This window comes from Pseudomonas sp. TE36184, from assembly GCF_054060055.1.
In genome coordinates this window covers 684,075-741,745 of record NZ_JBSSCU010000001.1, presented here as the reverse complement: position 1 = coordinate 741,745, position 57,671 = coordinate 684,075, and the positions used below count along the sequence as shown (strand labels likewise).

The window sequence follows — 57,671 nt, the reverse complement described above, 5'->3', positions numbered from 1 at the left end:
CCAGATGAACCCGCCAGAAGGATTGCCCATGTCCCGCACCGATCAGCCGGCCACGCCCGAGACCGCTTCCCAAGACACTCTCGCCAGCCCTGCGATCAATGCCGAACGCCTGTTGCAGCTGATCACCGACGAATACGAAAGCCTGCCACGCCAGCTCAAGCGCATCGCCAGCTACATGAGCCAGCAGAGCGACCGGATCATGGTCGACCGCATCAGCGACATCGCCCGCGAATGCGAAGTGCATCCGTCGGCCATCGTGCGGTTCTCCCAGCGTTTCGGCTTCAGCGGGTTCAGTGAGATGCAGGCGCTGTTTCGCGAGGCGTACACCCACAAGACCACGCCGGTGCAGAACTATCAGCAGCGCATCCGCAGCATGATCGCCAACAAGTCGCAGAAGGCCAGCGGCGGCGACCTGGCGCGCGAGTGTGTCAATGCCACGCTTTCGGGCATCGAGCGCCTGGGCCTGGAACTGGATGACGCGGCGTTCGAAAAAGCCGTCGACCTGGTGGTCAACGCCGACAACATCTACGTGGTTGGCGTGCGCCGTTCGTTTGCGGTGGCCGATTACCTGGTCTACAACCTGCAACACACCAACAAGCGCATCCACCTGATCTCAGGCCTGGGCGGCAGCTACCGCGAGCAGATGCGCAGCGTGCGCGCCAATGACCTGGTGATCGCCATCAGCTTCACGCCCTACGGCAAAGAAACCCAGCACTGCCTGCGTATCGCCCAGCACCACCAGGCCAAGACCCTGATCATTACTGACAGCAACCTGTCGCCCCTGGCCAAGCGCGCGAACGCAGTGCTGTTGGTCAATGAAGGCTCGTCGTTTGCCTTCCGTTCCTTGAGCGCCACGTTGTGCCTGTGCCAGGCGTTGTTCATTGCGGTGGCGTATCGCCTGGAGTTGAAGGTGGATGAGATTCATGAGCAGGTGGGCTTCGACGACTGACGGAGGATCCGTCACCGGAGCCGCCGATTGACACGCCTTCATCGCAGGCAAGCCCGCACATCGGAGTAGGCGGGGTTTATGAAAACTGTGTCAGTTTTGCCAACATGAAGTTTTATTTAGGAAGCGTTCAGCCATTTCTTGGCAAAATGCCCACACTTCTAGTGTGAATCGCTCACCAGGTAATCCTATGACCCGCATTTTGACCATTGAGGATGACGCCGTAACGGCCCGCGAGATCGTCGCCGAGCTGAGTAGCCATGGACTGGATGTTGATTGGGTGGACAACGGCCGCGAAGGCCTGGTCCGCGCCGTGAGTGGTGATTACGATCTGATCACCCTCGACCGTATGTTGCCGGAACTCGATGGCCTGGCCATCGTCACCACCCTGCGCACCATCGGCGTGTCGACGCCAATCCTGATGATCAGCGCGCTCTCCGATGTCGACGAGCGGGTGCGCGGCCTGCGCGCCGGTGGGGATGACTACCTGACCAAGCCGTTCGCCTCCGATGAAATGGCCGCCCGCGTTGAAGTGCTGCTGCGGCGCAAAAGCACGGTCAAGGAATTCGAAACCGCCCTGCGCGTGGCCGACCTTGAGCTGAACCTGATCAGCCGTGAAGCCAGCCGCGCCGAGCAGCCGCTGAGCCTGCTGCCCACCGAATACAAACTGCTGGAATTCCTGATGCGCAACACCGGGCAGATCCTGTCGCGGATGATGATCTTCGAGGAAGTCTGGGGTTATCACTTCGACCCCGGGACCAACCTGATCGATGTCCACATCGGTCGCCTGCGCAAGAAGATCGATCCACCGGGCCTCACGCCGCTGATCCGCACGGTACGAGGTTCCGGGTATGTCATTGCTGAACCCCTCTAAGGGCTGGCGTTCCTCCAGCAGCCGCTTGCTGGCGCTGTACAGTTCGCTGTTCGTGGCTTGGAGCTGCATCCTCATGGGGGTGCTGTATTACGAGGTGTCCGGTTACCTCAGCGACCTCTCGCGCCATTCGCTGATGCAGCGCCAGCACCTGTTCCAGCGGTTCGACGGCGAAGAACTGTTGGAAGCCCTGACCACCAGCATGACCTTCGACATGAAGGGCGTGGACGCCTATGGCCTGTTCGATGAGCAATTTCGCCCATTGAACGGACCGATCCAGGCGATACCGCCCGACTTGCCCCTGGACGGCAAGATCCACGCCCTGGCCAATTGCGTCGACTCCGACGACCCGAAACTGCCCAAAGACAGCTGCGACGCCGTGGTCACCCACACCGCCGATGGCCGCTGGCTGGTGCTGGTGCGCGCCAACGGTTCGCTGTTCGGCGTAACCCGGATCATCTGGCACGCGCTGCTGTGGGCGGTGTCGCTGACCATCATCCCCGGCGCCGCCGGCTGGCATTTGCTGCGCCGCCGCCCATTGCGACGGATTCGCGGGATCCAGGCCAGCGCCGAGGCCATCGTCGCCGGCGACCTCACCCATCGCCTGCCGCTGTCGAACCGGCGTGACGAACTGGACATGCTCGCCGCCATCGTCAACGCCATGCTCGACCGCATCGAGAAGCTGATGAACGAGGTCAAAGGCGTGTGCGACAACATCGCCCACGACCTGCGCACCCCGCTCACCCGCTTGCGCGCGCAGCTCTATCGCATCAAGCAACAAGCCGAACACGACTCGGCCCACGCGGTGCAACTGGACGACGCCATCGCGGAAACCGACACGCTGATGGCGCGCTTTCGCGGGTTGTTGCGGATCTCGGAGCTGGAAGACCACCAACGCCGCTCGGGCTTCCTGGTGATGGACCCACTGCCGCTGCTGCGCGAACTGCACGACTTCTACCTGCCCCTGGCCGAGGAAGGCGAACTGCAACTGGTGCTCGACACCCCGCCATCCCTGCCCTGGATCACCGGCGACCGGGCCTTGCTGTTCGAGGCCCTGGCCAACCTGCTGAGCAACTCGATCAAGTTCACCCCCGCGGGCGGCGAAGTGATTTTGCGCGCGGTCAACGATGCGGGCAGCACGCGTATCGAAGTCCACGACTCCGGCCCCGGCATCCCAATAGCGGAACGCAAGGCAGTGTTCCAGCGGTTCTATCGCGTGGATGAAAGCGACCAGCAAGGTGGGTTTGGGCTGGGCTTGTCGATTGTCGCGGCGATCATCAACCTGCACGGTTTCAAGCTGGACGTCGGCACCAGCCAACGCGGCGGTGCGCGGTTGGTGCTGGAGTGTCGCCAGCAACTGATGCCCAAATAAACCAGACACGACACCGATCGAAACGGTGGGAGGGGGCTTGCTCCCTCCCACATTGGGTGTCGCTTGCCCGATCGATCAGGTCAAGCCGGGAAGTTGGCGCGCAGCGCCTCAAGCCCGCCGCGGTACACGCCGGCAAACAAAGCCTCCACCGCCTCGTCGGTGATGCCCGGCACCGGGGTGAACACGCCCGACCACGTCACCTTCGCCGACGATTCCGTCAGGGCTTCGACCCGCAACGTCGCCAGGTAGGCACTCACCGGAAACGGCGACTCCTCGATGCTGTAGCTGTAAGTGCGGGCCACGTTATCAAAGGTCTGCAAGCGCTCCACCACCACGCCGCCATCGGCGGTCTTCAGGTGACGCAGGCGCCCGCCGTCGCCCGGCTTGCTCTCGACGATCAATGGCAGCCAGTCCGGCAGCGCGTCAAAACCGCCGACCAATTGCCACACCTGATCGGCCGAAACCGGAACTTCAATGACAGAAGAAGCTGTAGGCACAATCAATACTCCAGACAATAAACAATTCAGATCGCCAGATCTGTCGCACCGACAGTCGCTGGCGATCGGGGTTAAACACTGTACGCCAGCCGATTCGTCACTTCACCCAGATTCGTGGTGCGACGGAGGCTCGATAAGCCCCTGCGCTCCTGACCATTCGTCGCCTTGTTTTCAGGCCCGGCGCAGACACTCTGCGTAGCCTCGTTCTGAAACCCGCACGCCAGAGCCGCCAAACAGCCCAAACAGCTGCCCATGCGCGGTGCAGCAACTCGTTCTGTACCTGTTAAAAATGACAGTTGTAGGCCTGCTGACGGCGGCCTTCACTGTTACGCAAGGCCTGCGGGGCGTCCTTGTCCCCCGCAGATGGTTTCACCCACCAGGGAAGGACAGCCCATGCAGCGCACATTCAAGAAGCTAATGGTTCCAGTGCTGTTAAGTGTTGGCGTATCGTTTTGCGGACATAGCGCAAGCGCCAACGCAGCCACATTCGTCAGTTCAGGTCACGCGGCCGGACCGCAATGCGCGACCTCCGGGATCAACGACAATGGTCAGGCGGTCGGTAACTGCAACTCGGCGACGCCGAGTACCAACCCCAACCAGTGGTTCTCATCGACACTGGCAGGTCCCCAACAAGTGCTGTTGCCATTGGTCACGGGACAACCGTGCAGCGTCAGCGCAATTGCCAACAATGGCTGGATGGTGGGGCTGTGCGCCAATGTCGGCAATGTCGCTTTGGGCGTGTATTGGAACGCGGCGACGCCCGGCAACCCGCCGACCGCCATGGCTCCGCTGCCTTTTTCATTGCTGTTGCCGCCGCTACGCCCCGCCGACAAGCAGACAGTCCCTACTGCGCAAAATCAGAACGGTATGGTGCTCGCACAGAGCCTGAGTGCAAACGAACAGGCAACGGTGGTGGTCTATGCTGCGGGTAGCGCGACGCCACAGCGTGTATCGGGCTGGGGTAACAACTGCTCCGGTGTCGACCTGACTGAAACCTTGACGAATGGCTGGCCACGCATCCTCATGAATTGCCCAGGAGCGAACGGTACGCCTGAGATCACCTCGGCCAGTTGGAGCGGGAGTGGATTTTCCCTCGTGACGCCGCCGCTTCCGGCAGGCGCCAGCTACTGTGAGGCCGTGGACATGAACGATGCGGGTCAGTTCGTCGGCACCTGCACGTTCCCCGGTTCGTCCCCCGATACGCTCCAGACCGCCTATTGGGCCTCTGCAACTAGCACACCGTTGCTGCTGACAATGCCGTTGAATGCACAGAACGTGGCAATGGCAATCAATGCCCGTGGGCATGTGGTGGCCTATGGCAGGAACCCATTGGGCCTCCTGACACTTCTCTTCTGGCCAGACCCCACCAACTCTTTCACCGTAGCGCCCATCCAGCCATTGCCGGGCAGTAATCAGACCAACTTTGCAGGTTTTGGGGATAACGACAGCGTCGCCATGACTTGCCTGAACAGTAACCAATACCCCACTGCCTGCAGTTGGACGCCCTCGGGAGGCACCGTATCCGTGGTGGGTCTTGGCGGAACGTCCAGCGAGTCGAGCGGCATTTCGCCTAGCGGCGTATTTATTTTTGGTACGGCGACGGATACCTCCAACGATTTCAATGCGGTGGGAGCTACGTTGCCCTGAACAAGGAGCCCGTTTTGCGGCGTGGCCTGGCACAGACTGTTAAGTTGGAGGTGCGTGATGTCTCACAGACTACCGGCAAAATTCCCGGTCGCAATGTTATTTGCAATAGCTAGCACGTTGGCTGCGGATGCGATGGCCATTCCGTTAGCCGATGGAAAAAAACAGGCGTACCTGAGCTGCATAGCGAAACACGCCGCCCCGGACCTATTGCGGAAAGGGGCTAGCCTCAAGCAGTACGAAAAGGAGCAATTGCGCTCTTCCGTTTTGCCCTGCCTGTCAACGATTCGATAAAAGCTGGCAAGGCCCTTTCACAACGCGCCCCCAGCTACCAGGCAAGTTGCTCGCGCAACTTGAACCACAGCATCCCCAACGCCAACAACGGCGAGCGCAACAGTTTGCCGCCCGGAAAGGTCATGTGCGGGACCTGGCTGAACACCTCCAAGCCCTGACTGTGCCCGGCATGAATGGCTTCAGCCAGCAGCCGCGCGCACCAATGGGTCACATTCAGCCCATGCCCGGAATAACCCTGGGCGTAGAACACATTCGGGTACTGCTTCAACCGCCCGACCTGGGGGAAGCGATTGGCGGTGATGCCGATCTTGCCGCCCCACTGGAACTCGATCGCGGTATTGGCCAGTTGCGGGAATACCTGGAGCATCTTCGGTCGCATATACGCGGCGATGTCCTGCGGATCACGCCCCGAATAATGGCAGGCGCCGCCGAACAACAGGCGTCGGTCGGCGGTCAGTCGGTAGTAGTCCAAGCCGACTTTCTGGTCGCACAGCGCCAGGTTCTGCGGGATCAATTGCTCGGCCAGCCCTTCCGTTAACGGTTCGGTGGCGATGATGTAGCTGCCGGCAGGCAGTACCTTGCCGCTCAAGCGCGGCTCCAACGCCTCCAAGTGTGCATTGCAGGCCAGCACCAGGTTGCTGGCACGCACCGTGCCGCCGGCGCAGCGTACCTGCACGGTGTCGCCGTGGAGCAGTTCCAACGCTGGGGTGTGCTCGAAAATCCGCACCCCCAGGGACTCGGCGACCCGCGCCTCGCCCAACACCAGATTCAATGGGTGCAGGTGCCCGGACCCCATGTCCACCAGGCCGCCGGCATAGACCTGCGAGCCGACGACCTGGTGCATATCCTGCGGACCTACCACACGGACCTCATGGTTATAGCCCTGCGCCAACAGGCGCTCCTGCTCGCCCTTGAACGCGGCGAACTGCGCCGCGGTATTGGCCAGTTCGCAAAAGCCCCAGCGCAGGTCGCAGTCGATACCCTGCGTGCGAACGCGTTCACCCACCAACGTGACCGAATCAATCCCGGCCCGCTCCAGATAACGCACGCCCTCCTCGCCCACATACTTGGCAAAGCCCGACACGTCGTGGCCGATGCCGCGAATCAATTGCCCGCCGTTGCGCCCGCTGGCGCCCCAACCGATGCGCCGCGCCTCCAGCAGGATCACCGACAGCCCGCGCTGGGCCAGTTCGATGGCGGTATTGACCCCGGTGAACCCACCGCCGATCACACACACATCCGCGCTCAAGTCAGCGGCCAAGGCCGGACGCTCAGGCATGGCATTGGCCGAGGCCCGGTAATAGGACCGGGCGTGGTCGTTCGATTGGATCATTTGTCGGTCTTCACTTTGCTCCAGGCGCGGGTCATCAGGCGCATGGTCGCCGGGGTCGGCGTGGTGGAAATATAGAGTTTGTCGAGCACGGCCTGGGACGGGTACACCTCAGGGTTGTTCACCAGTTCCGGATCCATGAAGGCCTTGGCTGCCGGGTTGGCGTTGGCATAGCCGACCGAGGCGCTGACTTTGGCGATGACTTCAGGGTCGAGCAGGTAGTTGATAAACGCGTGGGCTGCTTTCGGGTTGCTCGCATCGGCGGGGATCGCCAGCAGGTCAAACCACAGGTTGGAGCCTTCCTTGGGAATCGAATAGGCAATGTTCACCCCGTTCTTGGCTTCCTTGGCGCGGTTGGCGGCCTGGAACACGTCGCCGGAATAACCGAACGCCACGCAGATATCGCCGTTGGCCAAATCCGAGATGTACTTGGAGGAATGGAAGTAGGTGATGTAAGGCCGCAGCGTCAACAGCTTGGCTTGCGCCTGTTTGTAGTCTTCAGGGTTCTCGCTGCGCGGGTCCTTGCCCATGTAGTTGAGGATCGCCGGGAACAACTCATCCGCCGAGTCGAGGAAGGCCACGCCGCACTGGTTGAGCTTCTTGAGGTTCTCCGGCTCGAACAGCACCGCCCATGAATCGATATGGTCGATGCCGAGCACCTGCTTGACCTTGTCGACGTTGTAGCCGATGCCGTTGGTGCCCCACAGGTACGGCACCGAGTGCGCGTTGCCCGGGTCGTTTTTCTCCAGCAGCTTGAGCAGCTTGGGGTCGAGGTTCTTGAAATTGGGCAACTGCGCGCGGTCGAGCTTGAGGAACGCGCCGGCCTTGACCTGGCGCGCCAGGAAGTGGTTGGACGGCACCACCACGTCATACCCGGTGCGCCCCGCCAGCAGCTTGCCCTCCAGGGTTTCGTTGGAGTCGAACACGTCGTAGATCACCTTGATCCCCGTCTTGGCCTGGAAGTCGGCCAAGGTGGTTTCGCCGATGTAGTCGGTCCAGTTGTAGACACTGACCGTCGGCTCCGCCTGCGCGGCGCTGCTGAATGCCGCCACCAGGGCCAGCGGGAGAAGTTTTTTCATCAGACGCATATCGACACCCCTTTATGATTGTTTAGACGCTCAACAGCAGGAACTCACGCTCCCAGGAACTGATCACCCGCTTGAAATTCTCATGCTCGGCGCGTTTGACCGCGACGTAGCCGCGCACGAATTTGTCGCCCAGGTATTGCTTGACCGTCGCGCACTCCTCCATACGCACCAGCGCATCCTCGAGCGTGATCGGCAGGCGCAGGTTGCGCCGCTCATAGGCGCGGCCTTCCACCGGCGCGCTCGGCTCAATCTTTTCGATCATGCCCAGGTAGCCACACAACAGGCTGCCGGCGATCGCCAGGTACGGGTTGGCATCCGCGCCGGGCAGGCGGTTTTCCACGCGCATGGCGTCGGGGTTCGATGTTGGCACGCGCAGGCCGACAGTGCGGTTTTCTTCGCCCCATTCCACGTTGACCGGCGCCGAGGTGTCCGGCAGGAAGCGGCGGAACGAATTCACGTTGGGCGCAAACATCGGCAGCAGCTTGGGGATGTACTTCTGCAGGCCGCCGATGTGGTGCAGGAACAGCGTGCTCATCTGGCCGTCGGCGTCGACGAACACCGGCTTGCCCGTGGCGATGTCGACCACGCTCTGGTGCAGGTGCATGGCGCTGCCCGGCTCGTCGGCCACTGGCTTGGCCATGAAGGTCGCGGCCACATTGTGCTTGAGCGCGGCTTCGCGCAGGGTGCGTTTGAACACGGTGATCTGGTCGGCAAGATCCAGGGCGTCACCGTGGCGGAAGTTGATTTCCATCTGCGCCGGGCCGTCTTCGTGGATCAGTGTGTCGAGGTCCAGGCCCTGGGCTTCGCACCAGTCGTAGACGTCTTCGAACAGCGGGTCGAACTCGTTGGCGGCGTCGATGGAGAACGACTGGCGACCGGTTTCGGCCCGCCCGGAGCGGCCGACCGGGGTTTTCAGCGGCAGGTCCGGGTCATCGCAGCGCTGGGTCAGGTAGAACTCCATTTCCGGCGCGACAATCGGCTGCCAGCCCTGCTCGGCGTAGAGCTGCAACACCTTTTTCAGCACGTTGCGCGGCGACAGTTCGATGGGGTTACCCTGCTTGTCGAAGGTGTCGTGGATCACGATGGCGGTCGGTTCAATCGCCCATGGCACCACGTAGGTGGCGTGGGCCACCGGGCGGCAGACCATGTCGATGTCGGCCGGGTCGAGCAGGTCGTAGTAGACATCGTCGTCGACAAAGTCCCCGGTTACCGTTTGCAGCAACACACTTTCCGGCAGGCGCATGCCTCGCTCATGCAGGAACTTGTTGGTGGGCGCAATCTTGCCGCGTGCGATGCCAGTCAAATCACTGATCACGCATTCGACCTCGGTAATCTTGTGTTCTTTCAGCCAGGCGGACAGCTGATCGAAGGGGGCGTTCATAAGGACCTCGTCATGGGTGGGAGACTGCACCGGCTTGTACTCCCGGCGCATTGAGGTCTATCTTGGGCTCGCCGCGCCACGGCATCTATCCACTTTGCTCCGAACACAACGCACCAATAGAGTGCGAGCAGGTTCCCCCCATGACACAGGCAACCGCTTTGCGCGTACAGGCCTTCACCACCGGTGATGTGGCCGCTCAATGCCGTGCGACACCCGGCTGGGTGCAGCACTACCAGCAGATGTCCCCCGGGCATTTTGCCGGGCAGATCCGCTACCTCGACCTGCACGGCGTGGAGGTCTACGAAGAGAGCATGAACACCCGGGTGGAGCAGCATTTCAACGCGCCGCCGGGGGCCCTGGCGTTCTGTTTCGACGGCAGCGACAACGCGCTGTACCTGCTCAATGGCGAGAGCCGCAACACCTGGATCACCCCGGAGAACTACCGTGAAGTGGCGGTGGTATTCGGGCCGCAGTTTGTGCAGCGCCATCGCTTGGATGTGGCGAAACTCGAAGGGTTGTTCATGGCTCCGCTGACCTGCCAGCAGAATGCGTTATTCAGCCGCTGGCTCAGTGGCACGCTCACACGGTTGTCCGGCACCACCGACCCGATCAGCCGCGATGCCCTCACCCAGCAGTTGCTCGACGATTGCCTGTTCATTCTCGACAACGCCTGCGTATGCCTGGACCGCCAGTCATTGCAGCGCCGCAGCGAAGAGCGCCGGCTGATGACGCGCATCGGCGAATGGGCGGTCGATGCACCGGATGACACCGTCAACCTGCTGGAACTGGCGCAGATCGCCGGCGTGCCGTTGCGCCAGTTGCAACAAGGCTTCAAGACCTACACCGGAATGAGCCCGGCGCAGTGGTTGCGTTTGCGCCGCTTGAACGGGGCGCGGCGGGAGTTGTTGAGTTCAGCCACGGCCACAGTGGCGCAAGTGGCGATGAACTGGTCGTTCTGGCATTTGGGGCGGTTTTCCAATAGCTACCGGGCGTTGTTCAAGGAGCTGCCGAGCGAAACCCTCAAGCGCGCCGTTTGAAACGCACTCTAAATGGTGGGAGGGGGCTTGCCCCCGATGGCAATGGGTCAGTCACCAGGAATATTGACTGAGACACCGCTATCGGGGGCAAGTCGAATCGTCGCACCGCCCCTCCCACATTGGACTGCATCAAGGCTGGGAGTTGAGGAAGGTTGCCATCAACTGGTTGACCCGCTCCGCCGCCTCCAACTGCACCATATGCCCCTGCCCCGGCAGGATTTCCACCTGGGCCTCGAGCCCCTCGGCATGTCTGGCCGGGATGATTGCGTCGTCGCTGCCCCAGATCACCAGGCTTGGCTGCTGCCCGACAATATTGCGCAAATCCAGGCGCTGCCGCCCGCCCTCGAACAGCTGGGCATTGAGCTGGCGCAACGCTTGATCCACGCCTTCGAGGCGCTTGAACTTGAGCATGTCCTCCAGCATCTGCCGCGTGACCAGCGCCGGGTCGCTGAACAGTTGAATCAAGTGCGGCTTGAGCGCGTTGCGGTTAGTCGCGTCGGTGAAGCCGTGCAAGTAGTCCGCGTTGATCTCTTCGCCGAGCCCGGCGCTGGCGATCAGGGTCAGCGAGGCGACCCGCGCGGGGGCCTGGCGCGCCACGGTCAGGCTGACCAGGCCACCCATTGAGTGGCCGGCCAGGTGGACGCGGTCGAGCGCGAGATGATCGAGCAACGCCAGCAGCGCCTGGCTCAACTCGTCGGCATCGCCGCTGCGCAGCTGCTTGCCCGACTCGCCATGCCCCGGCAGGTCCAGGGCGATCACCCGGCGCTGCGCCGCCAACCCCGGGTGGTTGAACAGCCAGTTGTTCAAGTCGCCGCCAAACCCGTGGACCAACACCAACGGCGTGCCGCCCTCACCGAGATCGAGATAACGCAACAGCCGCCCGCCCACCTCGACTTTCTGCGCGCTGGGCCCGGATGCTTGCGCCTCGGCCGCACTCGACACGAAGCTGGCCTGGAAACCTTCGATTACCGCATCAATCTCGGCTTCCGTGGCCTCGCCCTCCACCACGATCCCGAGCAGCCCGCCCACCGGCAAGGTCTCGTCGCTCAGCGCCAGCACGCGGCGCAGCACGCCACTGAACGGCGCCTCGACGCTGCTGGAGATCTTGTCGGTCTCCACGTCGAGCACTTCCTCGCCCTTCTCCACCCGGTCGCCCGGCTGTTTGAGCCAGACATCCACGCGGCCTTCAGTCATCGACAAGCCCCACTTGGGCATGGTCAAGATATGGATCATGCGGCAGTCCTCTTATCGGCGATCTTCAACACCGCGGCTTCGATCTTCGCTGCGTTGGGGATGTACAGATCCTCCAGCGCATCGGAGAACGGCACCGGCGTGTGCGGCGCGGTGACCATTTCGATCGGTGCGCGCAAGAACGAAAACCCGCGCTGCGCGACCAGCGCGCTGATATCGGTGGCGATCGAGCAGCGCGGGTTGGACTCGTCGATCACCACCAGGCGGCCGGTCTTCTCCACGCTTTCCAGGATGCTGTCTTCGTCCAGCGGGCTGGTGGTGCGCAGGTCGAGTACTTCGCAGTCGATGCCTTGGCGCGCCAGGTTGGCAGCGGCTTCCAGGGCGATATGCACCATGCGCCCGTAGGTGACCAGGGTCACGTCATTGCCTTCGCGCACGTAATTGGCTTCGCCGAAAGGCACGGTGTACAGCTCTTCCGGCACTTCGCCCTGCAGGCTGTAGAGCATCTTGTGTTCGAGGAAGATCACCGGGTCGTTGTCGCGGATCGCCTGGATCAGCATGCCCTTGGCGTCATAGGGCGTGGCCGGGCACACCACTTTGAGGCCGGGGATGTGCGTCCACATCGAGGTGAGCATCTGCGAATGCTGCGCGGCGGCGCGCAGGCCGGCGCCGTACATGGCGCGCACCACCAGCGGCGTGGTGGTCTTGCCGCCGAACATGTAGCGGAACTTGGCGGCCTGGTTGAGCAACTGGTCGAGGCAGCAGCCGAGAAAGTCGACGAACATCAACTCGCACACCGGGCGCATGCCACGGGTGGCCGCGCCGACTGCCATGCCGACGTAACCGATTTCGGACAACGGCGCATCCAAGACGCGGTCGGGAAACTCCGGGTACAGGCCCTTGGTCACGCCGAGCACACCGCCCCAGGCATCCTGCTCGCCGGGGGAGCCGGTGCCGCCGGACACGTCCTGGCCGATGATGAACACACTCTGGTCGCGACGCATTTCCTGGGCCAGGGCTTCGTTGATTGCCTGCTGATAACTGATTTTGCGAGCCATGATCAATTCTCCACGGATTATTTTTGTAGTGGGTGGCGATTAGCGGTAAGCGACGTAGACATCACTGAGCAGGTCTGCGGCCTGGGGCTTGGGATCCGACTTGGCCAGGCGCACGGCGTCTTCGATCAGTTGCGCGACCTCCGCGTCGATGCGCTCGAACTGCGCCGCATCGAGCCAGCCTTCGGCGCTGCAGCGTTGGCGAAACAGCACCAGGCAATCGTGGGATTCGCGCAGGTTCTTCACTTCGTCGGGGCCGCGATAAGTTTGCGCGTCGCCTTCGAAGTGGCCGTAGAAACGGCTCAACTTGACCTCCACCAGCGTCGGCCCCTGGCCGCTGCGCGCACGTTCCACGGCTACCCCCAGAGCCGCGTGGACGGCGAAGAAATCATTGCCGTCGACGATCACCCCCGGCATGCCGAAGCCCACGGCGCGCTCGGCGATGTCTTTGCACGCTACCGACCAGCCCGAGCCGGTGGCTTCGGCGTAGCCGTTGTTTTCAGCCACGAACAGACACGGCAGTTTCATGATTGCGGCCAGGTTCATGGCCTCGAACACCGCACCCTCGTTGGAGCCGCCGTCGCCGAAAAACGCCACGGCCACGCCCTGGCTGCCCTTGAGCTTGGACGCCAGCGCCGCCCCGGCCGCCAAGGGCGCGCCGGCACCGACGATGCCGTTGGCGCCGAGCATGCCTTTCTCTTGGTCGGCAATGTGCATGGAACCGCCCTTGCCGCCGCACACCCCGGTTTTCTTGCCGTAGATCTCGGCCATCATGCCGAACACGTCCACGCCCTTGGCGATGCAGTGGCCGTGGCCACGGTGGTTGGAGGCGATGCAATCTTCATCGTTGAGGTGGGCCATGACCCCGGCGGCGCTGGCTTCCTGGCCGGCATACAGGTGGACGAAACCAGGGATCTCGCCAGTGGCGAATTCCACGTGCAGGCGTTCCTCGAAATCGCGGATGGTACGCATCACGGTGTAGGCATGGAGCAGTTGATCAGTGGACAGGTGAGTGGACATCTTGTTGTTCTCCAGGTTGTCTCGACACACAAAAGGCTGGCTGCAGCCAGTTGCAAGACCTTCAGCACAGCCTGTGCCAACGTCTCGAAAAACCTCGCACAGGCTTGATCCAGAGCAGTACCACGCAGTTGTGCGGCGGCGACCGCCAACCACAGAATGAGACGCGCCATTGCAACCTGCCCGTGGCGTGCGCGGCCGGATGAGACGCTGCGTCTCACACCGGGCAGTTGGTCAGGCCGCCCTTGTCCCCCTGCGCGCATGCGCGCTTAATGGCGGGCATAACAACAAAAGATCGAGAACCGGAGGCCTTATGCTCGCCGCGAACTCCAAAGACCATGTCGACTGCGTCAGTCGCGTGGTCCGCAATGCCGATCGCCTGCCCCAGGCTCCGGTGCCGTCGCTGATTTTCGATTCATGGCGTCGTTCCATGGAGCAACACCACCTCGACCCTGGCTCGCTGCAAGGGCCACGCATTCTCAGTGAACCGCTGCTCAAGGAATGCCGTGAGCGCGCCGAACTGTTCATGCACATTGCCAGCGAAGAAGTCGGCCAACTCCACCACCGCGTGCGCCATGCCGACTACTGCGTGATGCTCACCGACGCCCAGGGCCAGACCATCGACCACCGCGTGGACACGGCGATTCGCACCGATTGCCGCAAGGCCGGCCTGTACCTGGGCACCTGCTGGTCGGAAGCCGAAGAAGGCACCTGCGGCGTGGCCACGGTGCTGACCAGCAAGGCTGCCGTGACGGTGCATAAGCGCGATCACTTTCGCGCGGCATTTATCGGGCTGACCTGCTCCGCCGCGCCGATCTTCGACCCCCAGGGCAACCTGCTGGGGGTGATGGACGCCTCGGCGCTCAAATCCCCGGATGACCGGCGCAGCCAGCATCTGGTGCGGCAGATGGTGGCGCAGAGCGCACAAGCCATCGAAAATGCCTTCTTCATGCACAGCGCCCGTCAGCACTGGGTGCTCCAGGCCCACAGCACGCCAGGCTATGTCGACAGCCAGCCCGACCTGCTGCTGGCCTGGGACCAGGATGGGCGCCTGCATGCGTTGAACAGCAAGGCGCGCCAGGCCCTGCGTCGGCGCTTTGGCCAGGTGCCGGCGCATATCGGCGAGGTCTTCGACCTGGATGCGTTGCGCGCGGTCACCGATCAATCGGCGCAACAGCTGCACTGGCTGGGCGAGCCCGGCGCATTGCATGTGCGGGTCAGCGCGCCGCGGCGTAAGCCGGCGCGTCCAGCGAAGGCCGTAAACAATCAGGTCGACCCCCGGGTGGAAGAACACCTGCGCCTGGCCTTGCGGGTCAAGGACCGCAACCTGCCGGTGCTGGTGCAGGGTGAAACCGGCGCCGGCAAGGAAGTCTTCGCGCGCCAACTGCATGAGCGCAGCGTTCGTCGAAACGGGCCCTTCGTGGCAGTGAACTGCGCGGCGATCCCGGAAAACCTCATCGAAAGCGAGCTGTTCGGCTATGTCGCCGGGGCCTTTACCGGCGCGTCGAACAAGGGCATGCCCGGGCTGTTGTTGCAGGCCGATGGCGGCACGCTGTTCCTCGATGAAATCGGCGATATGCCGCTGGCCCTGCAGACGCGCTTGCTGCGGGTATTGGCCGAAGGTGAAGTGGCGCCGCTGGGTGCGGCAAAAACCCGTGCGGTGGATATCCAGGTGATCTGCGCCAGCCACCGCGACCTGGCGGTGCTGGTCAGCGAGGGGCGCTTTCGCGAAGACCTGTACTTTCGCCTGGGCTGCGCACGGTTCTGCCTGCCGCCCTTGCGCGAGCGCAGCGACAAACTGGCCTTGATCAATCGGCTGCTGGAACAGGAGGCGCACAGCGGCGCAATCTCCGTGGGCATCGGCCCCGCCGCGCTGGAGGTACTGCTCGGCTATGCCTGGCCGGGCAATGTGCGGCAACTGCGCCATGTGCTGGCGTACGCCTGTGCGGTGTGCGACGGCGGCACCATCCAGTTGGCTGACCTGCCCGTGGAGGTGCGCGGCGAGCAGATCGAGGCCGACGTGGAAGAACGTGTCAGCCCGGAACGCCAGGTGGTGCTGGATGCACTGATCCGGCATCGCTGGAAGCCGTCGCCGACGGCCCAGGCGCTGGGGATTTCGCGGGCGACCCTGTATCGCCGGGTCAACCAACTGGGCATCGACATGCCGGGCAAACATATCTGACCCAGCACCGTCAAACATGTGGGAGCGGGCTTGCCCGCGATGGCGGTGCATCAGCCACCGATGCCGTGACTGAACCGCCGCCTTCGCGGGCAAGCCCACTCCCACCTTTGAACCGCGTTATCGGTACACAATCCCACCATCGATCAACGGCGACTGGCCGGTCATGTAGTCCGCATCCGGCCCCGCCAGGTAAGACACCAGCCCGGCCACATCCTCAGGCGTTTCCGCACGGCCCAGGGCAATCCCGTCCACATACTTCTTATAGGTCGCACCGACTTCGGCGCCGGTAATCTCGGCCATGCGCTTGTCGATCTCGACCCACATATCGGTGCCGACCACGCCCGGGCAATAAGCATTGACCGTAATCCCGGCGCTGGCCAGTTCCTTGGCCGCCGCCTGGGTCAGGGCGCGCACGGCGAACTTGGTCGCCGAGTACACGCCCAGCAGCGCAAAACCTTCATGCCCGGCGATCGAGCAGGCGTTGATGATCTTGCCCTTCTGCTTGAGCGCCTTGAACTTCTTGCCGGCGGCCTGGATGCCCCACAACACGCCCTGCACATTGATGCCCAGGGTGCGCTCGACCTGCTCGGGGCTGACGTCCAGCAGTGAGTCGATCTGCGCCACCCCGGCGTTGTTGACGATGATGTCGAAACCACCGAGGGTCTGGTATGCGTGTTCGACGGCGGCCACCACCTGTTCGCGCTTGGACACGTCGGCGATGAACACCGAGGCCTTGCGCCCTGCCGCGACGATTTCAGCAGCCACGGCTTCGAGCTTGGCGCCATTGATGTCCACCAGCGCGATATCGGCACCGTCCCGTGCCAGGCGCAGGGCGATGGCGCGGCCGATGCCCTGCCCGGCGCCAGTCACCAGCGCAACTTTTCCAGCGATGAGGTTTCCAGCGGTACTCATGACGACCTCCTGCAACGATGAGAGAAGCCTCGTCTATCGCAGATGCACGCCAGGGCTGTCGAGGCGCACATGAATCGGCGTGCGCGCTGAGACCGGATGTCTCAATGCGCGAATCCTTGTAAATGCGCGCACTTATGCCTAGCTTATGCGCCCCCCGTCCTGCGCTTTAAGGCCTTGCCCCATGGTTCTGCGTTTTCGCCCCGTCGTCACGTCACGTTTCGCCCTCGGCCTGCTGCTCAGCGGTGGCATCGGCAGCAGCCTGGCTGCGGAAATTGAACTGCCGGCGGTACAGGTCCAGGGCCAGGATGAGTCCGGTTATCGCAGTGAAACCGCCTCGGTCGGCGGTTTCAATGAAGCGCCGCTGCTGGACACTCCCGCCTCGATCAGCGTGATCAACGCCGCCCTGATCAAGGACCAGCAAGCCCGCCTGCTCAGCGAAGTGCTGCGCAACGACGCCTCGGTGGGCGACAGCTACGCGCCGATCGGCTACTACGAAAACTTCGTGGTGCGCGGCTTCTCGCTGAACGCGGCGAGCAGCTACAAGATCAACGGGCGCACCATCACCGGCGAGCAGAACGTCGCCCTGGAAAACAAACAGCAGGTGGAAGTACTCAAGGGCCTGGCCGGCCTGCAAAGCGGGATCTCCGAGCCCAGCGGCGTGATCAACTACGTGACCAAGCGCCCGCAAGACGTGCGTTCGGTGACGGTGTCCACCGACGACCGCGGCAGCGGTTATATCGCCACCGACGTCGGCGGCTGGTTCGGCAGCGAGCGGCAGTTCGGCCTGCGCGCCAACATGGCCCATGAAGACCTCAATTCCTACGTGGAACACGCCAACGGCCAGCGCGACTTCCTGTCCCTGGCGTTCGACTGGAACATCAGCCCCGACGCGGTGCTGCAACTGGATGCCGAATACCAGAACAAACAACAGCGCTCGGTGCCGGGCTACCAACTGCTGGGCGGCAGTGAAGTGCCCCACGATGCATCGCCGAAACAGCTGCTGGGCCATCAAAGCGGTTCCAAGCAGGTCGGTATTGATTCGCTGAACCTCAACGGCAAGTTCGAATACCGCTTCAGCGACCAGTGGAAAGGCAGTGTCAGCGCGGCGCGCAGCAAGGTGGTGATCGATGACTACAGTTCGTTCGCCTGGGGCTGTTTCTACGTGAACACGTGCAACGCCAACACGTTCAGCCCCGAGGGTGACTACGACATCTACGACTACCGCAGCCCCGACGACACCCGCCGCGACGATGAAGTGCAGGCGGCCATGACCGGGCTGTTCGACACCGCCGGCCTGGGCCATGAATTGACCTTCGGCACCAGCGCGTTTCGCCGGGTGATCGACAAGCGCAAGGCGGTCAACGAGTACATCGGCAGCGGCAATATCAATCAGGACGCACCGACGTTTGCGCCGACCAACGTACCGCTGAACGACAGCCATCGCACCCTCGACAGCCGCCAGTACGGCGTATTCATCACTGACCGCATCCGCTTGAACGAGCAGTGGCAAACCCTCCTCGGCGGTCGCGAAGTGCGCCTTGATGAACAAGCCTTTGACAGCAATGGTGACCAGGCGCGCCACACTCAGCAATACGTGTTCCTGCCCCAGGCCTCGCTGATCTATAAACCGATTGAAAACATCTCGCTGTACACCAGTTACAGCAAGGGGCTGTCCCTGGGCGGCACGGCGCCGTGGTTCGCGAACAACGCGGACGAGACCCTGGCCCCGACCGTGTCGCGACAAATCGAAGCCGGCGTGAAATACGACTGGCGCCGCATCAGCTTCGCCGCGGCCGTGTTCCAGACGCGCCAGGCCTACCAGTACGCCAAGCCGGATGGCGCCGGGAGTTTCACCTACGTGCAACAAGGCGAGCAGAAGAACACTGGGCTGGAACTGTCGGCGAATGGTTGGGCCACCGACCGCCTGCAGATCGCCACCAGCGTCGCGGCGATTCGGGCGCGGGTCAGCGGCAGCGGCACGCCGGACTACGAAGGCCACCAGGCGATCAACGTGCCCAAGCTGCGCGCCAGTGTCTACGCCGACTATGCGCTGCCGTGGGTCAACGGCCTGGCGGTCCTGGGCGGCGTGCAATACAGCGCCAAGAAGTACGCCAACCGCAGCGGCAACGTCGAGGTCGGGGACTATGCGGTGGTCAACGTCGGCAGCCGTTACACCACCAAAGTCGATGGCTATGAAACGGTGTTTCGCCTGAGCGTAGACAACCTGTTCGACAAACGCTATTGGCGCGACGCGGGCGAGTACATGGGCGATGACTACCTGTTCCAGGGCGCGCCGCTGACCGCGCGCCTGAGTGCCTCAGTCAACTTCTGACCGCGCACGGCTCCGGGCTTACTTGGGCATCTTGCGAAAGCCCACCGCCAGGCGGTTCCAGCTGTTGATGGTGGCGATGGCTACGCTCAGATCGACCTGTTCCTGGGGGCTGAACTCGGCGGCGAGTGCGTTGTAGTCTTCGTCTGCGGCGCGGGTCTGGCTGACCAGGGTCAGGCTTTCGGCCCAGGCCAGGGCGGCGCGTTCACGCGGGGTGAAGAACGGCGTTTCGCGCCAGGCCGACAATGTGTACAGGCGGCGTTCGGTCTCACCGCCCTTGCGCGCATCGGCGGTGTGCATATCGAGGCAGAAGGCGCAGCCATTGATCTGCGACACGCGCAGGCGCACCAGTTCCAGCAGGGGCAGTTCGATGGACAGTTTGCCCACTGCGGTTTCCAGGGCGAGCATGGCTTTCATGGCGTCTGGGGAAGCGGTGTAAAAATCGGTACGGGGTTGCATGGTAGAGCTCCTGAACACTGGAAATTGGTGGCCAGATTAGTCAGCGCAGCACTCAGGAGAAATAGCCAATTCCGGCAAAGATCAGGTAGCCAATGTGCCCACGGGCTCAGCCCCTCAGCGCGGCAGCGGAATCACGCGCAAAGGCCGCACCGATTTGTAGGAAAAGCTCGAGTAGATCTCTTTGACGCACGGCAATGTCTGCAACACCTCCCGCGCGAATTCGCCAAACGACTCCAGGTCCTTGGCCACCACTTCTAGCAGGAAGTCATAGCGCCCCGAGACGTTATGGCAGGCGACGATTTCCGGAATGTCGAGCAAGCGCTGCTCGAACGCCCGCGCAATTTCCTGGGTATGGCTCTCCATCATGATGCTGACAAACGCCGTCACCCCATAGCCCAACGCCTTGGGCGACAGGATCGCCTGGTAACCGCTGATCACCCCACTCTCTTCCAGGTTCCTGACCCGCCGCCAACACGGGGAGGTAGTCAGGGACACGCGCTCGGCGAGCTCGGCCACGGTCAAGCGGGCGTTGCCTTGCAGTGCGTTTAAAAGCGCCTTGTCAGTGCGATCCAGACTGAGGGGCATAACGTGCCTCTAATCATTATTTTTAGGAAGGTTTCATCCCATTGCGCGGGATTTGTCAGCAAATATTGCAAAGTTCAGCTGTGGTTATGAGCATAGCATTGTAGGAAATAAGGAGTGTCCGACATGAACAATAAACACAATGCATTCGGCTTTTCCACCCGTGCCATCCACCACGGTTACGACCCCAAGGACCACCACGGCGCCCTCGTACCGCCGATCTATCTCAGCGCCACGTTCGCCTTCCCCACCGCCGAATACGGCGCCGCGTGTTTTGCCGGTGAAGAAAGCGGGCACTTCTACACGCGCATTTCCAACCCGACCCTGGCCCTGCTGGAAGCGCGCATGGCGACCCTGGAAAACGGCGAGGCCGCCGTTGCCTTCAGCTCCGGCATGGGCGCGATTGCCGCCACCTTCTGGACCCTGCTGCGCCCCGGCGACGAGGTAATCGTCAGCCAGACACTCTACGGCTGCACTTTCGCCCTGCTGCACCATGGCATCGCGGAGTTCGGCATCAAGGTGCGCCATGTCGACCTCACCGACCTGGATGCACTGCACGCTGCGCTGTCCCCGGCCACGCGCATGATCTACTGCGAAACCCCGGCCAACCCCAACCTGCAACTGGTCGATATTGCCGCCGTCGCTACGCTGGCGCACCAGCAGCCCAACGTCATCGTGGTGGTCGATAACACTTACTGCACGCCGTACCTGCAACGGCCCCTGGAGTTGGGCGCCGATGTGGTCGTGCATTCGGCCACCAAGTACCTCAGCGGGCATGGCGACATCACCGCCGGCATTGCGGTGAGCAACCACGCACTGGCGCAGCGCATTCGTCTGCAAGGGCTCAAAGACCTGACCGGTGCGGTCATGTCCCCGCAGGACGCATCGCTGCTGATGCGCGGCCTCAAGACCCTGGCCCTGCGCATGGACCGCCATTGCAGCAACGCCCAGGCAGTGGCCGAAGCCTTGCAGGCCCACCCCGCCGTCGAGCGCGTGACGTACCCGGGGTTGCGCTCATTTCCCCAGTACGAACTGGCGGCGCGGCAGATGCGGATGTCCGGCGGGATGATTGCCTTCGAGCTCAAAGGCGGGATCGCGACCGGCCGGCGCTTCATGAACGCACTCAAGCTGTTCAGCCGCGCGGTCAGCCTGGGCGATGCCGAGTCTCTGGCCCAACACCCGGCGAGCATGACCCACTCCACCTACACCCCAGAGGAGCGGGCAGCCCACGGGATCAGCGAGGGGTTGGTGCGTCTGTCGGTCGGGCTGGAGGACATCGCCGACCTGCTGGCGGATGTGCAGCAGGCTTTGACCAAGTGTCTGCGGGCTGCGCCGCGTGCGACACAGGTGGTCGAGCATGCGATGAAATAGCGCTCAGTCCACGGCCACCGTGGCCTCGCCGCAGGCCCCTGTCTGCGGCACCAGGTGAATATCCACGCGACGGTTCGCGGCGCGCCCGACGTCGGTTTCATTGCTGGCAATCGGCTGACTGGCCGCGAAGCCCTGGACGGCAAAGCAACTGTCGGCGATGTCGCCCATGCGCTGCATCCAGTCGCGCACGGCAGAGGCGCGGGCATGGGACAGCGCCAGGTTCTGTTCGACGGAACCGGTCGCGTCCGTATGCCCGGCGACCACGATCAGCCAGCCGGGTTGGGCTTTGATGTCGACCAGGGCATTGATCAGCACCTTGGCCGAGCCTGGCTTGAGCGTGGCACTGCCGGCATCGAACAGCGACAGGCTGTCCAGTCGAACGGGGTCGGGCATAAGGGGTTCAGTGCCTGGACCGGCCAACCACATGCGCCAACCGAACCCTGCGAGCAAGGCAACGATCAGCGCCCCGACCAGCCCCCACAGCGCGATGCGTGGCCGGCGTGCCACCACTGCGGGTGGCGGCAGGATCACCACGGGGCTCACCAGCGCCGGCGCCGGCAACCTGAGCGGCGCGAGCATCGTGCCGTCCGGCGCGGGGCTTTGCTCCAGGCGCTGGATCAAGCCGCCGACCTGATAGCGCAGGGCGTGCAGCGGTTGTAGAGGGTGGTCTAGATGAGCCCGCAAACGCACCTGCAAACGGGCCAACTCAAGGTCCAATTGAACCAGCGCGGGCACGCCGTGGGCGGTCATCGCCCGGCTGCGCAGCACCAGTTGCAGTTGCTCGAACAACCATCCCAGCAAGTCCACGCGCGCCGACGCCATCGGCGGCCACAGGCGCACCCACTCACCGCCCAGCGCCTCGATCAACGCCACACCTTGGGTGATGCCCTCGACCCCATGACGCTGGCCGCGAGCCAAGGTGTAAAAGCACGCGCTGTGCAACTCTGCGCCGTTTTGCTGGAACAGCGCAAGGCAGCCTTGCTCGACCTTGGCCCAGTCCACATCCGGGCAGGCGGGATGGCTGAGCTTGGCCAATTCCTCGCGCAAAACGATGAACTCACTGAAGCCGCGCGGATCACCGCCGACTTGAATACGCATCCCAAACAACGCCGTCATCGGGTTTCCCTTGCGTTATCGGTTCAAGGCTTCGACAGGTAATGCTGTCGCTTCAAGTGACGCACCAGCACCCGGCCTTCGGGGGTCAGGCGGGTGCCGAAGGTCACGTGCTGCCCATCCTTCAATTGCATGTCCAGGGCATACTCCAGATGCCCCGGCAGCACCTGGGGCAGCAGCTCGATGGTGATCGCCGCCAGACGTGGCTCGTACTTGAGCAACGTGTCGGTCATGACGCCGATCAGGCCTTGGGCCGTGGCGGGCAACCCTTGCAGGATCAGGCCCATGTCCGGCAGCCCGTAATCCGGCAGATGGCTGAGCGCGCCCGCTCGGCTGTTGAGGATGCGCTGCAGGTTGTCCAGCACCGAGAGGGTGTGCTGGTCCGCCTCGCAGACCCGCTGCAGGTCCAGTTCACCGGCGAAATTCTGCAACAGGCGTTCGTAGAGCGAAGGGGTGTACTCGGTCATGGCTCAATCCTTCGTCAATGGGCGCAGGATCAAGCGGTTATCGCCCAGTTCGATCACCCGTGCGCGATCCGGGTCGAGGTCGTCACGCGTCAATGTCAGGCGCCAGCTGTTCTGCCGGGTATCGGGGTCGCGAAACAACGCCACCAACGTGACAAACTGCGTGTCCTTGTCCATCGGCACGTTCAACTGAGCGCCTTCTTCGGGCTTTACCACCACCGAGTGTTTGTCCAATAACTCACGCGCGAGCAAGCGCTCGTCATCGCCCAGCAGGCCTTCGTAGGTCGCCAGCTCCACCGCCTTGCTGTCGCGCAATTGGTAAACCCGCACCAGGGTCGGCACCGACAACGCACGCATGTCCGTGGCATCGGTGTTCAGCGCCGTGCGCGCGCTGAAATCCAGATGCAGGGTGTTGACCCGCTTGTAGAAGATCGCCTTGGCGGTGGATGCCGTGCCATCCGCCACGGTCTGGGCCAACCCACAACCGCCGAGCGGTAGCGTGAAAGCCGCCAGCAGCACAAGATTAAAAACGGTACGCGACATGCTGTGTCTCCCTGTTGCGCGGGTTAATCGAAAGGCCTTGGTAGCGCCCCAGGTTGATCGTGAGGGTCTCGTGTTCCGTCGTGCGCCAGGCGCTGTCTCCCAAGCCCAGTACACCGGTCATGCCGAGCCGGAGGGTGGCCAGCCCCAACACCGGCGCAGGCAGGCTGTGCAACGGCAGCGACAAGCGCAGCTTCGCCGTGCAACGCCACCCCAGGTAAACGCGCAACAGCACCCGCAGGTCGCGGTGTAGCTGGCCGTCGGGGAGCCAGCCACGGGCTTCCTGGGCGTGCTCGGTATAGAGCGTCAGACCGAACTGGCTGTTGGCGTCGCGGCCGATACGCCCCAGCGGCGTGCCCTGGGCCAGGCTCACCGGACGTTGCCGGGAGAGGCTGGCCGGCGCCGCCAACGTAATGTTCTGCGGCCAATGCGGAGTCACCTGCACCTGGGTGTCGGGGGCGAGCAATTTGACCAGTGCGACGATGCCTTGCGCATTCCGCGTGGGCAGGCGCATCACGCTGAGCAAGGCCAGAAAGCGCGAGACCGGCGTGGCGACCTGTTGCGCGGTGCCGGGAATGCCCAGGCCGATCAGGCCCAGCAGGCATTGCGAGGTGGCATCGGTGCCGCCCGCTTCGAACGTCGCCGGGTAGGAGTACTTGCGCCAGATCCGGTAGAACTGGGTGAAGATCCGGTGATTGAACATATCCAGGAAGGCTTCCAGCGCTTCATGCCCCTCCCGACGCTGCGCGATGTCATCCAGGTACACGGTCGGCATCGGCGAATCGACCCCGTACAACCCAAGCAAGCGCGTGCGTACCGTCGCCGCTCGCTCCGGGTGCGCTTCATCGATTTCAATCGACTTCAACTCGCCGGCCGGAAAGCCCATGCCCGGATCGGGCCGAAAGCGCACGGCGTCATCCGCCGGGTGCGCGGTGCTGCCCAGCGGCGGATGGTCGGGCAAGGCCTGTTCCAGCAACTGGCAAAAACGCTGCAGATTGGCCTCGGCCACCTGGCCCTGTAAGGCATCCAGCAAACCGCTGGCTTTCAGCCGGGAATACGCTGACTGTGATTCTCGTTCCATCGCAGGCACTTTCCAGTAGGTTGCAGGATCAGCGTGAGCTGGGTGTACACATGAATGTCGGCATACAAGGCGAAGAAGCGATTGAGCATCTCGCCGAACAGGCTGATGTCGCCCTCCCCTGAAAAGCCGTTGGCATCGAGGGTGATCTCGATATCCACGCCGCGTAGCAAAAAGCCTTTCTCGAAACGTTGGACCAAGTGATGACGGACCTCGACGATCGCCGCCAGACGACGACGGTTGAGTTCGCTGCCCGTCCAGTCGTACAAGGCCAATGTGCCGCGCAACACCTCGGCGTTGTCGAGCATCGGCAGGAAGTTCGAGCCCAGGTGACTCAGCACCCGCCAGTGAAAGCGGTCGCGGTTCGGCGGGTAGCACGGCAAGCTCGGCGCACACAGGTTGCGCACCCGCAAACCGGCCTGGGGGCTTTGCACCAGCGTGTCGAGCACGGTGCTTTGCAGCGCCTTGCGCGGCAATTGGCCGTGGGTGCCGGTCAGTCGCAACGACAGGCTTTCACGCGTGCGCAGGCGGTCGCTGTCGAAGCCCTCGCCGCCGAGGATCAGCCAGGTGTCATGCAAGCCATTGGCGGCGCGCTTGAGGCGCGTATGGAAGTAGCGTTCGGGAGCCTCGTCACGCAACATGCCGCCCTTGTGGCGAAAGCTGCTGAACGGCACATAGTCCTGGCGCTCGGCGTTTCGCGAGGCGGTCACGCGGTCCACCGAATAGATCTCGGTATGGCCGTCCTGCAAACGCATGGGGCGCAGCAGGTAGTCGCTTTGCAACGGTGCCAGGGTCAGCGGGTCGGCCTCCAGCGCGAACAGGTTGATCACCGGCACCGCATGCAGGCGGATATGCTCGCGGCTCAGGTCGAAATCGGCCGGCCAGGGTTCGCGCAACACCACTTCAAGCTCGAACCAGGCGGCGTCGGGAGCAATCTGCAGGTGCTCCAGGCCACACAGGGTCACGAACATGAATTTTTCGCGGAAACTGAAATACTCCAGCAATAACTGATAACCGCTGAACGCACTGTCGCCCTTGGGCCACAGCCGGTCTTCATCGGCAAACCCCTTGGGGGCAAAATGCCCGACGACCGGCTGGCGTTCGGTCTGGCCGGGCCAATGCACGAACATCGCTTGCACATTCAGGGTCAGCGCCTGATGCAAAGCACTGGCCAAAGGGGCTTCGGCATTCAGGTACAGCGGCACGCGACTCAGGTCGATCTGGCTCCAGTCGGTCAACGCGCCGCAGGCAAAACGCAGGCGCAACACGGAGCGACCATCCGGGGCGAAGCCGCGCCCGACCGAGGCCAGGGCCAACGGGCGCAGGGCCAGGTCCTGGGTGGTGGTGTAGCGGCAACGGGTACTTTGGGGCCCGATGGGTTGCGACAGCACTTCAAAGCCCTGCGCGATCATCTCGCTGTGCTTCATCTGCGCCAGTTCCGGCACCAGTTCGACGATCGACAGCGACGGGATGGTGCGCAGGTAATGTGGCCAGAGCAGGCTGACCAGGCCTTCGGTCAATTCCGGCAGGTCATCGTCGAGTTTTTCCCGCAGGCGGCCCATCAGGAACGCGAAGCCCTCGAACAGGCGCTCCACATAGGGGTCTTGCGCCCCCGGTTTGTCCAGGTTGAGCTGTGCCGCCCGATCCGGGAAGGCCTCCGCGAATTCCTTGCCGGCCTCGCGCAGGTAGCGCATTTCGGCATCGAAATAGCGCAGTGTGAGATTGTCCATGTTCACAGAACGACTCCTGATAGATAAGGGTTAGCCGCACAGCACGGCGGCGCGTACCGGGTCGATGGCGACCAGCGCCGCCAGCAGGGTTTCCATGCGCCGCGCCAGGCTGGGTTTGTCGGCGTCGTTGCGTTGGGCTTTCACGCGCAGCAGCTTGAGCAGGCGCGCCTTGACCTCGAAATGCAGCGCCGGCTCCCAGTCGGCCAGGGCCTGGCGTTGCGCGGTGGCGTCCAGTTCCCCCAGCAGGTGAATGGCCAGGTCGCTCTTGCCATGCTGTTCGGCCACCCGCGCCATCAGCAAGCGCAGCAGCCAGCGCTGGCGCCCGCTGTCGATACCGGGCCGCGCAGCCAGCCACGCCAGCGCGTGATCCACGCCGTCGCTGTCGGCCTGGGCCACGGCCTCACCTTCCAGGGACAAGATGTCCGCATCACTGCTGGCCACGGCCGCCGAGGGTACGGGCAGCCATTGCTGGGGTTGGTTGCCGCTGACGTGCTGGGCAATCCACTCGCGGGTGGTTTCGTCGGCGAACGGGGTGCCGTCACTCCAGCACAGCACCTCCAGACCCGGCAGGCGCTCGAGGAACATGCCCAGGTCACGTTTGGTGATAGCGGCCCAGCGGTCCTGCGGTGCGGGTTGTTTGCTCAAGGCCTGATACAGGTACCATTGCAGGTCGAGCCAGAAATGGTTCACGCCTTCGGCATACATCCGCTCGACCTGTTCGATCAACTCCGCCCAGTTCTGTTGCAGGTACAAACGCTTGAGCTGTGCCCGATAGTCTGCACGCGGCGGCGCCAGGCGCGTGTTGCCGTCGGCCTCCTGAGGCGGTGTCTGATGCACGGTGTCCCAGCGCAAGCTCTTCATCAGTCGGTGAGCGGCCAGCCAGCCCAAGGGTTGCTCGCGCAGGTAGCTCGCCAGGGCCCGGCCGCTGTCCAACAGGTCCCGCCCGGATTTGATCATCGTCGGCGGCGACGCGTTGGCATGCACAGTCGACTCAAGGCTGGCGGTGTGTTGCGGGACCAATGCGTCCATCCCGCCGGACTGCGCCAGTCGCGCCGACAATGCCGCGTACAGCGGCTGCAGATCCGGACGCTGCTCCGGCGCCCACCCACTCAAGCCGCGCTCCAGCCAGGCGAGCGCGGCGGCGGTGCGCTCGGCTTCGGCCTTGACCACTTCCGGGTACAGCGACAGCGTGTCCAACACCTTGCCACTGGCCAACCATTCCAGGGCCATCTTGCGGCTGTTCGGACGGCTGGGCAGCACCGCGTCGGCAAAGCGCTCCACCAGCGCGGCCAACAGGCTCAAGCCATCCGCCAAACCGAGTTCGCCGTCCTTGTGCAAGCGCGCCCACAGGTAGTACGTGGCGACGCGCAGGTCCTTGCAGCGCTGGGTCAGCAGCTTCTGCGCCAGTTGGGCAACCTGCTCGGCATCGGCACCCGACAGTTTGTTGACTTCTTCGCGCATGCGTTGGAAGTCATCGTCGTAGCCGGGGTCGTCGCCGACAGGGGATTCGGTGCTGATGGGGTGTAGCCAGGGTTGCCAGTGGGCGGCGTGTTCGTGTGCGACAGACAGTGCGTCACGCTCCCCAAGGCAGCGGGCGATCAAGGCGCGCAGGCTCATTCGGCCCCCTCGCTCACACCAGCGGGCTGTGTTACACCCTCATGCTTGCCGCACTTCTGCACACGCTTTTGGAATGGATATAGATGCTGACGCAGAATGCCGTCCGGCAACGGTTCGCCAAACACTCCGTAACGCGTTGGCCAGTCCTTTGCGGGCAATTTGAATGTTCCAAACACCCTATCGATCAGCGGCAGGTGAATCGCATAGTTTTTGTAGCGGTAGTCTGGATGACGGGCATGGTGCCAATGGTGGTAGCGTGGAAGTACCAATACGTATTCCAGCCAACCACCTTTGATGCACACATTGGCATGAGCCAGCACCGCCCGGACGCCGACCAGCACCACATAGGCATTCAATGCCTGCGCAGAAAAGCCCAGCAACATCAGCGGCATCAGTACGGCGGTGCGCGTCAGTAGAACTTCGACAAAGTGGATACGCGAGCCGGCCAGCCAATCCATCGCCGTACTCGAATGGTGTACTGCATGGAAGCGCCATAACCACGGCACCGCATTCTTGGCATACAGCTTTTCCAGCGGAATAAAGACCGCCGCGGAGATGAGGAGCGCCAATCCGAGCAGTAGCAGGCTACGCGCCAATTGTTCGTTGTAAACCTTGCGCAGTTCGGTCGTGGTCAGCCACTCGGGAAGCAAAAAACACAACACGGCCAGCAGACTCAACAGCCCGAGCGCAGCGCAGATATAACCGCTGATACGCCCCTCGCCGAATTTGAATGGAGCGTGGCCATGGTCCCGAAGATAAGTTTTATTTTTTTGCATTACACATCCTTTGTATCCAATACCTGTTAAGGGTGTTCCTTGGTTACGTCAGCGCGCCGATGGCGGCAGTGATTCACCGGAGTTCGAAACTCCCGTTCTGCGCATAGGGTTCTTCTGCGGCGCCCTCATTGAGAAATATCTGTTGCGGCAACCTGAAATCACGCAGCTTGAGCAACGCCAGCGGCCCCGCATCCAGTTCGGTGCGCAGGTGCCACGTCAGGTTCAGGCCGTCGGGCGCCTTGAGGGCCAGGCGGTAGCGGCTGTTGCCGTCGTCCAATGGCGTGACTTGGGCGTTTTCCAGCAGGCGGATCAGGCCCCAGGTGCCGGGGTAGTCGCCAAATAACCGCTCGCCGGCATGCACGCTGGTCCAGCTGAGGCTCACGCCGGGATAGTCGCTGCGCCCCGGCCAGTTGAAACGCTGCCAGCTTTCTTTCTGGTTGAAGTACTGGTGCCGGTCGCCGTTGAGGATGAAGGTGGTTTGCACCACGTCGCGCACGGGTTTGCCTTGCAGTTCAAAGCTCAGCCCCATGCCGCCGTCGGTGTAGAGCACATCGGCCAGTTCGCTCAGTTGATTGATCGCGCTAAGAAACTGCGGGTTGAAACGCAGGCCCTGGCTGTGGCGCGGATCGGCTACCCAACGGCTACCTTCCTTGCGCAGCACGCCGCTCAATTGCTGCTGTAAAAACTGTGCGATGCGCCCGGAGTCCGCGCGGATCATCTGCCCCAACATCGGCAACGACGCATCGCTGGTGGTGGCGGCAAACGGGTAGCGGCTGGCGAAGGCGGCGTTCCAATGGCTGACGATCGAGCGCTGCCAGTGGCTGTTGAGGCCGGCGGCGGAGGGTTGCAACACGCGTTGCCAGGCCTGTTCCAGCGGCTGCACGAACAGCGTCTGCGCCGCCCCGCCCCACTCCGCGCCCAGGCTGGCGGCCAGCAGGGCGCCATAGGATTGGGTGTCGGTGAGGTCGATGCTGCGGCCTTGAAACACGCTTTGTGCCAGGGCCTGGGTCATTTCCAGCGGGTCGGGCGCGGTGCTGATCTGCTGCAGTTTCAAACGCACCCGTGTCACGCGGGTGAGGAAGGCCGGGAGACTGAGGCCGTCTGTGTTGGACTTGTCCAGCAGCGCCAATAACGGGCCGAAGGTCGCCGCCAGCGGCCCCGTGGCGGCCTGGGCCAACGGTTCGATCGCTGGAGCCTTGTCCGGCCCGATCAACTTTTGCGCGGACTGCACCAGCGAGTCGGCCAGGGCCTGGGGTCGGCTGCCCGCCTGCGCCTGGTAGGCCACGCTGTTCAGCAGCGCGATCAAGGGCGATTGGCGCACGTCGCTCATCAGCGTCAATTGGTCGATTGACTCATCGAGACTCGCGGCCTGCTGCCAGCGCAGGCTGTTGAGCAGATCCTGCCAGGCGCTGGCGTAGTCCTGGAAGTAGCGTTCGGTGAGGCGGTTGCGCAGTTGGTCAGGGCTCAGGCGGGTGTCGACATCGGCAGGTTGGTCGCTGAGCACCCAATCGATTTCCTCGCGGCGCGCCTCGGCGATCGCATCGATGGCGTGGCGCACCGAGCCTTCCCAGGCCTGGCGGGTGAACACGCCGGGCACGCAGGCCTCGGTGGTGAACAGGGCCTGGGCGTCGGTGTCGCCGACCAGTTGCGGCAGGCCCAGGGCCGGGTAGTGATGGGCGGCGTCATCGAGCAATTGCTGGTACAGATTGGCTTCGGCATTGCGCTGACCCAGTTGGCCGAGCAGGACCTGCCGGACTTGCGCGACCAGCCGCGCATCGGTGTCGATGCGCCAAGTTGGATTGGCGGCCAGGTGTTCAGCGTAAAACTGCCACAAAGTGGGGCCCAGGGCTTGCCAGAGGCCCGCGCGGGAAGGCTCGACTTCGCCGAGGGTTTTCACCAGCAGACTGGCGTCGGCTTTTGCCGGACGCGCCATCATCAGGTAGGCCTTGAGCTGGTCGTAGGCAGCACGGGCGCGTTCGGCGCGCTCGGGATTGTCCGGGGCCAGCTTGACCAGGGCCGTGAGCTGCTGGCGTAAAGCGGCGACGGCCGGGTCGCGGATCAGGCGGTTATTGGCTTCGACGTAGCGCGGCCACACGGTTTCAAGCAGCACTGGGTTTTGATTCAGGCCGAAGCGCTGATACCACGGAGCGCCGCCTTGAACGCGATCATCCAGACGCGCCAATTCGCGGACCAGTTCATGAAGGGCCTGGAGCTGTTCGTCGCCTTGTGATGCGCGTTGCAAGGTCGACAACGAGCTGTGTACCTGGGCGATCTGCGTGCGGTTGCTGATGAATGACAGCAGCAGTCCTGCTCCCCATAACGTCGCCAAACCCAGCACCAGCGCGTAGCCAACTCGCGGCACGCTCCAACCCAGTCGGCGGCCACGGGCGTTATCGCCGAGTACGCCGTGCCACACCGGGGCCACCGACCACGCCTGTTGTTGATCATGCGGCGAGCGCTGTACCGGCAGGCTGAACCACACCCCCCGCAACGGCACGCCACGGGCAAATTCGCCGGCCAGATGCGCCAAGGTGTGACGCCAACGATCAATGCCCTCGCCCTTTAAATCCCGCGACAGACGCAGCAGAAAATCATCCTTCATCACCGCGTTCATCTGCGCCAAACCCGCGCGACGCAAAGGCTCCAGCAAACGATTCAGCGCGGCGTCCAATACCGCCGCCGAGAAGCGCGCGGGCAACTGACAGCCCACCGGCTGCGCTTTGCGCGTGTCCTGCGCCCATGCACTGCCGCAGACCTGCCAGAGGGATAACGGCAACTGCCAGCGCAAGTCACGGGCAAGGCGCTGCACCTGGCGTACACCTTTGCCCATCGCGACATCGTCGGCGGCCTGGGTTTCGTTCAGCGCCCAGACGACTCCGTCCAGCGCACGCCAGCGGCTGAGGCCGCTCCATTGCTTGAGGAAAGACTGATCCAGCGCGGCCTGCGCACTGCCGCCCCACAGCAGGACAGTGCCTTGGCCTTCGAGCCATTGGTGAGCGGCCAGGGTGGGGGCGATGGCTTCGATTTCGGTGGGTTCGCCGATGATGAGCAGCAGGCGGGTTTTGTGGCGCCAGAAGAGGCCGTAGTGCTCGCGTAGGTGCTCGCGCACTTTTACCGCATCTGGCGACGCGGGTTCCCGGTTCAATCGCGAGTTCGGCGTTTGGGTGACCGCCCTCACGACCTGCTGTGCCTGGCGAAACGCCAGACGATCCCAGGCCAGCAAAATGACCGGGCAGAACCAGCAGAGCGCGAACCACACCCCCAGCCCCCACAGCAGCAATTGCTTGAGCGGCATTTTCGGCCAGCCCAGATAGCCGCTGCACAAGCCATACAACAGACCACCGAGCAGTACCAGCAGCGTCATGATCAGCAGATAGCCCAACCCCACGCGAACCAACGAGCCCTTACCCACATCCTTAACTGTTGCCATAAGGCACCGCCACTCCAATCGCCAATCGTTGGTTTCCATCCTGGCTCAGCCAACCACAGGGCTGACCCGTCGCCCCCGCTTGCAGCAATGCCAGGGACATCCCGATAAACGGCGCCAGGTGCGCCAGCACGCCCCATTGCCCGGCCAGTTGATGTTCGACCGTCGACCAACCGCCCTCTACAAACGCAGCCTGGCTGGCTCGATCCAGTGCCAGGCAGGTGGTCGGCGCAGATTGCAGTCCGGCGTAACGCTGCATCTGTGCACACAGCTCGACGGGCGACTGGCTTGCAAGGTATTCACCGCGATGCACCAACTGCCGCCCCGGCCAGCTCACTCGCCAGAAGAAACCCGCTTCACCCCCCAGCTCGCCCTCTTCGGCACTTGCCACCGACGCCACGCCGGCGCACAACAACCAGTCGTCCTCGCCACGGCAATCGCGATGGAAGGTATCGATCAGGTCATCCAAATCAGTCAGGTTCTGTAGCAGCAAACGGGCCTCGGGCAACACCACTCCCGCCCGGACCAACGCCTCAACGAAAGCAGCCTGGCCGCTCTCATCCCCCACCCAGGCAATTGCCCGCAACTGTGGCCAGCACTCGGACAACCCCGGGAGGGCCAAGGTTAAACGGGCGAGATGCCGTGCCAGTGCAGGTTCACGCTCGCTGATCAAGCTCAGCGACAGTGGGCAACGCAACATGGGCTGTGTAGCGCCGGGTATCGCCAAGGGTGGCGAGACGCTTGTCATCAAGTTCAGGTAGTCTTCTTGCATGTCACCCGCCGGGCCGAGCAACAACACATCCTGCACCGGTAAACCCAGCGAGCGCCGTTGCCACCAAGCCTGCATGGCGGCCTCCAGCGCGCGCAGATACACCTTGCGGTTGAACAGCTCGATCTGCCACACCAACACACGCACCGCCAGAATCAGCGCCCAGCACAGAGGCAGCACCGCACTCCACAGCCACCATTCCAGGCGCGGTTGCGCCTGGGGCCACAGCATCAGCAAAACGGCCGACTGCACTCCCCACGGCAGTGCCAACCCCAACCACCAACTGCGCCAACGCGGCTCGCCCGGTTCGATAACGTCGGGGTACTCAGGCGGACGGTTCATGGCGCAACCACCATTGAAGTGGCCGGCAGGGTGCTGACCAACTGGCAACCACACGCGCAACGATGGCCGTGCAGCGCCACAGGCTTGCCGTCCATGGTTGAACCCGAAGCGCCTTCGATAATGTGCGTAATGCCATGCAGGTTGCAGCGAACTTGATCATCCACGCAGGCCACTGGTTTGCCGAAGGATTTGTAGTGCCCCGACAAAACCTCACCGCCAAACGGGTGCAGTGGGTCGCCCATGCGTACCAGGGGCATCATGACACCAGCTCCTTAACCTGTTCGACCAACCCGCCAGTGCGTTTCAGATAGTCCAACATGTTCTGCCTGCGCAGGGCCTCTTCACCCTCGATAATGGCTTGCGTTTGCTGCGCCACCACCTCACCGATCGCAAAGGTCGGTTGCAGGATTTTCTCCGCCCCGGGCAGGAAAGGCTCCACTTTGCCACTGACGACATCGATCACCTGGTAGCCCACTGATGCACCAGCCAGCGTGCCTGCCAGACCTTTCCAGCCATGACGACGGATGCTGTACACCCCGCCCAGTACCAATGCGATGCCCACCACACGCCCGGCCACCACCACCGGGGTCATACGCTTGTTGGTCTCGTCGCCGAAATACACCATGCGGTAACGAAAATAATCCCCCCACAACTCCCGTGAACTCGTAGCGTCGTGCATAAACCAGGCACGCGAGTCATGCATCTGGTCGTCAAATAGCCCGACCAGCGCAGCTTTCTGCGGCGAATCGCTGACGCGAAACTTATTGCTGTTGTTCCCGAGCTCAACAAACAGCTCCTTGGCGCGCATTTCACCCTCGGCCTTGATCCGCTCATACTCCTGCTGCTCGTCGTCGTCATTGAGCAGGTACACCGTGTCCCTAAGCGCCACATCGACGACCCAGCCTGCCACGCTGGTCTGATCGCGCCGCCAACCTTGGTAGTCGTGTTCGAACTCCACAGCGGCCTCGCGGATCTGCTGCTGATCCCTTACCGGTTCGTAAGCCGGCGGGCTGGCCGTTCCCAACAGAAGCTGTGCTTCGTTCTCCTGACCCCGGGCCGCCTTGCGCTTTTCTTTGGCGATGGCTATCTCAGCCTCACGTTTGGCTTTTTGCGCCGCTTCCAGCGATGCATTGGTCTGTGTGGCTTGGCCGTAAAAAGGTTGATTGACGTAACTGCCACGGCCCAGACGCTCGATGCGCCAGCCAGTGAGCCAGGCCAATTGCGCGGCCATGGCGTCTTCGAGGGAGTGGCCCAGGCGTAGGGATGGGCCGTTAGACGGGGTTGGTGGGGTGGTTTCTTCGGTTAGGCCCAGGGTGTTGCGCCAGGCGTTGAAGCGGTCGATGAGTACCTCATCAAGAACGAACTCGTAGTCGCTCTCTGTCGACATGGTGCGCTCTGGTTTAATCTGCCGCAGCTTATCCGGCACCACCGTCTTAGGCACCGTCAACGGTGCACCAGCCGCAAAAGCCTCCGCATACAGGTCATGCAGCACAATCTGCGACAGCAACTCGCCCGAACCGCCTCGCGCCTTGCCTTGATCCCCCGGTGGGTAACCGCCGCCCACATCCGAGTGCACTCCGGGGTAGACCACCTCTCGGGCATAAGGGGGATAAAGGCCATCTGCATAACGGATCGAGTCCAACGGGAAGCACAAGCGCTGCTCATGGGCCGCGACAAAATGCCGGCAGACCTTGATCCACTCGGGGAATATCTTGACATCGGGTAACTGCTGCGTGCCATCGGCCCAGTCCATATGCCCGTCGGCAAAGGGCGCGGCATGGGCGCTGCCCACCGAAGCCACGGTGTCAAGCAAGCCAAGAAACTCGATGGTCAACGGCAGTCCCAATAATGCCTGCTCTGGGTGTTCGGCCCCTTGCGGGGTATCGAACAGCTCACTCAACCAGGTAACGAAGGTACGAGCCTCGGCCGCCCCACGGGAAAAACCATAGACGAACAACTTGATCGCCAGCACCTTAGGCTGCACGGTCGCGACCTTGGTCCGCAAGGGCTCCAGCAGCGAGGCCATCGCCTGGCGCCGGCTGCTTTTACCCAGCGCAGTCAGCGGCCAGGTGGTGGCCATGGCTTTGAGCTTGGCCTGGGCGACTGGCAGATCCAACCCCTGCTTGTTGTTCAGGGTGAAGGACAGCGCATCGGCAATTTGCAATAGCCCCCAATTAATCCTGTCCTCCCCTCGATTGGCGAAGGCCAACCCGCGCATGCTGAAGTCCAGCTCGCCAATTTCAGGGAAAGGGGTGCCCACACCGGGGATGTAATAACGAAAGTAGCCACTTTCCGGCTGCTCCAGAGTGGCGTGGTAGAGCCGAGCGATATTGGTCGGATGGGGCGGCGTGGCCTTATGGGTGTCGTAGGGTTCATTGTTGTTAGTACCGTCAAAGAACAAGCTGATATGCAGACTGCGTGCGCAAGTGGAAGCACCACGCAAACCGCGCCGCGCATTCAACTCCTGGCGATACCGCTCCGTCTCGGCCATTTGCAAGTCGTAATTATCGCTTACCTTCTGCGGATCACTGGGTAGACGCCCCGCCTTTGGAAATAAGGCCGGCACATAAACCGATTCGGTGCTCTTCACTTCGGACATATAGCTGGCTCCTTCATTTCCAATGGTTCTTTAATCGGATATCCAGGTTGGCCATAAGCCATACAGGCAGTTGTGACTTTGATCTGATTGCACGGCAAGAAATGAACTTTTAATGAACACAGCTTTTCTATCTCATAAGCTGGGAGATCTACTATGGCACTGTGTTGTTTGTAGTTGGTTTTATGTTTGGCCATAAAAGTTCGAAATGCATCCGAGCCTAAAGGCGGAGATTTTGCATAGGGGTTCGGGTCAGTTTCCCACTCCACTTCAAGCTTCAAGCCTGGCTGCCATTGCCTTGGCAACATCGCACAGCACATCCCACCACCATAACCATGCGGAGATATATTGGCGCCGCCATAGCCATTCACCGAAAAGTAATTAATGGCCGCTGACGTGTGGTTCACTCCATTCAAATTTCCCGCTAAAAATTTAGACTCCCCCACCGAGCACCCAGCCAGTAACAAAAGCAAACAACCGCCCAACCATCGGCACATAGCACTGCCTTCTAAATAGTTCATCCCATGCTCCTTATTCACACTTAAGCTCTGTAAGAAAAATACCTGCACCAAACCTCTTTCATTCAGAACCTCCTGCGACTCACTGGATAAACATCCTTTCTTGGAAAAAGTCAGACACATAAACCGATTTGGCGCCCTTCACTTCGGACATACGGCTGGCTCCTTCATTTCCAATGGCTCTTTGATGGGGCTATTGGGTGACGGATAGCGCCAACAGGAGGTGGATACCTTGACTTGATTGCAGGGTAAAAAATGCACTTCCAACGCACACAATCTATCCTCATAAGGAGGAAGCTCTACTATGGCGCTATGTTGTTGGTAGTTCGCTTTATGCTTGGCATAAGCTTCTTCATCAGGACCGTACCCGGATGTTTTTCGCTTAAGCCTCGCATAAGGATTAGGATCAGTTTCCCACTCCACTTCAAGCTTCAAGTCTGGCTGCCATTGCCTTGGCAACATCGCACAGCACATCCCACCACCATAACCATGCGGAGATATATTGGCGCCACCATAGCCATTTACCGAAAAGTAATTAATGGCCGCTGACGTGTGGTTCACTCCATTCAAATTTCCCGCTAAAAATTTAGACTCCCCCACCGAGCACCCAGCCAGTAACAAAAGCAAACAACCGCCCAGCCATCGGCACATAGCACTGCCTTCTAAATAGTTCATCCCATGCTCCTTATTCACACTTAAGCTCTGTAAGAAAAATACCTGCGCCAAACCTCTTTCATTCAGAACCTCCTGCGACTCACTGGATAAACATCCTTTCTTGGAAAAGTCAGACACATAAACCGATTCGGCGCTCTTCACTTCGGACATATGGCTGGTTCATTCATTTCCAATGGTTCCTTGATGGGGCTATTGGGTGATGGATAGCGCCAACAGGAGGTGGATACCTTGACTTGATTACAGGGTAAAAAATGCACTTCCAACGCACACAATCTATCCTCATAAGGAGGAAGCTCTACTATGGCACTGTGTTGTTGGTAGTTGGTTTTATGTTTGGCCATAAAAATTCGAAATGCATCCGAACCTAAAGGCGGAGATTTTGCATAGGGGTTCGGATCAGTTTCCCACTCCACTTCAAGCTTCAAGCCTGGCTGCCATTGCCTTGGCAACATCGCACAGCACATCCCACCACCATAACCATGGGGAGATATATTGGCGCCACCATAGCCATTCACCGAAAAGTGATTAATGGCCGCTGATGTGTGGTTCACTCCATTCAAATTACCCGCTAAAAACTTGGACTCCCCTACCGAGCACCCGGCGAGTAAAACAAGCAAACAACCGCCCACCCATTGGTACATAGTGCTGCTTTTTAAATAGCTCACCCTCTACTCCTTATTCGCACCAAAGTTCGGCATGGACCCACTTGCATTGCTCAACAGACAACTAAGGCCTATCAGCTAGACAACATCCGCCCTACTCCAATGCAACTCTGCGTATAATTTCAAGTCACCAAAATAGTTTTCTTGACTGGCTTGCAGCACTACGCGATAACAACATGCAAAACACTGCTCATGGGAAAGTTCCGAAAACCTCGCCCTGGCAACTTCGAACAGATTCTGTGCGTCACTGATGCTGCCCAACCGGTCAAATTGAGCGTCAGCCAAGTTGATGGGAGGAAAGGTTTCAGCCAGGGGCTGATTCGACCGATAGGTACCAGGCTGCCAGACAGGCTGCTGGTCCCGGTTCAGCCAACTCCAGAACAGGGTCACGCGCAGAAATTGCTCTTTCTGTTCTGGGCTCAATACGCTGGCCAACACTTCGGGCATTACGCGGGGGTCATAGAAGCGCAGCAATCCCGACTGGCCTCCCCACTCAAGCTGCGAGAGCCCCTGAAGGGACTTAGCCAAAACATCAAACGGCATAGGTGAAATCAACAGCATGAGGCGTGGCAGATGCCCGACTTGCTCAATCAGTTCTTCCAGCCAGGCTTTGTGCCGCCAGTCGTCGAGGTTGATTCGCATCAAAATGGGCGCCTGCGTCAACAGTGCCTCTTCTGGTGTTGCACTGAATAAAGAAAACCAGCGCATGCCCGGTTCCATAAGGCGAAGGGCCGGCAATAGGGATACATCCCAGGCGGCTTGATCAACCACGACATCGACATGCCCCACGTTCGCGGAACCGCACAGGCTTTCTATTTGCTCGATCCAGCGTGTGTAGTGTTCTTGCATTTTTCTACCCTCAGTCGGTGGCGCGCATGACCGCGCCCGCTGCTTGCGTTTGAGCAATTTTCAGGCACTCTTCGCACACCGACTGCGGCAACTCACGCAAAGGAAAGCGCTGGCTGGTCGTGGTTTCCCAGACGTGTTGGCCTTTAAGGTTGAGCTTGCCCGGGGTGTGGATATCGATAGCGCCGCCGGGTGTGATGCGGATATACCCGCCACCACACGCCAAGGTGATGCCGTTTTTAGCCGTCAGTTGCAGATGCCCCTGTACGGTCTGCAGGGTGATGTCTTGCTGGGCAATCAGATTCAACACGTCGTTGTGGGATTCGATTTCCAGCGGCCCCTTGCCGGACACCAGGCGCATGCCTTCCTGCTGGGCAAGCAGGGAAATGGCCTGATTCGCGTGGACGGACAGCCGTTGAGCGGCTGCCAGGTTGATCTCATCGTTGCTTTGCACATACATCGCCTCGCCGCTTTTGAGCAGCAGGCTTTCAGGGGTTACCGCACCAATGCCCTTGGGCGCACTGAGTAGGATGGCTGAGGCGTTCAGGTCTTTGGCGTGGTCCTGGAACTGTTGCAGACCATCAATGGCGGGTTTGCGACTGCGATGAGACTGGGCGATTGCCTGCCAGTCAGCGATTTGTTGTGTGGCTCCCGCGACCAGATCGGTGGCTGGCGCCATGGTGAGCACATCACCAGAAGCCTTGGCCTGTATATCCGCACTGATGAACAACCCTTTGCCTGCACGAATGCTCCCCCAAGCATCTGTACGTAGCTCAAACCCTTCCCCACGTTTTTTACGCTGACCATCCACCAAATGCCCCAGGTTCAGCTGGCTCTTACCTCCATACTCAGTACTGACCTTGATATGCTCCCGCCCCCGCGTGTCATCCATCCGCAGCTTGTTATTCGCCGGGGTACGCAGCACGTTGCGTTTGTAGTTACGCAAGGTCACATGATCGACATGCTGGCTATCGTGCAACGCGTGCGCGATGTAGGGCCGGTCTGGGTCGCCTTGTTCAAAGGCGATGGCCACTTCGGTGCCGGGAATCAACGGCAGGTGCAGGCCGTGGGTATCTCCGGCGTAGGGGCGGGCTAGGCGTAGCCATAGGCTTTCTTCGCCGGGTTTCCAGGTGTCGCGGTCGAACAGGAAGTTGACCTTGTAGCGCCCTTCGAGGTCGATGTGGCCGTAGGGGTCGTTGGCCTGTGGGCTGGTGACGCGGGCCGGGACGGTGCCGGCGATTTGGGGTTTGGGCTGCAGTGCGGGGCGAAAGCACACGGTGTCTGAATAGGGTATGGCCTGGAACGTGGCGACCAAGCTGCTGTCGCGGGCGGCGGTGGTGGTCAGGCCGGTGATCACCGCGCCCGGTGTGAAGGCTTCGGGCGCGCCGCCGGTGATGTGCAGCACCTGCCCCGGCGCCAACGTGGCGCTGCTGGTGATGCCGCTGAGTTGGGTCTGGGCGTTGAGGTAACGCTCATGGCGCAGGCGTGCGTAGAAGTAGCCGCTTTCACTGAGCAGGTCTTCGTCCTGATCCAGCCGGTCGCCGAGGGTCGTGTAGGGTTCGGCGTAGTGGTAGGCCTCGCCGTAGGTGCCACTGGCGCCGCGGCTCTGGTCGATCTCGCCGCTCAGGTGGGCGCCGGCGTCGCGGGGGTGGTAGGCGCGGATATGCACCTGTTGTTCGACCACCCGGTGGTTCGATTGCAGGTGCCACACCGCGTCCTGCCCGCTGCTGCCCAACCCGGATTGCGGGCGATACGGCAGCGCGATGTCGAACTGGTAGAGGCGCTGATCGTCGCAGAACTCGACCACATCGATACCCAGGCGTTCGTCGCTGGTGAAGCGGTACCAGATGCCGACGTCGGCGAGCAGGCGCTCGATGAAGGCCAGGTCGCTTTCGCCGTATTGCATGACCTGCTCGCGCCTGGGGTAGTCGCGTTTCAGGCTGAACAGAAAGTCCTGGCCTTCAAAATCGTGGCGGCTGCGCAGGATGCTTTCGACGATCTGTGGCACGGATTGATGCTGGTAGATGCGAAATTGTCTGCCTTGGCCGAGCAGGGCCAGGCGCGGCTGCAGAGTGATTTCATAACGGGCCTGGTCGTTCGAGCCGGACTGACGCTTGAAGCCGGTGACCACACCGTGCAAGGTGCGCAGCGGTTTGACCGCGGGCGCGCTGAAGCCTGAGGCCGGTGGTTTTTGCGGGGCGGCGTGCAGGCTGAAACGGGCGTCCTGGCCAAGCAGGGTTTCGGCGGCGAGGTCACGTTCGGTGCTGGTGAATTCCACGCGATAGGTGAAGGGTTGGCTCAGGTGTTCGTGGCCTTCAAAGGCCAACACGTCGAGACGGGCTTCGATGTTGCGCACACTCAGGGTGTGCCGGCCATGATCGAAAAGAACCCTCGGCAGTACGCTGGAAGTCATTCCCTTTACTCCTGGACGCGAAAGCCCAGAGAGTAAAGATTTGTTATCGGTGATTAATGTCGGAAGATTCGACTTTACAAGAGCGACACTTCCCGATCTGGTTTTAGAGCCTAAAAACTATCGATATGTCGATAATCCAAGCACAGGCGCTGAGCCAGTTCTCGCGCCCTCCCCAACCGAATCGGCCCGCGCTCGATATCGACCAATAACCCCGGGCACTCCAGCGATGGCAACCCGGCAATCTCCTTGAGTCGTCCGTCGGTCACCACCAGCAACCGCTGCTGTTCGGTGGGGAAACGCGTTCTGCGTGCCGCCAGCCATTGCGCCGCCTCGCCCAGCGCGGCCAACAGCGGCGTACCGCCACCCGCGCCGAGCTGATCGAGCCAGCCAGCCAGGCTTTTCGCGGCTTTCAGGCCCTGCACCTGCCACTTCGGCGACTGCCCGCTCGCCGTCAGCAATGCCATGCGCGCCCGCTGGCGGTAGGCGTCATCCATCAGTTGCGCCAATAACCCTTTGGCATCGGTCAATGCACGATGCCGCCGCGTCGACGCCGACGCGTCGACAATCACCAACCATAACTGCTGGGCCGAGCGGCTGCGCAGGTGGAAACGCAGGTCCTCACGAGACTGCGGCCGCCCGCCGAGCAAGGTGCCCGGCCAATTGATCGAGCCCTGCTGCGCGTCGCGCGACTTGCCGTGCCTGCCTTTATCCAGTCGCCCCGCCTTGGGCCGGGCATCCGCCCCCGCGTCACGTCGGGGGCGGATGCCTAAGGCTTTTTTGGCCAGGCGGGCACGTCTCGGCGAGCGCCCGTGGGCAAGGCCGGTGCGGGCATATCGCCCCACTGGCCTTGGCCGGGTGAAGTGTCGGACGCTTGAGGAGCCTGGCCCTCATGGTTGGGCGGGCTGGGCGGCGGGGACTGCGCCTGGCGACGATGGCGCAAGGCAAACTCGGCCACGGCTTCGATATCTTCCTCGGCGATGGCGGTCGCGCCGCGCCAGGCTGCATGCGCTCTTGCGCCACGCAACCAGACAAGGTCGGCGCGCAAACCATCCACGCCCGCGGCAAAGCAGCGTTGGGTGATCTGTGCCAGCGCCTCGTCATCCAATGCAATGGCCTCGAGACAGGTCCGCGCCCGGGTGCAACGCTCGCGCAGGGCGGCCTGCGGTTCGGCCCACAACGCGCAGAAGGCCACGGGGTCGCTGTCGAAGTCGAGGCGCCGGCGGATGATCTGCCCACGCTCGGCCGGCACGGTTTGCCCGCTCAAGGCCACATTGAAGCCGAAGCGGTCGAGCAACTGCGGACGCAACTCACCCTCCTCCGGGTTCATCGTGCCGATCAGCACAAAACGCGCAGGATGCCGGTGGGAGATGCCGTCGCGCTCGATCAGGTTGGTGCCGCTGGCGGCCACGTCCAGCAGCAGGTCCACCAAATGATCGGGCAGTAAGTTGACCTCGTCGACATACAACACCCCACCATCCGCCTTGGCCAGCACGCCGGGTGAGAACTGCGCGCGGCCTTCGCCCAATGCCGCATCCAGGTCCAGGGTGCCGACCAGGCGCTCTTCGGTGGCGCCCAACGGCAAGGTGACGAATTGACCGCTGGCCAACAGGTCCGCCAAGCCACGTGCCAGGGTGGACTTGGCCATGCCGCGCGGGCCTTCGATCAGCACGCCGCCGATCTTCGGGTCGATGGCGGTCAGGCACAGCGCGAGTTTCAGGTCATCGGCACCGACCACGGCCGACAGCGGGAAATGGGGAATATCAGTCATCAGCTGTCTTCTTCTATATCCAGCAACAGGTTTTCCAACGCCTCGCGATACGTCCCCGGCGCTTGCCACATGCCACGCTGCTGGGCTTCGAGCAAGCGCTCGGTCATGTCCCGCAGGGCATCAGGGTTGTGCTGTCGCACAAAGGCGCGGGTGTCGGGGTCGAGCAGGTAGGCGTCGGCGAGCAAGGCGTATTGGTGATCGTCGATCAGCGCGGTGGTGGCGTCGAAGGCGAACAGATTGTCCACGGTCGCCGCCATCTCGAACGCACCTTTATAGCCATGACGCTTCACACCTTCGATCCACTTGGGGTTGGCGGCGCGGGCACGGATCACCCGGTTCAGCTCTTCCTTCAAGGTGCGGATCTTCGGCACGTCCGGCTGGCTGTGGTCGCCATGGTAGCTGGCGGCCTTGTCGCCGCTCAGGGTTTCCACGGCGGCGAGCATGCCGCCCTGGAATTGGTAGTAATCGTTGGAATCGAGCAGGTCGTGCTCGCGATTGTCCTGGTTTTGCAGCACCGCCTGCACCTGGCTCAGGCGTTGGGCGAATTGCCCGCGGGCGGCGGTGCCCTCGTCGGCACCACCATAGGCGTAGCCACCCCAGTTCAGGTAGACCTCGGCCAAGTCCTCGCGGCTTTGCCACAAGCGACCGTCGATCGCGCCCTGCACGCCGGCGCCATAGGCACCGGGCTTGGCCCCGAAAATACGCCAGCCCGCCTGTTTCGCCGCCGCGGCCTCGTCCAGGCCGGACTCAAGCAACGCCTGGCGCTCGCAACGGACCTTGGCGGCCAGCGGGTTCATATCGTCAGGCTCGTCCAGCGCCGCCACCGCTTGTACCGCCGCATCGAACAGGCGGATCAGGTTGGCGAAGGCATCCCGGAAGAACCCGGACACGCGCAAAGTCACGTCGACACGCGGGCGGTCCAGCAGGCTGATCGGCAGGATTTCGAAGTCGTCCACCCGCTGGCTGCCCGTGGCCCACACCGGGCGTACCCCCATCAGGGCCATGGCCTGGGCGATATCGTCGCCGCCGGTACGCATGGTCGCGGTGCCCCACACCGACAGGCCGAGCTGGCGCAGGTGGTCGCCGTGGTCTTGCAGGTGCCGCTCGAGAATCAGGTTGGCCGACTGGAAACCGATGCGCCAGGCGGTGGTGGTCGGCAGGTTGCGCACGTCGACGCTGAAAAAATTGCGCCCGGTGGGCAGCACATCCAGACGCCCCCGGCTCGGCGCGCCGCTTGGGCCCGCCGGCACGAAGCGGCCGCCCAGGGCATCGAGCAGGCCGCGCATTTCCGCCGGGCCGCACCCATCCAGGCGTGGCGCCACGACACTGCGCAGGCTTTCGATGACGGATTTGACATCCTCCCAACCGGGCTCTTCCAGCTGTTCCAGCGGCCCCGCCAGCGCCTGTTCGATCAACCGTGCAGCGTACAGCTCCAGGCGCTCGCGGGTATCACCGGCGGTGCGCCACCGCTGTGGATCGATGGTTTGCAACACCTCCGGGCAGCGTCCGGTCCAGGGTTCGGCGAGGGCGCAGTCCAGCGGATCGAAACCCAGCTCGAAGGCCTTGGCCAATACCCGTAACAGGCTCGATTGCGCGCCTCGGCCGTCGCCACGCGGGATACGCAGCAACGCGAGCAAGGTGTCGATACGCAAGCGGCCCTGAGGCGACTCGCCGAAGATATGCAGGCCGTCGCGGATCTGCGATTCCTTCAGGTCACACAGGTAGGTATCCAGGCGCGGCAGCCAGATCGCCGCGTCGGCCTCGCTGTCCAGCTCAAGCTCCTGGTCGATACGGGTTTCGCGCACCAGCTTGAGGATGTCCTTTTGCAGCTCGCGGGCGCGGCGCGGGTCGAGCAATTGCGCTTCGTAGTATTCGTCCGCCAACAGCTCCAGGTCGCGCAGCGGCCCGTAGGTTTCGGCACGGGTCAGCGGCGGCATCAAGTGATCGATGATCACCGCCTGGGTGCGCCGCTTGGCCTGGGCGCCCTCGCCCGGGTCGTTGACGATAAACGGGTAGATATTCGGCAGCGGCCCGAGCAGCGCGTCGGGCCAGCAATTTTCCGACAGCCCTACGCCCTTGCCCGGCAGCCATTCCAGGTTGCCGTGCTTGCCGACGTGGATCACGCCGTGAGCGCCGTAGGTGTGGCGCAACCAGAAATAGAACGCCAGGTAAGCGTGAGGCGGCACCAGGTCCGGGTCGTGGTACACCGCGCTGGCGTCCACCTGATAACCGCGGGCCGGCTGGATGCCGATAAACGTCAAGCCCAGGCGCAGGCCGGCGATCATCAGGCGGCCGTCGCGGCACATCGGGTCGTTGTGCGGCGTGCCCCAGCGTTCCAGCACCGCCTGGCGGTTGGCTTCGGGCAGGCGCTTGAACATCGCCTCGTAGTCGTCCAGGCCCAGGCTTTGGTGGCACGGGCGCAGGTCGAGGTTGTCCAGGTCGTTGGTGACGCCACCGAGCAGTTCGTGGATCAGCGCGGTGCCGCTTTCCGGCAGGATTTCGGGCAGCGGATAACCCTCGGCCTGCAAGGCCCGCAGGATATTCAGCGCCGCCGCCGGCGTGTCCAGGCCGACACCGTTGCCGATGCGGCCGTCGCGCGTCGGGTAGTTGGCCAGGATCAGGGCGATGCGCTTGTCGGCATTCGGCACCCGCGCCAGTTCGACCCAACGGCGCGCCAGTTCAGCGACAAAGTCCATGCGCTCCGGCGCTGCGCGGTAGCACACCACGTCCGACTGGCTGCGCTCACTGCGCCAGGCCAGGTCCTTGAAGCTGATCGGTCGGCTGATGATGCGCCCGTCCAGTTCCGGCAAGGCAATGTGCATCGCCAGGTCGCGCGGGCCGAGGCCTTGTTCGCTGGCCTGCCAGGCGGGTTGGTTGTCCTGGGCGCAAATCGCCTGGATCACCGGGATATTGCGGCGAAACGGGCGCAAATGCGGCGCTTCGGGGCTGGACTGGGCAAAGCCGGTGGTGTTGAGAATCACCGCCGCCCCGACCTCATCCAGCCAGTCCTCGACCACCGTCAGGCAGCCGGGCTCCTTCAGACTGGCCACTGCCATCGGCAACGGATTCAGGCCCGCCGCCTGCAGACGCTGGCAGAACACATCGATAAAACCGGTATTGGCCGCTTGCAGATGGGAGCGGTAGAACAGCACCGCCGCCACCGGGCACTCAGGATTCCAATCCAACTGCCAGTCGTTGAGGCACGCATTGGCCTTACGCGGGTGATAAATCGCGCTGCGCGCCAGGGTTTGCGGCTCGGCCCAGGCATAGTCGCGGCCCAGGTAGGCGCTGGCCAGGCAGCGATAAAAATCCAGCGCATTACCCAGGCCGCCCTGGCGCAGGAACTGCCACAGGCGGTCACGCGCGGCGGCATCCACGGTGCTGAGGCCGCTGAGTTCCGGGTCGGGGCGGTCATCCCCCGGCACCAGGATCAGCGTGACCCCGCGCTCGGCCAACGCCACCAGGCGCTCGACGCCGTAACGCCAATAGCCGATGCCGCCGTGCAGGGAAATCAGGATGACCTTGGCGTGGCGCAGCACTTCATCGACGTACAGGTCCACCGATGCATGGTTCTGCACCTGCATCGGGTTGGCCAGGCGCAGGCTCGGGTAATCCCCGGGCAACTGCTGGGCCGCTTCGGCCAGCAGCGCCAGGCTGGAGTCGCCGCTGCACAGGATCACCAGCTCGGCGGGGGTTTGCCCAAGGTCGGCAATGTTGTCGTCCGCGACGAAACCGCCGGGCTGGGTCCTGAGCAGGTGCATGGGTTAAACGCTGAGGGCGGCGCGCAATTGCGCTTCGAGGCCCGCCGCGTCGAGGTCCTGGCCGATCAGCACCAGGCGCGTGATGCGCGCTTCGTCGGCGCTCCAGGCGCGGTCGAAGTGTTTGTCGAAGCGCGTGCCCACGCCCTGGATCAGCAGGCGCATCGGCTTGTTCGGGATCGCCGCGAAGCCTTTGACGCGCAGGATGCCGTGCTGCACCACCAATTGGCTCAGGGCGTCGAGCAGCAGGGCTTCGTCGGACTGGGGCAAGTCGATGGAAATGGAGTCGAACGCATCGTGATCATGATCGTCTTCGCCTTCGTGATGATGATCGTGATGGCTATGGCGACCGTCGATGTGCTCTTCGGAGCCGGCGCCCAGGCCGATCAGCACGTCCAGCGGTACCCGACCGCTGCTGGCTTCGATGATCTTCACCGCCGGCGGCAACTCTTCGGCGACTTCCAGGCGCACGCGGGCCAGGTCGTCGGGGCTGATCAGGTCGCACTTGTTGAGGATCACCAGGTCGGCGCTGGCCAGTTGGTCGGCGAACAGTTCATGCAGCGGTGATTCGTGGTCCAGGTTCGGGTCGAGTTTGCGCTGGGCGTCGACCTGATCCGGGAAGGCGGCGAAGGTACCGGCCGCCACGGCGGGGCTGTCGACCACGGTGATCACCGCATCGACCGTGCAGGCGTTGCGGATTTCCGGCCACTGGAACGCCTGGACCAAAGGTTTTGGCAGGGCCAGGCCGGAGGTTTCGATGAGGATATGGTCAAGGTCGCCGCGACGGGCAACCAGTTCGCGCATCACCGGGAAGAACTCTTCCTGCACGGTGCAGCACAGGCAGCCGTTGGCCAGTTCATACACGCGGCCGTTGGCTTCTTCCTCGGTGCAGCCGATGGAGCACTGCTTGAGGATTTCACCGTCGATGCCCAGCTCGCCGAACTCGTTGACGATCACCGCGATGCGACGGCCCTGGGCGTTATCGAGCATATGGCGCAGCAAGGTGGTTTTGCCCGAGCCGAGAAAGCCGGTAACGATGGTGACGGGGAGTTTGGCCAGTGTTTTCATCGGATGCCCTTGGGGGCGGGCATACGGGACGATAGGCCCTGCGCGACGCGCAGCAGCAGATTTCGTCACCGGATCACCCCGCCCGGTTGAATTGAAAAATCGGTTGCGAGGCAGGTCTCCTGGCTTGGGGCTTGCGGGTCTTGCGACCGGCGCTGGCTGCGCCTTCCCGCCTTGATGGCAGTGGCGTGGCAGTCAGATAAACCCTTCACAGTTGCGGGGGCAGCCGCGGCTTGAACCGCGTTCCCTTCTTAGCTTCGGCCTGGGCCGAAGAACCTCGAGGGTGCAAGGCTACAGGGGCTCAGTCAATTTGACTACCGTCGCCCTGCATGCTTTCCTACACACCTTGTTTCGGGTGCCCTTCACAGGGTGAAACGGGAAACCGGTGCGTCATAGCGATATGACCAGTCCGGTGCTGCCCCCGCAACGGTAAGCGAGCGAAGCGTCACGGCCACTGTGCTTTGTGCATGGGAAGGCGATGCTTTCAGGACTCAGTTCAAGAGCCCCCTCGCAAGCCCGGAGACCGGCCCGAAAAAAATCATCTAACAAACCCGCGGTGGGCGGGCGCTGTTTGAACCCTGCGTGCCTGGCTCGCGGGTTTTGCATGCGCTCGTGTCACCCTGAACCCCTGAAGGGACGCGCCATGTCGATCATCAGCAGCACCTCGTCTAGCACCAGCAGCACCGCCACCCTGAGCCAACGCCTGGGCGCCGCCATCGGCGCTTCGATCCTCGGCGCGTGCCTGGTGTATTTCGCCGGGTTCTCGCATATCGAAGCGGTACACAACGCCGCCCACGATACCCGCCACAGCGCCGCGTTCCCGTGCCATTGAGACCTGCCGACATGATCAAGCGTATTGCGCAAACCGCAGGTTTCAGTGGGCTGCTGGCCGCCCTGTTGTTGACCTTGCTGCAAAGTTTCTGGGTCGCCCCGCTAATCATGCAGGCGGAAACCTTTGAAAAAGCCCCGGCCGCGACGCAAGTGGTACACGAGCACGCCGCCGGCACCGCTGCACACGCCCATGACGCCGAAGCCTGGGAGCCGGAAGACGGCTGGCAGCGCGTGCTGTCGACCACCGGCGGCAATCTGGTGGTGGCGGTCGGTTTCGCCTTGATGCTCGCCGGGCTCTACACCCTGCGCGCGCCGACTCGCACGGCTCAAGGCCTGCTGTGGGGCCTGGCCGGTTACGCGACCTTCGTCCTGGCGCCAACCCTGGGCCTGCCGCCGGAATTGCCGGGCACTGCCGCCGCCGACCTGGCACAACGGCAGATCTGGTGGATCGGCACGGCGGCCTCAACCGCGGCCGGTATCGCGCTGCTGGTATTCGGTGGCAACTGGCTGCTCAAAGCGCTGGGCGCGGCAATCCTCGTGGTGCCTCATGTGATTGGCGCTCCGCAACCTGAAGTGCATTCGATGCTGGCCCCTGAGGCTCTGGAAGCACAGTTCAAGATCGCCTCGCAACTGACCAACATCGCGTTCTGGTTGGCGTTGGGGCTGATCAGCGCCTGGTTGTTTCGCCGCAACCGCGACGATCGATACACCGCATGACCCTCGTGGTCGGCCTGGGCTGCCAGCGCGGCTGCGAGTTTCAAGCCCTGCTGGACCTGCTGAACGCCGCCCTCGCCGAGGGCGGTATCGAGCGCCATCGCATCACCGCCCTGGCCAGCCTTGATCGCAAGCAGGATGAACCGGGCTTGCTGGCCCTGGCCCAATGGCTGAACCTGCCGCTGCACTGCTTCAGCGCGGCGCACCTGGCGATGTATGACGACCGTCTGAGCCACAGGTCCGCCGTCGCCTTTGCCCATACCGGTTGTTACGGCATCGCCGAAAGCGCCGCCCTGGCCCTGGCCGAACAACTCGGCGGCGCCCCTGCGCGCCTGTTGGTCCCGCGCAAAAAATCCGCCCGGGCCACCTTGGCATTGGCCTGCGTCGACTGAAACCGCGATAATCGCCGCTTCCGATCATGAGCGTTCCTCATGCTCGCGCGTTTTTTCACAGGATTTCTCCATGACCGTCTACTTCATCGGCGCCGGCCCCGGCGACCCGGAATTGATCACCGTCAAAGGCCAGCGGCTGATCCGCAGTTGCCCGGTGATCATCTATGCAGGGTCGCTGGTGCCGGCGGCGGTACTGGAGGGGCATCAGGCCGAACAGGTGGTCAACAGCGCCGAACTGCACCTGGAACAGATCATCGAGCTGATCAAGGCCGCCGATGCCAAGGGCCAGGATGTGGCGCGAGTCCACTCCGGCGATCCAAGCCTGTACGGCGCAATTGGCGAACAGATCCGCCTGTTGCGCGAGTTGGGCATTGCGTTCCAGATCATTCCCGGCGTCACCGCCGTGGCCGCCTGCGCGGCGCTGCTGGAGACTGAACTGACCCTGCCGGACATCGCCCAGAGCGTGATTCTCACCCGCTACGCCGATAAAACCCGCATGCCCGCCGGTGAAGACTTCGACAGCCTGGCCCGCCACGGCACGACCATGGCGATTCATCTGGGGGTCAATCACCTGGAGAAGATCGTCGCCGAACTGCTGCCGCACTATGGCGCGGATTGCCCGATTGCCGTGGTACACCGCGCGACCTGGCCGGATCAGGATTGGGCTGTCGGCACCTTGGCGGACATTGCCGAAAAAGTCGCGGCCAAAGGCTTCAGGCGCACAGCGCTGATTGTGGTGGGTCGGGTGCTGGCCAGTGACAGTTTCAGCGCGTCGTCGCTGTATCGGGCCGGGCATGCACACCTGTACCGCCCCTAATCAAAAACATCAAAAAACAAACATAAAACACTGACTTAACTAAACAAACACAAAAAAATGTGGGAGGGAGCTTGCTCCCGATAGCGGTGTATCTGTTGCTTGATAAGTCGACTGACCCGCCGCTATCGGGAGCAAGCTCCCTCCCACACTTAATGTTCAGCGTTAGGTAGGTCGCGTAAGCGGCTGAATTTTAAGCATAAAAAAACGGCGCTCACGGGGCGCCGTTTTTTTGCTCGCAGCGAACACCTGACTCAGTAGTAGGCGTTTTCTTTCTGCGTATGGTCAGTCACATCGCGGACGCCCTTGAGCTCCGGAATGCGCTCCAGCAAGGTACGCTCGATGCCTTCACGCAGGGTCACATCCGCCTGGCCGCAGCCCTGGCAGCCGCCGCCGAACTTCAATACGGCGATACCGTCATCCACCACGTCGATCAAGCTGACCTGCCCACCGTGGCTGGCCAGCCCAGGGTTGATCTCGGTTTGCAGGTAGTAATTGATGCGCTCGTTGACCGGGCTGTCGGCATTGACGTTCGGCACCTTGGCGTTCGGCGCCTTGATGGTCAATTGGCCGCCCATGCGGTCAGTGGCGTAGTCGACCACCGCGTCGTCGAGGAACGCTTCGCTGAAGGCATCGATATACGCGGTGAAGCTTTTCAGCCCCAGCGCGGTGTCTTCCGGCTTCTCTTCGCCCGGCTTGCAGTAGGCGATGCACGTCTCGGCGTACTGGGTGCCAGGCTGGGTGATAAAGACGCGGATGCCGATACCCGGGGTGTTCTGCTTGGACAGCAGGTCAGCCAGGTAATCGTGGGCGGCGTCGGTAATGGTTATGGCAGTCATGGAAACTCCTCACAGGCTTGCTGGCAGTTTACGCCAAAATATTACGCAGATACAAAGCCCCAGTAATTTTGTCGGAAAAGCCTCGCCATCGCCGTCAGAGGTTTTCATAGCGGTTCATATCCAGCACACCCTCTTCCAACGGCGTGGTTTCGCGGATGTAGGTCGACAGATCGTGGAAGTACTCCCAGAACTGCGGATGGCTGCGGCGCACACCCCAACGATCGACGATCTTCTCGAAGTGCTGGGCGTCGCGGGCACTTTCCATGGCCGCGACGAACGCCGGCACTTGCTCGGCCGGGATATTGAACATGAAGTTCGGATAACTGCTCAGCACGCCGGGGTAGACCGTCAACGTGTCCAGGCCCGGTTGATAGCGAGAAGCCTCACCCAGCATGAACGCGACATTACTGTGGGCACGGTTGCGCAGCAGGCTGTAGACCTCGCGATGACCGGTGCGGGTTTCGATGCGCAGCATGGTCGCTTCCGGCAATTGGTCGATGACCTTGAGCCCCGCCGCCGGGCGTGACGTCAGGCGACTCAGGGCCTGCTCGGCATCGCGCAGCACCGGTTCGAGGCCCGGCCGCGAGCAGTAGGCGCCGACACAGCGATTGATCGGGTCCGGGCTGGCATTGAGGTCGCCATAACGCGCCAGCAACTGGTTGACGAAATCGCGTTTCGGGTCTTTTTCATTCAGTTTCAGGCCGGTGGGTTTATCGTCGTCGATCGACTCATAGTCCATCCACAACTTGACCTTGCCGCCGTTCTGATACCAATCGTCGAGGAAATCGTCCCGCGAATTGGCCGGCATCAGGCGCAGGAAGTTCTGTTCGGCGCCATTGCGGATCAGGTCGAAGTACAAGCGGGTCTGGGCCTGATGGGAGACGTTGCCGAACACGTCGAAGTTGACCACCAATTGGTAGTAGGTGCGCTCCAGCAACGGATAATCGAACAACCACATCGTCTGCGGGACTTCACCGATCAGGCCTTTATTGACCGACGCGCTGTCGAAGTGACGGAAGATGCTCAACAACGCATTGTCGTTGCCGGCCCACAGCGTCGACCAACCGGGCGCCGGCAACTCGCCATAGCGGTAGCGACGCAGCGCTTCGTACTCGTTGCGCTTGTCACGGTACTTGAGCCACAGGCTGAGCACGCTGCCCACGTCGTCGTTCTGCCCGGGCATTGCCAGCAACGGCGTGGCACGGCCACGATAGAGCGGATCGGTGATGTACAGGTCGTGTTCGGGGGCCTGGAACAGTGCCCAGAAGTTGTCGCGGATCACGTCCGTGGCGATCTGGCCCCGGCACACCGGGCCGCGGATGAAGGTGCGGACAAAGTACTCGGCATTATCGAGCATGAACTGGTAGCGCGCCTGGGCCGGAATCGCCTCGAACGTCTCGAACGGGTTGGCACGACGGCCCGGACCGTAGCCTGGCAAGGCGCTGACCTGCCAGTCGCCGCTGTAGAACAAGGCTTTGACCCGTTCCATTTTCGCCGCGCTGAGCGGGTACGTGATGTGGGTCTTATGGACGATCACCCCCTGTATCGGCCACAGCCGGTAGTAGATCCGGGTACCGGGATCGTCGTTGGGGCGACGGGTATTGATCAGGTCGATCGGCTGCCCGCTGGGGGTGCGCGAGCGGACCCACTGGAAGAAATGCCCCGGCTCACCGCCTTCGAAATACAGATGTGCGATAAACAGGTGTTCAAACAGCCAGCGGGCGACCAGGCTTTCGCGGGCGCCGGGGGCGTTGAGCAGGTTTTCCCACTGCAGCACCTGTGCGGCTTCCTGGGCACTTGGCGCCACGCCCTGCTGGTCAATCGGCGCACCGGAGGCCAGCCAGCGTCGCAGGGTCTGGTACTGCTGGTCGCTCAAGCCGGTCACGGCCAGCGGCATGCCTTCATTGGGGTGCACGTCGGCGTAAGTGTCGAACTCCTCTGGCAGCGGGCACATGTTCTCGCGGTTCAGGCCCAGCACGATGTCGTCCGGCAGCTTGCCGTTGGGCTGCAACGGCGCGCGGCTGTGGCCCAGTTCGAGCATGCGCGCCATCAACGCAGCCTGGCTGCCTTGGGCGTCGAGCACGGAAGTGAAGCCTTCGTGCCGCCAGGCAGCCTTGCCGAACGCGTCGTAGAACAGACGCGTCGGCTTGGTCGCCTGACTGCGATCACCATCGTAGACCAGCACCTTGGTCGCCCCCCGCGCCGCGCCCTCGCCACTGCCCAGGTTCAACTGGCAGGCCGAGTCGTAGCAGGCATGGCACGCCACGCACTTCTCAGTGAAGATCGGTTGGATATCACGGGTGTAGGAAAGCGCCGGAGCGGGATCTTGGGCCTGTGTAGTGCTGCCAATCAGCAACAGAACGAAGCTGATGATGATGCGATACGGCATGAGCCTGGTCCCGATATGAAGCCAAAATGGAAAACCCCGCGGATTCTACCGATCTAACACGCGCACCAACATGAACGATATTCATGCAAAACCTGCACATGCTCCAAATCCACACAGGTTTGCTATGATCCACGCCCTCCGTAATGCCTGAACAGAGTAGTCCCATGTCCGATCGTAGCGCTCGTCTGCAAGCCCTTCACCAAGCCCTCAAGGAACGCATCCTGATCCTCGACGGCGGTATGGGCACGATGATCCAGAGCTATAAGCTGGAAGAACAGGACTACCGCGGCAAACGGTTTGCCGACTGGCCGAGCGACGTCAAGGGTAACAACGACCTGTTGCTGCTCAGCCGTCCGGACGTCATCGCCTCCATCGAGAAGGCGTACCTGGATGCCGGCGCCGACATCCTCGAAACCAACACCTTCAACGCCACCCAAGTGTCCCAGGCCGATTACGGCATGGAGTCGCTCGCCTACGAGTTGAACGTAGAAGGTGCCCGCGTCGCGCGCAAGGTGGCCGACGCCAAGACCCTGGAGACGCCGGACAAGCCACGCTTCGTCGCCGGCGTGCTCGGCCCGACCAGCCGTACCTGCTCGCTGTCGCCGGATGTGAACAACCCCGGCTACCGCAACGTGACCTTCGATGAACTGGTGGAGAACTACACCGAGGCCACCAAGGGCCTGATCGAAGGCGGCGCAGACCTGATCCTCATCGAAACCATTTTCGACACCCTCAACGCCAAGGCCGCGATCTTTGCCGTGCAGGGTGTATTCGAAGAGCTGGGCTTCGAATTGCCGATCATGATCTCCGGCACCATCACCGACGCCTCCGGCCGTACCCTGTCGGGCCAGACCACCGAAGCGTTCTGGAACTCGGTCAGCCACGCCAAGCCGATTTCCGTGGGCCTCAACTGCGCCCTGGGCGCCAGCGAGTTGCGTCCGTACCTCGAAGAGCTGTCGAACAAGGCCAACACTTATGTGTCCGCGCACCCTAACGCCGGCCTGCCCAACGAATTCGGCGAATACGACGAATTGCCGGCGCAAACCGCCAAAGTCATCGAGGAATTCGCCCAGAGCGGCTTCCTGAACATCGTCGGTGGCTGCTGCGGCACCACGCCGGGGCATATCGAAGCCATCGCCAAGGCCGTGGCCGGTTACGCGCCGCGCCAGATCCCGGACATTCCCAAGGCCTGCCGCCTGTCGGGCCTGGAGCCGTTCACCATTGATCGCCAGTCGTTGTTCGTCAACGTCGGCGAACGTACCAACATCACCGGCTCCGCCCGTTTCGCCCGGCTGATCCGCGAAGACAACTACACCGAAGCCCTCGAAGTCGCCCTGCAGCAGGTGGAAGCCGGCGCCCAGGTGATCGACATCAACATGGACGAAGGCATGCTCGATTCGAAGAAGGCCATGGTGACCTTCCTCAATCTGATTGCCGGCGAGCCGGACATCTCCCGCGTGCCGATCATGATCGACTCCTCCAAGTGGGAAGTGATCGAAGCCGGCCTCAAGTGCATCCAGGGCAAGGGCATCGTCAACTCCATCAGCATGAAGGAAGGCGTCGAGCAGTTCATCCATCACGCCAAGCTGTGCAAACGCTACGGCGCCGCCGTGGTGGTGATGGCCTTCGACGAAGCCGGCCAGGCCGACACCGAAGCGCGCAAGAAAGAGATCTGCAAACGCTCCTACGACATCCTGGTCAATGAAGTCGGCTTCCCGCCGGAAGACATCATCTTCGACCCGAACATCTTCGCGGTCGCCACCGGTATCGAAGAGCACAACAACTACGCCGTCGACTTCATCAACGCCTGCGCCTACATCCGCGACGAGCTGCCGTATGCGCTGACGTCCGGCGGCGTGTCCAACGTGTCGTTCTCGTTCCGCGGCAACAACCCGGTGCGCGAGGCGATCCACTCGGTGTTCCTGCTGTATGCGATCCGCAACGGCCTGACCATGGGCATCGTCAACGCCGGCCAGCTGGAGATCTACGACCAGATCCCCGCCGAACTGCGCGACGCGGTGGAAGACGTGGTGCTCAACCGCACCCCGGACGGCACCGACGCCCTGCTCGCCATCGCCGACAAGTACAAGGGCGACGGCAGCGTCAAGGAAGCCGAAACCGAGGAATGGCGCGGCTGGCCGGTCAACAAGCGCCTGGAACACGCGCTGGTCAAGGGCATCACCACGCACATCGTCGAAGACACCGAAGAGTCCCGGCAGTCGTTCGCGCGCCCGATCGAAGTGATCGAAGGCCCGCTGATGTCCGGCATGAACATCGTCGGCGACCTGTTTGGCGCGGGCAAAATGTTCCTGCCGCAGGTGGTCAAGTCGGCGCGGGTGATGAAACAGGCCGTGGCCCATCTGATCCCGTTCATCGAACTGGAAAAAGGCGACAAGCCGGAAGCCAAGGGCAAGATCCTCATGGCCACGGTGAAAGGCGACGTGCATGACATCGGCAAGAACATCGTCGGCGTGGTGCTGGGGTGCAACGGCTATGACATCGTCGATCTGGGCGTGATGGTGCCGGCGGAGAAGATCCTGCAGGTGGCCAAGGAACAGAAGTGCGACATCATCGGGCTGTCCGGCCTGATCACCCCGTCCCTCGATGAGATGGTCCACGTCGCCCGCGAAATGCAGCGCCAGGACTTCCACCTGCCGCTGATGATCGGTGGCGCCACCACCTCCAAGGCGCACACGGCGGTGAAGATCGAACCCAAGTACAGCAATGATGCAGTGATCTACGTGACCGACGCCTCGCGCGCGGTGGGCGTGGCCACGCAGTTGCTGTCCAAGGAATTGAAAGCCGGTTTCGTCGAGAAGACCCGCCTGGAATACATCGAAGTGCGCGAGCGCACCTCGAACCGCAGCGCACGCACCGAACGCCTGAGCTACCCGGCGGCGATCGCCAAGAAGCCGCAGTTCGACTGGAGCACTTACACGCCGGTCACGCCGACCTTTACCGGCGCCAAGGTGCTGGACAACATCGACCTCAAGGTGCTCGCCGAATACATCGACTGGACTCCGTTCTTCATCTCCTGGGACCTGGCCGGCAAGTTCCCGCGCATCCTCACCGATGAAGTGGTGGGTGAAGCCGCCACGGCGCTGTATGCCGACGCCCAGGAAATGCTCGCCAAGCTGATCGACGAGAAGCTGATCAGCGCTCGCGCGGTATTTGGTTTCTGGCCGGCCAACCAGGTGAACGATGACGACCTGGAAGTCTACGGCGACGACGGGCAGCCCCTGGCAACCTTGCACCACCTGCGCCAGCAGATCATCAAGACCGACGGCAAGCCGAACTTCTCCCTGGCCGACTTCGTCGCGCCCAAAGACAGCGGCATCACCGACTACGTGGGAGGGTTTATCACCACCGCGGGCATCGGCGCCGAGGAAGTGGCCAAGGCTTACCAGGACGCGGGCGACGACTACAACTCGATCATGGTCAAGGCCCTGGCCGACCGCCTGGCCGAAGCCTGCGCCGAATGGCTGCACCAACAGGTGCGCAAAGACTACTGGGGTTATGCCAAGGACGAGCAACTGGACAATGACGCGCTGATCAAGGAACAGTACAGCGGCATCCGCCCTGCCCCCGGCTACCCGGCGTGCCCCGACCACACCGAGAAAGGCACCCTGTTCCAACTGCTGGACCCCGAGGCCCGCGAGATGCATGCCGGCCGCAGCGGCGTGTTCCTCACCGAGCACTACGCGATGTTCCCGGCGGCTGCGGTCAGCGGCTGGTACTTCGCCCACCCGCAGGCGCAATACTTCGCCGTGGGCAAGGTCGACAAAGACCAGGTGGCGAGCTACACCGCACGCAAAGGCCAGGACCTGGCCGTGACCGAGCGCTGGTTGGCACCGAACCTGGGTTACGACAACTAAGCACGCGCAGATTGTCTATGCTTGCCTCACACATCTTGTGTCGAGGCACGTATGGACGATCCAGCCAACAACAAACCGCCTACCCTGTGGCAGATGCTGCAC

46 protein-coding genes and 2 riboswitches (1 of these 48 only partly in view) are annotated in these 57,671 nt (G+C 62.5%); of the genes, 14 read left to right on the top strand and 32 right to left on the bottom strand.

The window, feature by feature from the left end; all coding sequences use genetic code 11:
- The first annotated feature begins 28 nt into the window (after window positions 1–28).
- The 3 genes from ACVWZP_RS03420 (at window position 29) to ACVWZP_RS03410 (ending at window position 3,189) form a co-directional block, all read left to right on the top strand.
- The gene (locus ACVWZP_RS03420) at window positions 29–949 is read left to right on the top strand and encodes a MurR/RpiR family transcriptional regulator (RefSeq protein WP_017846562.1); all 921 of its coding nucleotides are present in this window, start codon (window positions 29–31) and stop codon (window positions 947–949) included.
- Between the two features lie 187 nt (window positions 950–1,136).
- The gene (locus ACVWZP_RS03415; protein ID WP_003219726.1) at window positions 1,137–1,820 is read left to right on the top strand and encodes a response regulator transcription factor; all 684 of its coding nucleotides are present in this window, start codon (window positions 1,137–1,139) and stop codon (window positions 1,818–1,820) included.
- Window positions 1,798–3,189, top strand: a complete 1,392-nt coding sequence (locus ACVWZP_RS03410) for a sensor histidine kinase (protein ID WP_046383706.1) — start codon at window positions 1,798–1,800, stop codon at window positions 3,187–3,189. The genes ACVWZP_RS03415 and ACVWZP_RS03410 overlap by 23 nt, the downstream gene beginning before the upstream one ends.
- A gap of 80 nt (window positions 3,190–3,269) precedes the next feature.
- Here ACVWZP_RS03410 and ACVWZP_RS03405 read toward each other — a convergent pair whose 3' ends face one another.
- Window positions 3,270–3,686, bottom strand: a complete 417-nt coding sequence (locus tag ACVWZP_RS03405; protein WP_108526528.1) for an SRPBCC family protein — start codon at window positions 3,684–3,686, stop codon at window positions 3,270–3,272.
- Between the two features lie 393 nt (window positions 3,687–4,079).
- Here ACVWZP_RS03405 and ACVWZP_RS03400 point away from each other — a divergent pair, with 393 nt between their 5' ends.
- Window positions 4,080–5,333, top strand: a complete 1,254-nt coding sequence (locus ACVWZP_RS03400) for a hypothetical protein (RefSeq protein ID WP_457369370.1) — start codon at window positions 4,080–4,082, stop codon at window positions 5,331–5,333.
- Between the two features lie 325 nt (window positions 5,334–5,658).
- Here the strand turns inward: ACVWZP_RS03400 and ACVWZP_RS03395 are convergent, their stop codons facing one another.
- From ACVWZP_RS03395 to ACVWZP_RS03385, 3 genes are read right to left on the bottom strand one after another with little or no spacing between them, the layout of a single operon-like run.
- Window positions 5,659–6,957 (bottom strand): NAD(P)/FAD-dependent oxidoreductase, encoded by a 1,299-nt coding sequence (locus ACVWZP_RS03395; protein ID WP_079444058.1) that lies wholly within the window; start codon window positions 6,955–6,957, stop codon window positions 5,659–5,661.
- The gene (locus tag ACVWZP_RS03390; RefSeq protein ID WP_046383710.1) at window positions 6,954–8,042 is read right to left on the bottom strand and encodes a polyamine ABC transporter substrate-binding protein; all 1,089 of its coding nucleotides are present in this window, start codon (window positions 8,040–8,042) and stop codon (window positions 6,954–6,956) included. The genes ACVWZP_RS03395 and ACVWZP_RS03390 overlap by 4 nt, the downstream gene beginning before the upstream one ends.
- A 22-nt stretch (window positions 8,043–8,064) precedes the next feature.
- The gene (locus ACVWZP_RS03385; protein ID WP_448124126.1) at window positions 8,065–9,423 is read right to left on the bottom strand and encodes a glutamine synthetase family protein; all 1,359 of its coding nucleotides are present in this window, start codon (window positions 9,421–9,423) and stop codon (window positions 8,065–8,067) included.
- Window positions 9,424–9,563: 140 nt separating this feature from the next.
- Between ACVWZP_RS03385 and ACVWZP_RS03380 the strand changes: the two genes are divergently transcribed.
- Window positions 9,564–10,460: a helix-turn-helix domain-containing protein gene (locus ACVWZP_RS03380; RefSeq protein WP_457369369.1), complete on the top strand. Its 897-nt coding sequence runs from the start codon at window positions 9,564–9,566 to the stop codon at window positions 10,458–10,460.
- Window positions 10,461–10,589: 129 nt separating this feature from the next.
- Here ACVWZP_RS03380 and ACVWZP_RS03375 read toward each other — a convergent pair whose 3' ends face one another.
- From ACVWZP_RS03375 to ACVWZP_RS03365, 3 genes are read right to left on the bottom strand one after another with little or no spacing between them, the layout of a single operon-like run.
- Window positions 10,590–11,693: an acetoin dehydrogenase dihydrolipoyllysine-residue acetyltransferase subunit gene (locus ACVWZP_RS03375; RefSeq protein WP_017846571.1), complete on the bottom strand. Its 1,104-nt coding sequence runs from the start codon at window positions 11,691–11,693 to the stop codon at window positions 10,590–10,592.
- Window positions 11,690–12,709, bottom strand: a complete 1,020-nt coding sequence (locus ACVWZP_RS03370; RefSeq protein ID WP_046383714.1) for an alpha-ketoacid dehydrogenase subunit beta — start codon at window positions 12,707–12,709, stop codon at window positions 11,690–11,692. Before ACVWZP_RS03370 ends, ACVWZP_RS03375 begins: the two co-directional genes overlap by 4 nt.
- A 39-nt stretch (window positions 12,710–12,748) precedes the next feature.
- On the bottom strand, window positions 12,749–13,726 hold the full coding sequence (locus ACVWZP_RS03365; RefSeq protein ID WP_046383715.1) for a thiamine pyrophosphate-dependent dehydrogenase E1 component subunit alpha: 978 nt from the start codon (window positions 13,724–13,726) through the stop codon (window positions 12,749–12,751).
- Between the two features lie 310 nt (window positions 13,727–14,036).
- Here ACVWZP_RS03365 and ACVWZP_RS03360 point away from each other — a divergent pair, with 310 nt between their 5' ends.
- A complete protein-coding gene (locus tag ACVWZP_RS03360) occupies window positions 14,037–15,905 on the top strand; it encodes a sigma-54-dependent Fis family transcriptional regulator (protein WP_288074270.1) in 1,869 nt (622 codons plus the stop codon).
- Window positions 15,906–16,022: 117 nt separating this feature from the next.
- Here the strand turns inward: ACVWZP_RS03360 and ACVWZP_RS03355 are convergent, their stop codons facing one another.
- Window positions 16,023–16,817 carry an acetoin reductase gene (locus tag ACVWZP_RS03355; RefSeq protein WP_017846575.1) on the bottom strand — a complete coding sequence of 265 codons (795 nt, stop codon included), beginning with the start codon at window positions 16,815–16,817 and terminating at the stop codon, window positions 16,023–16,025.
- A gap of 181 nt (window positions 16,818–16,998) precedes the next feature.
- Between ACVWZP_RS03355 and ACVWZP_RS03350 the strand changes: the two genes are divergently transcribed.
- Window positions 16,999–19,149, top strand: coding sequence for a TonB-dependent siderophore receptor (locus tag ACVWZP_RS03350; RefSeq protein WP_457369368.1), 2,151 nt, complete (start codon window positions 16,999–17,001; stop codon window positions 19,147–19,149).
- Window positions 19,150–19,167: 18 nt separating this feature from the next.
- On the opposite strand, the gene ACVWZP_RS03345 is transcribed toward ACVWZP_RS03350, so the two are convergent.
- Both ACVWZP_RS03345 and ACVWZP_RS03340 read right to left on the bottom strand, forming a co-directional pair.
- Window positions 19,168–19,605, bottom strand: a complete 438-nt coding sequence (locus ACVWZP_RS03345; RefSeq protein ID WP_046383718.1) for a carboxymuconolactone decarboxylase family protein — start codon at window positions 19,603–19,605, stop codon at window positions 19,168–19,170.
- A gap of 114 nt (window positions 19,606–19,719) precedes the next feature.
- Window positions 19,720–20,190, bottom strand: coding sequence for an Lrp/AsnC family transcriptional regulator (locus ACVWZP_RS03340; protein ID WP_017846578.1), 471 nt, complete (start codon window positions 20,188–20,190; stop codon window positions 19,720–19,722).
- Window positions 20,191–20,313: 123 nt separating this feature from the next.
- Here ACVWZP_RS03340 and ACVWZP_RS03335 point away from each other — a divergent pair, with 123 nt between their 5' ends.
- Window positions 20,314–21,558: a methionine gamma-lyase gene (locus tag ACVWZP_RS03335; RefSeq protein ID WP_057004699.1), complete on the top strand. Its 1,245-nt coding sequence runs from the start codon at window positions 20,314–20,316 to the stop codon at window positions 21,556–21,558.
- A gap of 3 nt (window positions 21,559–21,561) precedes the next feature.
- On the opposite strand, the gene ACVWZP_RS03330 is transcribed toward ACVWZP_RS03335, so the two are convergent.
- The 20 genes from ACVWZP_RS03330 to cobW form a co-directional block, all read right to left on the bottom strand.
- The gene (locus ACVWZP_RS03330; protein ID WP_457369367.1) at window positions 21,562–22,674 is read right to left on the bottom strand and encodes an OmpA family protein; all 1,113 of its coding nucleotides are present in this window, start codon (window positions 22,672–22,674) and stop codon (window positions 21,562–21,564) included.
- Between the two features lie 23 nt (window positions 22,675–22,697).
- Complete coding sequence (gene tssE, locus ACVWZP_RS03325) at window positions 22,698–23,138, bottom strand: type VI secretion system baseplate subunit TssE (protein WP_102618894.1); 441 nt, start codon at window positions 23,136–23,138, stop codon at window positions 22,698–22,700.
- Between the two features lie 3 nt (window positions 23,139–23,141).
- Window positions 23,142–23,678 (bottom strand): type VI secretion system lipoprotein TssJ, encoded by a 537-nt coding sequence (gene tssJ, locus ACVWZP_RS03320; RefSeq protein WP_457369366.1) that lies wholly within the window; start codon window positions 23,676–23,678, stop codon window positions 23,142–23,144.
- Window positions 23,659–24,756: a type VI secretion system baseplate subunit TssG gene (gene tssG, locus ACVWZP_RS03315; RefSeq protein ID WP_046383723.1), complete on the bottom strand. Its 1,098-nt coding sequence runs from the start codon at window positions 24,754–24,756 to the stop codon at window positions 23,659–23,661. The genes tssJ and tssG overlap by 20 nt, the downstream gene beginning before the upstream one ends.
- Window positions 24,720–26,489 (bottom strand): type VI secretion system baseplate subunit TssF, encoded by a 1,770-nt coding sequence (gene tssF / locus ACVWZP_RS03310; RefSeq protein WP_457369365.1) that lies wholly within the window; start codon window positions 26,487–26,489, stop codon window positions 24,720–24,722. The genes tssG and tssF overlap by 37 nt, the downstream gene beginning before the upstream one ends.
- A 24-nt stretch (window positions 26,490–26,513) precedes the next feature.
- Window positions 26,514–28,100: a type VI secretion system protein TssA gene (gene tssA, locus ACVWZP_RS03305; protein ID WP_457369364.1), complete on the bottom strand. Its 1,587-nt coding sequence runs from the start codon at window positions 28,098–28,100 to the stop codon at window positions 26,514–26,516.
- Window positions 28,097–28,876: a sterol desaturase family protein gene (locus ACVWZP_RS03300; RefSeq protein WP_457369363.1), complete on the bottom strand. Its 780-nt coding sequence runs from the start codon at window positions 28,874–28,876 to the stop codon at window positions 28,097–28,099. The genes tssA and ACVWZP_RS03300 overlap by 4 nt, the downstream gene beginning before the upstream one ends.
- 73 nt (window positions 28,877–28,949) lie before the next feature.
- A complete protein-coding gene (locus tag ACVWZP_RS03295; RefSeq protein ID WP_457369362.1) occupies window positions 28,950–32,306 on the bottom strand; it encodes an ImcF-related family protein in 3,357 nt (1,118 codons plus the stop codon).
- Window positions 32,293–33,303, bottom strand: a complete 1,011-nt coding sequence (locus ACVWZP_RS03290) for a hypothetical protein (protein ID WP_457370384.1) — start codon at window positions 33,301–33,303, stop codon at window positions 32,293–32,295. Before ACVWZP_RS03290 ends, ACVWZP_RS03295 begins: the two co-directional genes overlap by 14 nt.
- A gap of 107 nt (window positions 33,304–33,410) precedes the next feature.
- The gene (locus ACVWZP_RS03285; RefSeq protein WP_275959689.1) at window positions 33,411–33,674 is read right to left on the bottom strand and encodes a PAAR domain-containing protein; all 264 of its coding nucleotides are present in this window, start codon (window positions 33,672–33,674) and stop codon (window positions 33,411–33,413) included.
- A complete protein-coding gene (locus ACVWZP_RS03280) occupies window positions 33,671–36,013 on the bottom strand; it encodes a T6SS phospholipase effector Tle1-like catalytic domain-containing protein (protein ID WP_457369361.1) in 2,343 nt (780 codons plus the stop codon). The genes ACVWZP_RS03285 and ACVWZP_RS03280 overlap by 4 nt, the downstream gene beginning before the upstream one ends.
- A complete protein-coding gene (locus ACVWZP_RS03275; RefSeq protein WP_262376954.1) occupies window positions 36,001–36,531 on the bottom strand; it encodes a DUF3304 domain-containing protein in 531 nt (176 codons plus the stop codon). Before ACVWZP_RS03275 ends, ACVWZP_RS03280 begins: the two co-directional genes overlap by 13 nt.
- Before the next feature lie 138 nt (window positions 36,532–36,669).
- The gene (locus ACVWZP_RS03270) at window positions 36,670–37,353 is read right to left on the bottom strand and encodes a DUF3304 domain-containing protein (RefSeq protein ID WP_231589907.1); all 684 of its coding nucleotides are present in this window, start codon (window positions 37,351–37,353) and stop codon (window positions 36,670–36,672) included.
- Window positions 37,341–37,868 (bottom strand): DUF3304 domain-containing protein, encoded by a 528-nt coding sequence (locus ACVWZP_RS03265; RefSeq protein WP_457369360.1) that lies wholly within the window; start codon window positions 37,866–37,868, stop codon window positions 37,341–37,343. Before ACVWZP_RS03265 ends, ACVWZP_RS03270 begins: the two co-directional genes overlap by 13 nt.
- Before the next feature lie 75 nt (window positions 37,869–37,943).
- Window positions 37,944–38,714, bottom strand: a complete 771-nt coding sequence (locus tag ACVWZP_RS03260) for a DUF4123 domain-containing protein (protein ID WP_057006126.1) — start codon at window positions 38,712–38,714, stop codon at window positions 37,944–37,946.
- 10 nt (window positions 38,715–38,724) lie between these two features.
- Window positions 38,725–41,124: a type VI secretion system Vgr family protein gene (locus tag ACVWZP_RS03255; protein WP_457369359.1), complete on the bottom strand. Its 2,400-nt coding sequence runs from the start codon at window positions 41,122–41,124 to the stop codon at window positions 38,725–38,727.
- Window positions 41,125–41,234: 110 nt separating this feature from the next.
- Entirely contained in the window at window positions 41,235–41,837 is a 603-nt protein-coding gene (locus tag ACVWZP_RS03250; protein ID WP_457370383.1) for a vWA domain-containing protein, read from the bottom strand.
- A gap of 53 nt (window positions 41,838–41,890) precedes the next feature.
- Window positions 41,891–42,892, bottom strand: a complete 1,002-nt coding sequence (locus tag ACVWZP_RS03245) for an ATP-binding protein (RefSeq protein ID WP_457369358.1) — start codon at window positions 42,890–42,892, stop codon at window positions 41,891–41,893.
- Entirely contained in the window at window positions 42,892–46,653 is a 3,762-nt protein-coding gene (gene cobN, locus ACVWZP_RS03240; protein WP_457369357.1) for a cobaltochelatase subunit CobN, read from the bottom strand. The genes ACVWZP_RS03245 and cobN overlap by 1 nt, the downstream gene beginning before the upstream one ends.
- Window positions 46,654–46,656: 3 nt before the next feature.
- On the bottom strand, window positions 46,657–47,718 hold the full coding sequence (gene cobW / locus ACVWZP_RS03235; protein ID WP_017846596.1) for a cobalamin biosynthesis protein CobW: 1,062 nt from the start codon (window positions 47,716–47,718) through the stop codon (window positions 46,657–46,659).
- A gap of 92 nt (window positions 47,719–47,810) precedes the next feature.
- Window positions 47,811–48,010, bottom strand: a riboswitch (cobalamin riboswitch).
- A gap of 41 nt (window positions 48,011–48,051) precedes the next feature.
- Window positions 48,052–48,261, top strand: a riboswitch (cobalamin riboswitch).
- A 97-nt stretch (window positions 48,262–48,358) separates the two neighbouring features.
- Between cobW and ACVWZP_RS03230 the strand changes: the two genes are divergently transcribed.
- The 4 genes from ACVWZP_RS03230 to cobM all read left to right on the top strand — a co-directional run bounded on the left by ACVWZP_RS03230 (window position 48,359) and on the right by cobM (window position 50,469).
- Window positions 48,359–48,547: a CbtB domain-containing protein gene (locus tag ACVWZP_RS03230; RefSeq protein ID WP_079444076.1), complete on the top strand. Its 189-nt coding sequence runs from the start codon at window positions 48,359–48,361 to the stop codon at window positions 48,545–48,547.
- Between the two features lie 11 nt (window positions 48,548–48,558).
- A complete protein-coding gene (locus tag ACVWZP_RS03225) occupies window positions 48,559–49,263 on the top strand; it encodes a CbtA family protein (protein WP_079444077.1) in 705 nt (234 codons plus the stop codon).
- Window positions 49,260–49,652: a cobalamin biosynthesis protein gene (locus ACVWZP_RS03220; RefSeq protein ID WP_046484972.1), complete on the top strand. Its 393-nt coding sequence runs from the start codon at window positions 49,260–49,262 to the stop codon at window positions 49,650–49,652. The genes ACVWZP_RS03225 and ACVWZP_RS03220 overlap by 4 nt, the downstream gene beginning before the upstream one ends.
- A 70-nt stretch (window positions 49,653–49,722) precedes the next feature.
- Window positions 49,723–50,469, top strand: coding sequence for a precorrin-4 C(11)-methyltransferase (cobM, locus tag ACVWZP_RS03215; RefSeq protein WP_046383141.1), 747 nt, complete (start codon window positions 49,723–49,725; stop codon window positions 50,467–50,469).
- Window positions 50,470–50,720: 251 nt separating this feature from the next.
- Here the strand turns inward: cobM and nfuA are convergent, their stop codons facing one another.
- Both nfuA and ACVWZP_RS03205 read right to left on the bottom strand, forming a co-directional pair.
- On the bottom strand, window positions 50,721–51,305 hold the full coding sequence (nfuA, locus tag ACVWZP_RS03210) for a Fe-S biogenesis protein NfuA (RefSeq protein ID WP_003190728.1): 585 nt from the start codon (window positions 51,303–51,305) through the stop codon (window positions 50,721–50,723).
- A gap of 94 nt (window positions 51,306–51,399) precedes the next feature.
- Entirely contained in the window at window positions 51,400–53,694 is a 2,295-nt protein-coding gene (locus ACVWZP_RS03205; protein WP_046383140.1) for a fatty acid cis/trans isomerase, read from the bottom strand.
- A gap of 164 nt (window positions 53,695–53,858) precedes the next feature.
- On the opposite strand from ACVWZP_RS03205, the gene metH reads away from it, so the two are divergent.
- Window positions 53,859–57,569: a methionine synthase gene (gene metH, locus ACVWZP_RS03200; RefSeq protein WP_017846602.1), complete on the top strand. Its 3,711-nt coding sequence runs from the start codon at window positions 53,859–53,861 to the stop codon at window positions 57,567–57,569.
- Window positions 57,570–57,620: 51 nt separating this feature from the next.
- Window positions 57,621–57,671, top strand: partial view of a DUF2970 domain-containing protein gene (locus tag ACVWZP_RS03195; protein ID WP_017846603.1) — the beginning only. It continues 168 nt past the right edge of the window; the window shows 51 of its 219 coding nt (coding positions 1–51); the start codon lies at window positions 57,621–57,623; its stop codon lies beyond the right edge, outside the window.

What these genes read in the sequence shown, in the direction of transcription:
- ACVWZP_RS03420 (WP_017846562.1), top strand. Translation starts at nt 29, where the DNA reads ATGTCCCGCACCGATCAGCCGGCCACGCCCGAGACCGCTTCCCAAGAC.
- ACVWZP_RS03415 (WP_003219726.1), top strand. Translation starts at nt 1,137, where the DNA reads ATGACCCGCATTTTGACCATTGAGGATGACGCCGTAACGGCCCGCGAG.
- ACVWZP_RS03410 (WP_046383706.1), top strand. Translation starts at nt 1,798, where the DNA reads ATGTCATTGCTGAACCCCTCTAAGGGCTGGCGTTCCTCCAGCAGCCGC.
- ACVWZP_RS03400 (WP_457369370.1), top strand. Translation starts at nt 4,080, where the DNA reads ATGCAGCGCACATTCAAGAAGCTAATGGTTCCAGTGCTGTTAAGTGTT.
- ACVWZP_RS03395 (WP_079444058.1), bottom strand. Translation starts at nt 6,957, where the DNA reads ATGATCCAATCGAACGACCACGCCCGGTCCTATTACCGGGCCTCGGCC.
- ACVWZP_RS03390 (WP_046383710.1), bottom strand. Translation starts at nt 8,042, where the DNA reads ATGCGTCTGATGAAAAAACTTCTCCCGCTGGCCCTGGTGGCGGCATTC.
- ACVWZP_RS03385 (WP_448124126.1), bottom strand. Translation starts at nt 9,423, where the DNA reads ATGAACGCCCCCTTCGATCAGCTGTCCGCCTGGCTGAAAGAACACAAG.
- ACVWZP_RS03380 (WP_457369369.1), top strand. Translation starts at nt 9,564, where the DNA reads ATGACACAGGCAACCGCTTTGCGCGTACAGGCCTTCACCACCGGTGAT.
- ACVWZP_RS03375 (WP_017846571.1), bottom strand. Translation starts at nt 11,693, where the DNA reads ATGATCCATATCTTGACCATGCCCAAGTGGGGCTTGTCGATGACTGAA.
- ACVWZP_RS03370 (WP_046383714.1), bottom strand. Translation starts at nt 12,709, where the DNA reads ATGGCTCGCAAAATCAGTTATCAGCAGGCAATCAACGAAGCCCTGGCC.
- ACVWZP_RS03365 (WP_046383715.1), bottom strand. Translation starts at nt 13,726, where the DNA reads ATGTCCACTCACCTGTCCACTGATCAACTGCTCCATGCCTACACCGTG.
- ACVWZP_RS03360 (WP_288074270.1), top strand. Translation starts at nt 14,037, where the DNA reads ATGCTCGCCGCGAACTCCAAAGACCATGTCGACTGCGTCAGTCGCGTG.
- ACVWZP_RS03355 (WP_017846575.1), bottom strand. Translation starts at nt 16,817, where the DNA reads ATGAGTACCGCTGGAAACCTCATCGCTGGAAAAGTTGCGCTGGTGACT.
- ACVWZP_RS03350 (WP_457369368.1), top strand. Translation starts at nt 16,999, where the DNA reads ATGGTTCTGCGTTTTCGCCCCGTCGTCACGTCACGTTTCGCCCTCGGC.
- ACVWZP_RS03345 (WP_046383718.1), bottom strand. Translation starts at nt 19,605, where the DNA reads ATGCAACCCCGTACCGATTTTTACACCGCTTCCCCAGACGCCATGAAA.
- ACVWZP_RS03340 (WP_017846578.1), bottom strand. Translation starts at nt 20,190, where the DNA reads ATGCCCCTCAGTCTGGATCGCACTGACAAGGCGCTTTTAAACGCACTG.
- ACVWZP_RS03335 (WP_057004699.1), top strand. Translation starts at nt 20,314, where the DNA reads ATGAACAATAAACACAATGCATTCGGCTTTTCCACCCGTGCCATCCAC.
- ACVWZP_RS03330 (WP_457369367.1), bottom strand. Translation starts at nt 22,674, where the DNA reads ATGACGGCGTTGTTTGGGATGCGTATTCAAGTCGGCGGTGATCCGCGC.
- tssE (WP_102618894.1), bottom strand. Translation starts at nt 23,138, where the DNA reads ATGACCGAGTACACCCCTTCGCTCTACGAACGCCTGTTGCAGAATTTC.
- tssJ (WP_457369366.1), bottom strand. Translation starts at nt 23,678, where the DNA reads ATGTCGCGTACCGTTTTTAATCTTGTGCTGCTGGCGGCTTTCACGCTA.
- tssG (WP_046383723.1), bottom strand. Translation starts at nt 24,756, where the DNA reads ATGGAACGAGAATCACAGTCAGCGTATTCCCGGCTGAAAGCCAGCGGT.
- tssA (WP_457369364.1), bottom strand. Translation starts at nt 28,100, where the DNA reads ATGAGCCTGCGCGCCTTGATCGCCCGCTGCCTTGGGGAGCGTGACGCA.
- ACVWZP_RS03300 (WP_457369363.1), bottom strand. Translation starts at nt 28,876, where the DNA reads ATGCAAAAAAATAAAACTTATCTTCGGGACCATGGCCACGCTCCATTC.
- ACVWZP_RS03295 (WP_457369362.1), bottom strand. Translation starts at nt 32,306, where the DNA reads ATGGCAACAGTTAAGGATGTGGGTAAGGGCTCGTTGGTTCGCGTGGGG.
- ACVWZP_RS03290 (WP_457370384.1), bottom strand. Translation starts at nt 33,303, where the DNA reads ATGCTGTGGCCCCAGGCGCAACCGCGCCTGGAATGGTGGCTGTGGAGT.
- ACVWZP_RS03285 (WP_275959689.1), bottom strand. Translation starts at nt 33,674, where the DNA reads ATGATGCCCCTGGTACGCATGGGCGACCCACTGCACCCGTTTGGCGGT.
- ACVWZP_RS03280 (WP_457369361.1), bottom strand. Translation starts at nt 36,013, where the DNA reads ATGTCCGAAGTGAAGAGCACCGAATCGGTTTATGTGCCGGCCTTATTT.
- ACVWZP_RS03275 (WP_262376954.1), bottom strand. Translation starts at nt 36,531, where the DNA reads ATGAACTATTTAGAAGGCAGTGCTATGTGCCGATGGTTGGGCGGTTGT.
- ACVWZP_RS03270 (WP_231589907.1), bottom strand. Translation starts at nt 37,353, where the DNA reads ATGTCCGAAGTGAAGAGCGCCGAATCGGTTTATGTGTCTGACTTTTCC.
- ACVWZP_RS03260 (WP_057006126.1), bottom strand. Translation starts at nt 38,714, where the DNA reads ATGCAAGAACACTACACACGCTGGATCGAGCAAATAGAAAGCCTGTGC.
- ACVWZP_RS03255 (WP_457369359.1), bottom strand. Translation starts at nt 41,124, where the DNA reads ATGACTTCCAGCGTACTGCCGAGGGTTCTTTTCGATCATGGCCGGCAC.
- ACVWZP_RS03245 (WP_457369358.1), bottom strand. Translation starts at nt 42,892, where the DNA reads ATGACTGATATTCCCCATTTCCCGCTGTCGGCCGTGGTCGGTGCCGAT.
- cobN (WP_457369357.1), bottom strand. Translation starts at nt 46,653, where the DNA reads ATGCACCTGCTCAGGACCCAGCCCGGCGGTTTCGTCGCGGACGACAAC.
- cobW (WP_017846596.1), bottom strand. Translation starts at nt 47,718, where the DNA reads ATGAAAACACTGGCCAAACTCCCCGTCACCATCGTTACCGGCTTTCTC.
- ACVWZP_RS03230 (WP_079444076.1), top strand. Translation starts at nt 48,359, where the DNA reads ATGTCGATCATCAGCAGCACCTCGTCTAGCACCAGCAGCACCGCCACC.
- ACVWZP_RS03225 (WP_079444077.1), top strand. Translation starts at nt 48,559, where the DNA reads ATGATCAAGCGTATTGCGCAAACCGCAGGTTTCAGTGGGCTGCTGGCC.
- ACVWZP_RS03220 (WP_046484972.1), top strand. Translation starts at nt 49,260, where the DNA reads ATGACCCTCGTGGTCGGCCTGGGCTGCCAGCGCGGCTGCGAGTTTCAA.
- cobM (WP_046383141.1), top strand. Translation starts at nt 49,723, where the DNA reads ATGACCGTCTACTTCATCGGCGCCGGCCCCGGCGACCCGGAATTGATC.
- nfuA (WP_003190728.1), bottom strand. Translation starts at nt 51,305, where the DNA reads ATGACTGCCATAACCATTACCGACGCCGCCCACGATTACCTGGCTGAC.
- ACVWZP_RS03205 (WP_046383140.1), bottom strand. Translation starts at nt 53,694, where the DNA reads ATGCCGTATCGCATCATCATCAGCTTCGTTCTGTTGCTGATTGGCAGC.
- metH (WP_017846602.1), top strand. Translation starts at nt 53,859, where the DNA reads ATGTCCGATCGTAGCGCTCGTCTGCAAGCCCTTCACCAAGCCCTCAAG.